The 57,671-nt window shown below is 62.9% G+C and carries 44 protein-coding genes (2 of these 44 running past the window's edge); 19 read left to right on the forward strand and 25 right to left on the reverse strand.

The features are described from left to right. From CDV46_RS19660 to CDV46_RS19690, 7 genes are all read right to left on the reverse strand, one after another. Positions 1-289, reverse strand: partial view of a 6,7-dimethyl-8-ribityllumazine synthase gene (locus CDV46_RS19660; RefSeq protein WP_087724410.1) — the 5' portion only. It extends 200 nt beyond the left edge of the window; 289 of the gene's 489 nt are visible here — the first part of the coding sequence; its start codon is at positions 287-289; the stop codon falls past the left edge of the window. Positions 290-378: 89 nt separating this feature from the next. Then, positions 379-1,854 carry a sodium:solute symporter family protein gene (locus CDV46_RS19665; protein ID WP_087724412.1) on the reverse strand — a complete coding sequence of 492 codons (1,476 nt, stop codon included), beginning with the start codon at positions 1,852-1,854 and terminating at the stop codon, positions 379-381. Positions 1,855-1,856: 2 nt separating this feature from the next. Then, positions 1,857-2,078, reverse strand: a complete 222-nt coding sequence (locus tag CDV46_RS19670) for a DUF3311 domain-containing protein (protein ID WP_212677117.1) — start codon at positions 2,076-2,078, stop codon at positions 1,857-1,859. A 128-nt stretch (positions 2,079-2,206) separates the two neighbouring features. Then, a complete protein-coding gene (locus CDV46_RS19675) occupies positions 2,207-3,640 on the reverse strand; it encodes an NAD-dependent succinate-semialdehyde dehydrogenase (protein WP_087724414.1) in 1,434 nt (477 codons plus the stop codon). 48 nt (positions 3,641-3,688) lie between these two features. Next, positions 3,689-4,918 (reverse strand): MFS transporter, encoded by a 1,230-nt coding sequence (locus CDV46_RS19680; protein WP_176399126.1) that lies wholly within the window; start codon positions 4,916-4,918, stop codon positions 3,689-3,691. 22 nt (positions 4,919-4,940) lie between these two features. Next, complete coding sequence (locus CDV46_RS19685) at positions 4,941-5,456, reverse strand: flavin reductase (RefSeq protein WP_058375374.1); 516 nt, start codon at positions 5,454-5,456, stop codon at positions 4,941-4,943. A 46-nt stretch (positions 5,457-5,502) separates the two neighbouring features. Next, complete coding sequence (locus tag CDV46_RS19690; protein WP_087724419.1) at positions 5,503-6,879, reverse strand: LLM class flavin-dependent oxidoreductase; 1,377 nt, start codon at positions 6,877-6,879, stop codon at positions 5,503-5,505. 212 nt (positions 6,880-7,091) lie between these two features. Between CDV46_RS19690 and CDV46_RS19695 the strand changes: the two genes are divergently transcribed. After that, complete coding sequence (locus CDV46_RS19695; protein WP_058375376.1) at positions 7,092-7,658, forward strand: helix-turn-helix domain-containing protein; 567 nt, start codon at positions 7,092-7,094, stop codon at positions 7,656-7,658. Between the two features lie 43 nt (positions 7,659-7,701). Beyond that, positions 7,702-8,400 carry an aspartate/glutamate racemase family protein gene (locus CDV46_RS19700; RefSeq protein WP_087724630.1) on the forward strand — a complete coding sequence of 233 codons (699 nt, stop codon included), beginning with the start codon at positions 7,702-7,704 and terminating at the stop codon, positions 8,398-8,400. A 25-nt stretch (positions 8,401-8,425) separates the two neighbouring features. On the opposite strand, the gene CDV46_RS19705 is transcribed toward CDV46_RS19700, so the two are convergent. The 5 genes from CDV46_RS19705 to CDV46_RS19725 form a co-directional block, all read right to left on the reverse strand. After that, on the reverse strand, positions 8,426-8,920 hold the full coding sequence (locus CDV46_RS19705) for a hypothetical protein (protein ID WP_087724421.1): 495 nt from the start codon (positions 8,918-8,920) through the stop codon (positions 8,426-8,428). Between the two features lie 118 nt (positions 8,921-9,038). Next, entirely contained in the window at positions 9,039-9,626 is a 588-nt protein-coding gene (locus tag CDV46_RS19710) for a TetR/AcrR family transcriptional regulator (protein ID WP_087724423.1), read from the reverse strand. A gap of 174 nt (positions 9,627-9,800) precedes the next feature. Then, positions 9,801-10,436, reverse strand: coding sequence for a flavin reductase family protein (locus CDV46_RS19715; RefSeq protein WP_087724425.1), 636 nt, complete (start codon positions 10,434-10,436; stop codon positions 9,801-9,803). A gap of 9 nt (positions 10,437-10,445) precedes the next feature. Then, positions 10,446-11,330: a GntR family transcriptional regulator gene (locus tag CDV46_RS19720; RefSeq protein WP_087724427.1), complete on the reverse strand. Its 885-nt coding sequence runs from the start codon at positions 11,328-11,330 to the stop codon at positions 10,446-10,448. A 76-nt stretch (positions 11,331-11,406) separates the two neighbouring features. After that, positions 11,407-12,384 carry a polysaccharide deacetylase family protein gene (locus tag CDV46_RS19725; RefSeq protein WP_087724429.1) on the reverse strand — a complete coding sequence of 326 codons (978 nt, stop codon included), beginning with the start codon at positions 12,382-12,384 and terminating at the stop codon, positions 11,407-11,409. Positions 12,385-12,894: 510 nt separating this feature from the next. Between CDV46_RS19725 and CDV46_RS19730 the strand changes: the two genes are divergently transcribed. The 4 genes from CDV46_RS19730 to CDV46_RS19745 are packed head-to-tail and all read left to right on the forward strand — an operon-like array spanning position 12,895 to position 19,213. Continuing rightward, the gene (locus tag CDV46_RS19730) at positions 12,895-14,046 is read left to right on the forward strand and encodes an ABC transporter substrate-binding protein (protein WP_087724431.1); all 1,152 of its coding nucleotides are present in this window, start codon (positions 12,895-12,897) and stop codon (positions 14,044-14,046) included. A gap of 57 nt (positions 14,047-14,103) precedes the next feature. Continuing rightward, positions 14,104-14,982 carry a branched-chain amino acid ABC transporter permease gene (locus CDV46_RS19735; RefSeq protein ID WP_087724433.1) on the forward strand — a complete coding sequence of 293 codons (879 nt, stop codon included), beginning with the start codon at positions 14,104-14,106 and terminating at the stop codon, positions 14,980-14,982. Further along, positions 14,979-17,576: a branched-chain amino acid ABC transporter ATP-binding protein/permease gene (locus CDV46_RS19740; protein ID WP_087724435.1), complete on the forward strand. Its 2,598-nt coding sequence runs from the start codon at positions 14,979-14,981 to the stop codon at positions 17,574-17,576. The genes CDV46_RS19735 and CDV46_RS19740 overlap by 4 nt, the downstream gene beginning before the upstream one ends. After that, on the forward strand, positions 17,573-19,213 hold the full coding sequence (locus CDV46_RS19745; protein WP_087724437.1) for a gamma-glutamyltransferase family protein: 1,641 nt from the start codon (positions 17,573-17,575) through the stop codon (positions 19,211-19,213). The genes CDV46_RS19740 and CDV46_RS19745 overlap by 4 nt, the downstream gene beginning before the upstream one ends. Positions 19,214-19,240: 27 nt before the next feature. Here CDV46_RS19745 and CDV46_RS19750 read toward each other — a convergent pair whose 3' ends face one another. Then, a complete protein-coding gene (locus CDV46_RS19750; RefSeq protein ID WP_058375385.1) occupies positions 19,241-19,960 on the reverse strand; it encodes a response regulator in 720 nt (239 codons plus the stop codon). Positions 19,961-20,193: 233 nt separating this feature from the next. On the opposite strand from CDV46_RS19750, the gene CDV46_RS19755 reads away from it, so the two are divergent. The 7 genes from CDV46_RS19755 to CDV46_RS19785 all read left to right on the forward strand — a co-directional run bounded on the left by CDV46_RS19755 (position 20,194) and on the right by CDV46_RS19785 (position 26,731). Further along, positions 20,194-20,832, forward strand: a complete 639-nt coding sequence (locus CDV46_RS19755) for an energy transducer TonB (RefSeq protein ID WP_087724439.1) — start codon at positions 20,194-20,196, stop codon at positions 20,830-20,832. Between the two features lie 101 nt (positions 20,833-20,933). Beyond that, on the forward strand, positions 20,934-21,701 hold the full coding sequence (locus CDV46_RS19760; RefSeq protein WP_254916145.1) for a MotA/TolQ/ExbB proton channel family protein: 768 nt from the start codon (positions 20,934-20,936) through the stop codon (positions 21,699-21,701). A gap of 4 nt (positions 21,702-21,705) precedes the next feature. Beyond that, the gene (locus CDV46_RS19765) at positions 21,706-22,140 is read left to right on the forward strand and encodes an ExbD/TolR family protein (RefSeq protein WP_087724441.1); all 435 of its coding nucleotides are present in this window, start codon (positions 21,706-21,708) and stop codon (positions 22,138-22,140) included. A gap of 31 nt (positions 22,141-22,171) precedes the next feature. After that, positions 22,172-22,600, forward strand: a complete 429-nt coding sequence (locus CDV46_RS19770; protein WP_087688589.1) for an ExbD/TolR family protein — start codon at positions 22,172-22,174, stop codon at positions 22,598-22,600. A gap of 57 nt (positions 22,601-22,657) precedes the next feature. Continuing rightward, on the forward strand, positions 22,658-24,010 hold the full coding sequence (locus CDV46_RS19775; protein ID WP_087724443.1) for an MFS transporter: 1,353 nt from the start codon (positions 22,658-22,660) through the stop codon (positions 24,008-24,010). A gap of 6 nt (positions 24,011-24,016) precedes the next feature. After that, entirely contained in the window at positions 24,017-25,033 is a 1,017-nt protein-coding gene (locus CDV46_RS19780) for a dipeptide epimerase (RefSeq protein ID WP_087688591.1), read from the forward strand. A gap of 15 nt (positions 25,034-25,048) precedes the next feature. Next, entirely contained in the window at positions 25,049-26,731 is a 1,683-nt protein-coding gene (locus CDV46_RS19785) for a serine hydrolase domain-containing protein (RefSeq protein ID WP_176399127.1), read from the forward strand. Between the two features lie 95 nt (positions 26,732-26,826). On the opposite strand, the gene CDV46_RS19790 is transcribed toward CDV46_RS19785, so the two are convergent. Then, positions 26,827-28,461 carry a serine hydrolase domain-containing protein gene (locus CDV46_RS19790; RefSeq protein WP_087724447.1) on the reverse strand — a complete coding sequence of 545 codons (1,635 nt, stop codon included), beginning with the start codon at positions 28,459-28,461 and terminating at the stop codon, positions 26,827-26,829. Between the two features lie 29 nt (positions 28,462-28,490). Further along, on the reverse strand, positions 28,491-30,779 hold the full coding sequence (locus CDV46_RS19795; protein ID WP_254916132.1) for a TonB-dependent receptor: 2,289 nt from the start codon (positions 30,777-30,779) through the stop codon (positions 28,491-28,493). A 283-nt stretch (positions 30,780-31,062) separates the two neighbouring features. Here CDV46_RS19795 and CDV46_RS19800 point away from each other — a divergent pair, with 283 nt between their 5' ends. Together CDV46_RS19800 and CDV46_RS19805 are read left to right on the forward strand one after the other, a co-directional pair. Continuing rightward, positions 31,063-32,175: an ATP-binding protein gene (locus CDV46_RS19800; RefSeq protein WP_249277548.1), complete on the forward strand. Its 1,113-nt coding sequence runs from the start codon at positions 31,063-31,065 to the stop codon at positions 32,173-32,175. Between the two features lie 119 nt (positions 32,176-32,294). Further along, positions 32,295-33,752, forward strand: a complete 1,458-nt coding sequence (locus tag CDV46_RS19805) for a M81 family metallopeptidase (protein WP_087724449.1) — start codon at positions 32,295-32,297, stop codon at positions 33,750-33,752. 159 nt (positions 33,753-33,911) lie between these two features. On the opposite strand, the gene CDV46_RS19810 is transcribed toward CDV46_RS19805, so the two are convergent. Both CDV46_RS19810 and CDV46_RS19815 read right to left on the reverse strand, forming a co-directional pair. Further along, entirely contained in the window at positions 33,912-35,144 is a 1,233-nt protein-coding gene (locus CDV46_RS19810) for an NAD(P)/FAD-dependent oxidoreductase (protein WP_087688596.1), read from the reverse strand. Between the two features lies 1 nt (position 35,145). Further along, positions 35,146-35,499 (reverse strand): RidA family protein, encoded by a 354-nt coding sequence (locus tag CDV46_RS19815; RefSeq protein ID WP_087724451.1) that lies wholly within the window; start codon positions 35,497-35,499, stop codon positions 35,146-35,148. 198 nt (positions 35,500-35,697) lie between these two features. On the opposite strand from CDV46_RS19815, the gene CDV46_RS19820 reads away from it, so the two are divergent. Continuing rightward, positions 35,698-36,339 carry a helix-turn-helix domain-containing protein gene (locus tag CDV46_RS19820; RefSeq protein WP_087688598.1) on the forward strand — a complete coding sequence of 214 codons (642 nt, stop codon included), beginning with the start codon at positions 35,698-35,700 and terminating at the stop codon, positions 36,337-36,339. An 8-nt stretch (positions 36,340-36,347) separates the two neighbouring features. On the opposite strand, the gene CDV46_RS19825 is transcribed toward CDV46_RS19820, so the two are convergent. Both CDV46_RS19825 and CDV46_RS19830 read right to left on the reverse strand, forming a co-directional pair. After that, complete coding sequence (locus CDV46_RS19825; protein WP_140413428.1) at positions 36,348-36,686, reverse strand: hypothetical protein; 339 nt, start codon at positions 36,684-36,686, stop codon at positions 36,348-36,350. Positions 36,687-36,691: 5 nt separating this feature from the next. Then, the gene (locus CDV46_RS19830; RefSeq protein ID WP_217896756.1) at positions 36,692-37,648 is read right to left on the reverse strand and encodes an alcohol dehydrogenase catalytic domain-containing protein; all 957 of its coding nucleotides are present in this window, start codon (positions 37,646-37,648) and stop codon (positions 36,692-36,694) included. Positions 37,649-37,861: 213 nt separating this feature from the next. Between CDV46_RS19830 and CDV46_RS19835 the strand changes: the two genes are divergently transcribed. Further along, on the forward strand, positions 37,862-38,767 hold the full coding sequence (locus tag CDV46_RS19835) for a LysR family transcriptional regulator (RefSeq protein ID WP_087724456.1): 906 nt from the start codon (positions 37,862-37,864) through the stop codon (positions 38,765-38,767). 59 nt (positions 38,768-38,826) lie between these two features. Here the strand turns inward: CDV46_RS19835 and CDV46_RS19840 are convergent, their stop codons facing one another. Genes CDV46_RS19840 through CDV46_RS19845 form a run of 3 tightly spaced genes read right to left on the reverse strand, consistent with a single transcriptional unit; the run spans position 38,827 to position 40,923 of the window. Continuing rightward, positions 38,827-39,831 (reverse strand): CobW family GTP-binding protein, encoded by a 1,005-nt coding sequence (locus CDV46_RS19840; RefSeq protein ID WP_176399128.1) that lies wholly within the window; start codon positions 39,829-39,831, stop codon positions 38,827-38,829. Further along, positions 39,801-40,148: a hypothetical protein gene (locus CDV46_RS26900; protein ID WP_058375401.1), complete on the reverse strand. Its 348-nt coding sequence runs from the start codon at positions 40,146-40,148 to the stop codon at positions 39,801-39,803. The genes CDV46_RS19840 and CDV46_RS26900 overlap by 31 nt, the downstream gene beginning before the upstream one ends. Position 40,149: 1 nt before the next feature. Then, the gene (locus CDV46_RS19845) at positions 40,150-40,923 is read right to left on the reverse strand and encodes a GntR family transcriptional regulator (protein WP_170935986.1); all 774 of its coding nucleotides are present in this window, start codon (positions 40,921-40,923) and stop codon (positions 40,150-40,152) included. Between the two features lie 115 nt (positions 40,924-41,038). On the opposite strand from CDV46_RS19845, the gene CDV46_RS19850 reads away from it, so the two are divergent. Then, complete coding sequence (locus tag CDV46_RS19850; protein WP_087688604.1) at positions 41,039-42,436, forward strand: dihydroorotase; 1,398 nt, start codon at positions 41,039-41,041, stop codon at positions 42,434-42,436. Between the two features lie 88 nt (positions 42,437-42,524). Then, complete coding sequence (locus CDV46_RS19855) at positions 42,525-44,009, forward strand: MFS transporter (RefSeq protein ID WP_217896757.1); 1,485 nt, start codon at positions 42,525-42,527, stop codon at positions 44,007-44,009. A 65-nt stretch (positions 44,010-44,074) separates the two neighbouring features. Here the strand turns inward: CDV46_RS19855 and CDV46_RS19860 are convergent, their stop codons facing one another. The 3 genes from CDV46_RS19860 to CDV46_RS19870 all read right to left on the reverse strand — a co-directional run. Further along, positions 44,075-44,605 carry a hypothetical protein gene (locus CDV46_RS19860; protein WP_087724463.1) on the reverse strand — a complete coding sequence of 177 codons (531 nt, stop codon included), beginning with the start codon at positions 44,603-44,605 and terminating at the stop codon, positions 44,075-44,077. A gap of 368 nt (positions 44,606-44,973) precedes the next feature. Beyond that, a complete protein-coding gene (locus CDV46_RS19865) occupies positions 44,974-57,237 on the reverse strand; it encodes a filamentous haemagglutinin family protein (RefSeq protein ID WP_087724465.1) in 12,264 nt (4,087 codons plus the stop codon). 173 nt (positions 57,238-57,410) lie between these two features. After that, positions 57,411-57,671, reverse strand: partial view of a FecR family protein gene (locus CDV46_RS19870; RefSeq protein WP_087724467.1) — the 3' end only. 762 nt of this gene lie beyond the right edge of the window; the window shows 261 of its 1,023 coding nt (coding positions 763-1,023); its start codon lies off the right edge, out of view — the gene reads right to left on this strand; it ends in the stop codon at positions 57,411-57,413.

A 57,671-nucleotide genomic window follows, 5' to 3' on the forward strand; every position in this document is an offset into this window, starting at 1 on the left:
GCATCAGGCCATCGACGACCGCCTGCGCCACGAACTCGTGACGGTAGATGCCGCCGTTGACGACCAGTGCCGCGCCGACGATGGCGTCGTATTGCCCGCTTTGCGCGAGCCGCCTCGCGAACAAGGGGATTTCGAAAGCGCCCGGCACATCGAAGTGGCGGATGCCGTCGGCAGGTACACCCAGCTCTGCCATGCGCGTCTGAAACGCTTCGCGCGCGCCGTCGAGCAGATCGGCGTGCCAGCCCGCCTGCACGAAGGCGATGCGGGGAATATCTAAAGAATTCGTCATAGCTTGTCTGTCACGCAAGACGCCCGTACCCGGTATGACCCGATGGCACAGGCGTCTCGCTCACTTCATTAATGCGTCGTCATTGCATGTCAGGACGCATCGGCCGACAGCCGCGCAGCGCCTGCCGTGCGGCGCGTGAGCAACGTCACGACCACCAGCGTGATCACGTTGAACACCAGCGCGACGATGCCGACGTTGAGGTCTTTGAGCGCGTCCGGGAAGAACGGGAACAGCGCAGCCACCGACTTCTTGGTGATCGACACCCAAGCTACCGTCGCGACACCGACGATGATGCTGGCGAACGCCGCCGGACGCGTCACGAGATGCTTGCCGATCAAGCTCGCCAGCAGCACCGGGAACAACTGCGTCACCAACGCATAGGCCATCAGCAGCAACGCCACGATGGTCTGCCCGCCGTTCAGCGTGAACAGCACCGCCAGCGCCATCACGACCGGTGCGAGCCACTTCGCCAAACGAGCCACATCCGCATCGGTAGCTTTCGGACGCAGCGGGCGATACACGTTGTTCGCGAGCAGCGTCGCGGAAGTCATCAGGATCATCGACCCCGGCACGAGTGCCGTCAGAATCCCGGCCGCACCGATCACGCCGACGAACCACGGATCGAACGTCTTGAGCGACACCTTGAACAGCGCCAGATCGATATCGCCGCCCGTCAAGCCCGGCACGGCAAGCACCGCCGAGAAGCCCACGAACAGGATGAACAGCAGCATCAACTGGTAGATCGGCAGCACAAAGGCGTTACGGCGCAGCACTTCCTCGCGCTTGGCCGTGTACGTCGCCATGAACATGTGCGGCCACATGTAGAAGCCCAGCGTCGACAGAATCACCGTCGAGACCATCCACACAGGGCTCTCGCCCACATCGCGCAGTGCCAGGAAGCCGGGTTTCGCCTTTTCGATGGCCGCGAACATGTCGCCCACCCCACCGTAGTAGTGGTACGGCAGATAGAGGCCGAGGAACACGGCGACGAACATGACGAGTGCGTCCTTGACGACGGACGTCCACGCCGAGCCGTGCACGCCGGACAGTGCGACATACACCGCCACCACGACGGCGCCGATCAGCACGCCCTGATTCGAGGAAATGGCCGAGTACGACGACACGCTGACGATGATGCCCAGCCCCTTGAGTTGCAGCACGAGGTACGGCACGAGCGCCGCGAAGCCGACGATGGCGACCAGCACGCCCAGCACCGGGCTGTCATACTTCGACGCGAAGAAGTCCGGCTGCGAAATCAGCCGGCGCTCTTTGGCATAGCGCCAGATCGGCGGCAGCAGGAAGTACGACAGGATGAACGGCAGGCTGCCGTAGCCCAGCAGGTAGTACGCGCCTGCGCCGTGCCCGTAGGCATAGCCGCTGCCGCCGAGGAAGACGAACGTCGTATAGATTTCGCCCGCCATCAGCAGGAACACGATGGCTGCGCCGAAGCCGCGTCCGCCGACGGTCCACTGCTCCAGACTCATGTCCTTGCCGCGACGCGCCCGGATGCCGAGGAACAGCGCCAGCGCGACCGCCAGAAAAATAAAGATCAATGCGCTATTCATGCTCAGGCTCCTTCGCCACCGTGATCAGACGACGCGAGTCGCGCCTGATCGGCATAGAAAATGATGGCCATCACAATCGACGTGAGCACGAGCGCCCCTGCCAGCCATGCCAGCAGAAACGGCATGCCGAGTACGTACGGTGTGACGCGATTGACGAAAAACGGACCTACCAGAACCGCCAATACAGGTAGGAGTGCTAATAGATATATGGACCGCATGCACATCTCCAGGTTGTTCCCGTTTGCTTGTCGTGCCGAACGGCGGATCACAAAAGTGACCGTCGCCGTGCGGCGCTTCACGAATGCGGCGAAGCGTGTCCCGTACGATTCCCCGCGTCGGAGCCGTCGTCGGGTTACGCCGGTTCCATCAGGTGAGAGATGCTCTTGACGTGCGTGTAGCACTCAAGCCCCTCGGTGCCGCCTTCTCTGCCGTAGCCGCTGTCTTTCACGCCGCCGAACGGGGTTTCGGAGACGGCCGACACCAGATGATTGATCGCGAGGTTGCCGACTTCGAGTTCGTCGCCCAACCGGTAAGCATTGGCCGCCGAGCGCGTGAAGGCGTAACCCGCGAGGCCGTACGGCACTTCGTTAGCGCGTGCGATGGCGTCGTCCAGACTGTCGACCGGCACGATGAGCGAGAGCGGACCGAACGGCTCTTCGAGCATGGCGCGCGCATCGGCCGGCACATCTGCGAGTGCGGTGAACGGGAAAACGTAGCCCGGGCCGTCGTTGCGCTCGCCGCCGCAGACCACGCGAGCACCGCGCGCGACGGCGTCGTCGACCAGCGAGTGAAGTGCGTCCAGACGACGTTGATTCACCACCGGACCAATATCGTTCGACGACTCCAGCGCGTGGCCCGCACGAATGGCGCCGCCGTGACGCGCGAAGGCGTTCACGAAGGCGTCGTAGACGTTGCGATGCACGAAGAAGCGTGTGGGGGCCACGCAGACCTGCCCCGCGTTGTTGAGCTTGCCTTTGACACAGGCGAGCGCGGCCGCTTCGGGATCAGCGTCGTCGCACACGATGACCGGCGCATGGCCGCCCAATTCCAGAATGGCCGGCTTCATGGCCTTGGCCGCGAGACCTGCGAGATGCTTGCCGACCGGCGTCGAGCCGGTGAACGTGATGCCGCGCACGACCGGGCTGGCGATCAGGTGCGACGAGATCATGGCCGGATCACCGAAAACAAGGTTGAACACACCATCCGGCAAGCCTGCGTCCTGAAACGCCTGCGCCATCAGCACGGCACCGGCCGGGGTTTCCTCTGCCGCCTTGAGAATGATCGAACAACCGGCGGCGAGCGCACCACCGACCTTGCGGGCGGGCGAGCTCATCGGGAAGTTCCACGGGGTGAACGCCGCGATCACGCCGACAGGCTCACGCACCACCGTGTGACGCATGCCCGGCTCGGCGGGAATCACGCGGCCGTAGAGGCGCTTGCCTTCATTGGCATCCCACGTCATCAGGTCGCAGCCGCGCAGCACTTCGGCCCGTGCCTGCGCCAGCGTCTTGCCCTGCTCCAGCGAGATCGCGAAGGCAATGCTTTCGACGCGCTCCTTGAGCAACGCGATGGCGCGCAACATGACCTCGGTGCGCTGCGCGGGCGACGTACGCCGCCAGACGCGGAACCCCTTGTCGGCAGCCGACAGCGCGGCGTCGAGGTCGGCAAGCGTCGCCGTCGGCACCATGCCGATGGTCGTGCTCTCCGATGGGTTCGTCACGGGCTGGCCGGGCGCGCTGCGCCACTGACCGCCGATCAGCATCTTGATGTCAGGGTAGGAATACATTTCAACGTCTCGAAAACAGGAAGGAGAGAACGAAAGAAGACGAATGCGCTATCGCTTGCCGCCGGCCATCCGGCGCGATGCCGGGTGCTGACGCAACCGCCACATCGCGAGGCAACCGAGTACAGGACCGATCGCCAGCATGCCCATGCCACCGGCCCAGCCGAGATGGGCCACGACGACGGGAACCAGCCGGATGCTGGCGAGCGTGAGCAGGAACCCGGCGCACGTCTGTGCGGTGAGCAACGTGCCGACCGACGTCGGGTCTGCCAGCTCGGCCACGGCCGCCGAGAACTGCGCCGAATCCGCGATCACCGAGAAGCCCCACACGAACGCCACGCCCACGACGATCGCCAGCGGCGCGCCCGGCAGCCAGCCGATGACCGCTGCGCACGTCGCACTGACCGCCATCGCGCCAATCGTGACGAACGTTCGGCCGATGCGGTCGGCGAGCAGCCCCCCGGCCCACGCGCCAACCGCACCGAACGCAATCACCGCGAAGGTCAGCACTTCCGCCTTCTCGTGAAAATCGGCCACGCCATGCAAATGCAGTGTGTATTGCAGAAACAGCCCCAGCCACGCCCACATCGCGTACAGCTCCCACATGTGGCCGAGATACCCCAGATTCGCCAGCCGCACGGCCGGGTCGCGCCACGCTTGCGTCACCTTCGAGAAGTCGACGCGCGACGCCCGCTTGATGTTCGGACCGATGGTGGCGAAAACGATCGCCACGCCCGAGGTCACCGCCAGCATCGCCGCGACCAGATAGACCCAGCGCCAGTCGAGGTCCTGCCATCCGCCAATCAGATGCGGGCTCGCCGAGCCCAGCGTGAGCGCCGCCACCAGCAAACCGATCAACAGGCCGAGGTCGGCCTTCGCCCACGTGGCCACCAACCGGATGCCCACGGGGTACACGCCAGCCATACACATGCCGGTGAGCAGGCGCAGTGTGATCACCAGCGGACCCGTCGGCGGCAGCACCGCCAGCGCACCGGTCGTGATCGCCGCCATCAGGGCCGACGCCGCGAAGATCTTGCGCAGGTCGTATCGATCAGGCAGCGCCAGCGTCGCCGACACGACAGTGCCGATGACAAAGCCAAGCTGCACAGCGCCCGTGAGCATCGCCTCGTCGCCCGACGCAATCGCCTGCGTTCGCTTGATGAGCGCGACGGCAGTCGTCGACGAAAACCAGACGCCCATCGCTGCCACCTGCGCCAGCAGCACGATCGCCAGCGACGCGAGTCTGCCGCGTGGTGCGCGGTGGTGGCGGGCAGTGCTCATTGATTCCATGACGCGTCCGCCCTCACGCGCTCGCCGACTGCGCGACCATGCCGACACGGTGGAAACCGCGTGCGAAATAGATCAGCCCGTCGAGCGCGCTGGTGGAACGCGCCGCTTTGACTTCGCAGAAGAAGACCGTATGCGTGCCGACTTCCGTCACCGATGCCACCTCGCAGTCGAGCACGCTGACGGCGCCGCGCAACGCGGGCGCGCCGGTCTCCATCGTGTCCCAGTCGCCGCTGGCAAAGCGGGTCTCGATGGAGAGGTCTTTGCTGGCGAACTGCATGGCGATATCGCGTTGATCGGCCGACAGCACGTTCACGCACAGGCGGGCGTTCTCGCGCATGACGGCGTTGTTGCGGCTCGCCCGGTTGATGCACACGAGCAGCGTGGGCGGATCGTCGGTGACAGCGCACACGGCCGACGCCGTGCAGCCGGCAAGACCGCCGGGGCCGTCGGTAGTGATGACGTTGACGGCAGCGCCCAGCCCCGCCATCGCTTCGCGGAAGATCGATTTATCCACCGTGCTCTTGTCCATGTCGTTTTCCTCGTTCAAAACGTGACGGTTGCGATTCACGGCGGGCTTACTTCGTGCCCGTGTTGTTGCCCGAGCGGTATTGCGCGGCGCTGTGCGATTGCGGCAGACGGTCATGGCCGAAGAGCTTCTTGCGATAGGTGCCTTCGCCGTACGAGGTCTTGTACGCGCCGCGCTCCTGCAACAGCGGCACGACGAGATCGATCACGTCTTCGAAGCATTCCGGCACGACGGTGCGCGACAGGTTGAAGCCGTCGATGCCGGTAGCTTCGCTCCACGACATCATCTGGTCGGCAATGCTCTGTGCGGAGCCGACCCACGGCGTCTGGCGGCTGCCCAGCACCATCTGTTCGAGCAGCTTGCGGCGCGTCCACTGCGGACCGGCCGCACGCGTCATCGCGGTCACGTTCGACACGATGGCCTGACTCTTGCCGGTGTCGATCGGCTCGTCGATGTCGTACTTGGCGAAGTCGATGCCGAGCGATGCTGCGGCGTGCGCGAGCGCACCTTCGGAGCTCACGTAACGACGATACTCTTCGAATTTCTCTTTTGCCTCGGCATCGGTACGGCCCACGATGGGCGTGGCACCCATGAAGACCTTGACGTCGCCGCCATTGCGGCCGTGCGCGACGGCTTGTGCGCGGATCGTGTCGACGATCTCTTTCACGCCGTCCATCTTCTGACCGTTCACGAAGACGCACTCGGCGTGCGTGGCAGCGAACTGGCAGCCGCGCGGGGACGAGCCGGCCTGATAGAGCACGGGCGTGCGTTGCGACGACGGTGCGCTCAGATGCATGGCGTCGACCTTGTATTGCTTGCCGTGGTGATGAATGACCCGCACTTTCGACGGATCGGCGTACACGCCACCCGCACGGTCGGCCACCACAGCGTCGTCGTCCCAGCTGCCTTCCCAAAGCTTGTAGACGAGCGACATGTATTCGTCGGCAAGGTCGTAGCGGTCGTCGTGCGCAATCTGGCCTTCGATGCCGATGGCGCGCGCGGCGCTGTCGAGATAGCCCGTGACGATGTTCCAGCCGATGCGCCCGCCCGTCAGGTGATCGAGCGTGGACATGCGGCGCGCGAACAGGAACGGCTGCTCATACGTGAGGTTGGCCGTGACGCCGAAACCGAGGTGTTGCGTGGCAGCGGCCATGGCCGGGATGAGCATCAGCGGGTCGTTGACCGGCACTTGCACGGCATTGCGCAGCGCGGCATCAGCGTTACCGCCATAGACGTCGTACACGCCGACCACATCCGCGAAGAACATGCCGTCGAACAGCCCCTTCTCCAGCTTCTTCGCGTAGTCGACCCAGTACTGAAGCTCGCCGTAGCGCGTGGATTGATCGCGGGGATGCGTCCAGAGACCTTGCTGAATATGACCCACGCAGTTCATCTCGAAAGCGTTCAGCCGAATTTCACGGGGCATGTTGACTCCTTGTCTGCAACAAATTTGAAAGCGGAATCGACGGCTGTCGAATCGTCGTTGCTGTTTACTATAGTAGACGTTTGACTACGATCAAAAATGTTTCAGATGGGGGTTAACACGGAGTACGGGCGGGAGACGTCGTCGTATTTCGGTGGGTCGGTGCGAGAGTCGACTTGTATAATTTCGCAACTCGACACCTTTGGAATCACAGCATGACGCCCCCGATGGCCGATCCGACGCCGGCGATTTCGCATCGCATCCGAATCGAACGCGAGTCTCGCGGCTGGTCGCTGGGCGACCTTGCCGAGCGCTCCGGCGTGTCGAAAGCGATGATCAGCAAGATCGAGCGGGGCGCCGCCTCGCCGACCGCCACGTTGCTGGGGCGCCTGTCAGGTGCGTTCGGCCTGCAACTGTCCATGCTGCTCTCGCTCGCAGAACAGTCGGGCGAGCGGTTGAGCCGCGCCGACGAGCAACTCGTGTGGCAAGACCCGGAGACGGGCTACCTGCGCCGCGCGGTGTCGCCGCGCAATGGCGGCATGCTGGAACTGCTGGAGGTCACGCTGCCGCCGGGTGTGAATGTGTCGTATCCGTCGTCGGCGTTCACGTTCCAGCATCAGCAGATCTGGGTGCAGCAAGGCACGTTGATGTTCGACGAGGGTGAGCTGACTTATGAACTGAAGGCGGGCGACTGCCTTCAGTTGGGACCGCCCGCACCTTGCACGTTCCGCAATCCGGGCAAGCAGCCCTGTGTCTATGTCGTGGCGTTGGTGCGGCGATAGATTGAGCGGCCCGCTGTTGTCGCCCATTGCAGAAGGAGTTTTCATGCGCACCATCGGCCTTATCGGCGGTATGAGCTGGCAGTCCAGCGCCGAGTACTACCGCATCATCAACGAAGCTGTGCAGACCCGGCTCGGGCCGTTGCGCTCGGCCGAGATGCTGATGTTCAGCGTCGATTTCGGTCCGATCGAGCGCGCCCAGCACGAGGGACGTTGGGACGATGCCGGGGTGTTGCTGCAACAAGCAGCGCAGCGCCTCGAAGCGGGCGGTGCCGAGTGTGTGGTGCTTTGCACGAACACGATGCACAAGCTTGCGGGCTTTATCGAGGATGCGGTTTCCATTCCTTTGCTGCACGTCGCCGATCCTGTCGGCGACGCTGCCAAAGCGCGCGGCATCACCTGCGTCGGGCTGCTGGGGACGGCATTCACGATGGAACAGGACTTCATCAAGTCGCGCCTGCGTGAGAAGTTCGGGCTCGACGTGCTCGTGCCCGATGCTGCGGATCGCGAAGTGGTCCATCGCGTGATCTACGACGAGCTCTGTGTCGGCATCGTCAAAGACACGTCGCGTGCCGCGTATCAGGAGGTCATGGCACGGCTCGCAGCGCGCGGTGCGCAAGCCATCGTCCTCGGCTGCACCGAAATCTCGCTGCTGGTGAGGCCCGAGGACAACGCATTGCTACTGCTCGACACGACCGCCTTGCACGCCATCGCTGCGGTGGAATTTGCGCTGGCAACGCGCTAACCCGGCAATTCCACACAAAGGCCGTTCACGCACGGCTGCGCTGCGCACGCAGCCACAGAAACTGCACGACGGCCCCGATCACGAAGACTCCCAGCCATGCCGTGAGCGCGCCACGCACCAGCGGCGACTGCGGACCGCTTGCGAGCGGATGACCGGCTGGCAGCCGCGTCAGCGTCTCGTTGATACCCGGCACCATCAGCAGGAAGAAGCTGAATGCGAAGGCGAATTGCGACAGGTAGTGCCGCGAGCGTCCCAGAAAATCGATGCGCGGGACGACCAGCCCGCCCAGTGTCGCGAGCAAGGCCAAGATGCCCAGCGCATGGCCCGCGTTGAAACCGCCCGTACTGGACAACCCGAACGACGTCAGCACCGAGATCAACATCCCGGCCAGATAAAGCTTGCCCGATCGGCTGGTGCTTTCGATCTGCCGATACCGGACGAAGCTGATCAGCCCCGCAGCAAAAGTCACGAGACTGACGGCGGTGTGAGCCGCGCCCAAAGTGGAAATGGGATGAGGCATGGCAATAGACTCCGTCTGAGAAATCATCATCGAACAATCAACCAACTAGTTGGTTGATATCAAGATCCAAAAATTGGGCGCCAAAGCGCCCTTCCTTCCGTATAAGCCCGAACGATGCTCAGTCCGTTGCGCGCAAGCGGTGGATCGCCGCCTGCGAAATGGCCTGAAACGAATCCGCACTGCCCAACGCGCGCGCGGTCAGCATGGCACCGTGCACCGTCGACATAAACGTTTGAGACTCCACGCGCGCGCTATCGCGCAACTTGAACTGCCCCTTCGCTACGCCAGCAGCAAGTACCGTCGCGATCCACGCGGCCAGATCGTCGAAGTAGCCGCGAACCTGGTCGGCAATCTCCTTGGGGATCATCGGCAGCTCGGCGGCGAGCATGGCGCAAATGCACACGGGCATCGAGCCGTCACGGATGCACTGCGCCCAATAGTCGGTGTAAGCACTCAGCCGTGCCGTCGGATCCGGCACATGCTGATCGAGCGCCGCCAACCCGGCTTCGGCTTGCTCCCGGTGACGCCTGACGACCGTCAGTACCAGTTCCGCCTTGCTCGGGAAATGGTGGTGGATGCTGGCCTTACCAATGTTCACGCGCTCGGACAGATCCGCATAACTGAACCCGTGATACCCCCCCGCCGCCAGCAATTGCTTGGTGTGATCGGCGATTTCAGTGGCGCGCGGTGACAGCTCTACAGTCATGGTCCTTGGCTCGATTGACGTCAACGGGGCTCGGCATGCGGCACCCGAACCCGCCATTGACGCGGGTGAAAACGGTGAATGACAACCAATCTACTAGTTGGTTGGCAAATTGTCAAATCGATACTTGGAGTCCGTGTGCCCCAAGATCGCGCGCCAATAGGCGGGCCGATGTCATCACATCTCGTCGACGGCCGTCGCGGCCGTGGGCTGCCCGTTGCTCTGCTCCAACGAGAAGCGATTGCGCGTGTCGACGTAGAAGCTTGCACCGAAGCGTCCGACCGGGAAGTAGTTCTGCAAGCGCACGCGCCAGTTTTCCGTATCGATCAACTCGTCACGGGCGTGCATGCGCTCGACGCGGCCGATGAAAATGTGACGGCTTGGTGTCTCCAGCGTCTCCCACAAGGTGCATTCGAACGCAACCGGCGCTTCGGCGATGCGAGGCGGGGCCACGAGGCTGCTTGGCACGGGCGTGAGCCCGGCATGCGCGAGTTCGCTCTCGGTCGGCGGCAGGCGCTCGCCGCACGCGTGCATGCGGGCAGTCATCGCCTCGTCGGTCAGATGCACGACGTATTCCCGGTCGCGCAGGATGTTCGTGGCAGTGTCCTTGAGCGAGTCGTCGTCAAGCCGGTTGATCGAGAGCATCAGAATCGGCGGCTCTTCACCGAGCATGTTGAACATCGAGAACGGCGCCGCGTTGACCGTGCCGCCCTCGTTGATCGTCGTGACCAGCGCGATGGGGCGCGGCACGATCAGGCTGGCCATCAGCTTGTAGCGCTGATACGCGGTGATTTCACGGAAGTCGATTTCCATGCGATGTCCTCAGGCGCGTTTGCGGGCGGTGCGTTGGGGGCTAGTGCGTTTGACTGGCACGGGCGACGGGGCGTCGTCGACCGCGGCGACCTCCGGCAAGCCGAGCAACGACGCCAGACTCTTCTGCCCGCGCATCCGAGTGGTCTCGATGCGACGCTCAAGCTCTTCGAGATGCGACTGCATGCGGGCGATGGCCCCTGCGGCGTCGCGTTGCTCGATGCACGCCACGATCGCGGCGTGTTCGTCGTGTTCGCACGGTGCATAGCCCGGCGGCTCGTACAGTCCGACGATGAGCGAACAGCGCGAAATGAGTTCGGTGAGATAGCGCTGCAACACGGCATTACCTGCCAGCGCGGCGACTCGCAGGTGGAAGTCGCTCGCCAGCCGCGCCCATGACGGCTGATCGAAACGGTGCATGGCTTCGTGCTCGGCATCGAGTTGCCGGCGCAGCATGGCGAGGTCGTCTTCGGTCACGCGCGATACGGCAAGCTCGACCAGCGAACGCTCCAGCGCCCGCCGCGCCTCGAAAATCTCACGCGTCTCCTCGGGTGTCGGCTCGGCGATCACGGCCCCTTTGTTCGGACGCAACGTGACGATGCCGTCATGCGCCAGACGCTCAAGCACGCGGCGCACGACCGCACGGCCCACGTCGAACAGTTGGCAGAGTTCCGGCTCGGGGAGCTTGGTGCCGGGCGTGAGACGGTGCGCCAGCACGCCGTCGACGATGGTGCGGTAGATGTTCGTCTCGATGCGCGTCTCGGCGCTCTGCTCGTCAGCATCGTTGGCGACGGGCGAGTGCAACGAGAGCAGACGGGCTTCGGTGTCCTGCACGGCCGTCGCGTTGGTGGCACCGCGGCGCGCGCGGGGGGACGTGGGTTTGGAAGTGGCTGGCATAAGCGACAAGGGCGACAAGGGCAATAAGGTCGAGGTCTGGCAATCCGGGCAATACGGCTTGAGCGTCATGATGCGCTCATCCCATGACGGTGTCAGGCTGGTCGACGCTGACCGAGGCGACGTGCGAGGCAATTTCGCCGGGCGTCGCAATCCAGATCTCGCCGCGCTGCGCCGCTTGCGCGATGAGCGTCAGCGCGCGCCGCAGATGCCGAAGCCGATACGGTTGCCCCACGAGATACGGATGCAGTGCAATCCCCATCACGAGCGGCTGCCCGCGCGTAGGGTGCTCGGCCTGCGCGTACATCTCGTCAAAGTTATCGACAATCATGTCGGCGAAAGCCGCACCATCCATCTGACGTCCGACGATCATGGGGATGTCGTTCACCTCCTGCGGATACGGCACCGACCACAGCGTGCCGTGAGCGGTGCGCATGCGCACCGGGCGGTCGTCGTGACACCAGTTGAGCGTATAGCGGTAGCCCGTGCGCGAGAGCAGATCCGGCGTGTGATGCGTCTCCGATATCCATGGCGAGAGCCACCCGGTCGGCGTATGGCCGGTTGCCTCCGTCAGACGCGCGCGGCAATGCGCCAGCAGATCGTGCTCGTGCGCGTACTCGAAGTCGCTTTGCCGATGCGCATTGGTATGGCCGTGCCCGATCAGTTCGTGTCCGCGCGCCACGCACGCGTGCACAAGCTCGGGACAGTGATCGAGCAACGACGTATTGAGGACAGCCCCCACAGGCATCGACAGGTCGTCGAAGAGATCGAGACAACGCCACGCGCCGACCCGATTGCCGTATTCGCGCCAGCTGTAGTTGAGCACGTCCGGCTGCGGCGAGGCGGGGCCGAGATTCGCACCTAGCCCTTCTCCGAAGGCGAAGTGCTCCAGATTGAAACCGAGATAGACGGCCAGCCGTGCGCCGTTGGGCCAGCGATACGTGTCGCGCGCCGTGATCGGCAGATAGTCGAAGCGGTCGTGCGAACGAAGTGCGCCGAAGCGCGTGTCGTCGGTCACCACGTCATCGCGTTCCGGAAGAGTCAGGGCAGAAGTCATCTTGTGTCGTCGTTGCCATTGGGCGTCGCGAGAGGCTCAAGTTCTGAGGCCGTTCATTCGTCGTCGGTGTATTCGTGAGCCGTCTTGAAACATTGGCGCACCGCCGCAGTGCGGGCGCGTTCCGAATTGGCGCAAAACACATCGTCTACGAACGCTACACACAATCGTTCGCAATTTCGATGCCAGATCGTCAACACGTTGCCATTCATATCGTGCAGACCGATATCGAAGAAATGTCGACGAGGTGGCACACCTCTTGCGTACGGGCTGCATATCACGGGCGGTGCCCGATGCCGGGCAGTGGTCCGCCCTTTTGATTCGCTTCTGATTCGCTTTCGATCCGCCTTCGAACTGTCGTCTGCGCCCTTACGGAGATTGCTCATGTCTGCCTCTGCACGTCCCAACGCTGCCCTCACTGCCGATATCGCTGGCTCGACGCCGGTATCCGCCCTATCCCGCTCCCGCCGCCAGTGGCTTCGCACCGGAGTCCTCGCACTGACGGCGGCCGGCATGTCGTTCGCGAGCATCACTAGCTATGCGGCGGACACGGTCAAGATCGGCCTCGTCACCGCGCTCTCCGGCCAGTCGGCGCGCGCAGGTGAAGCGCTCACGCGCGGCATGACGATCGCCATCGACGAGATCAACGCGAGTGGCGGCGTGGTCGGCGGCCGCAAACTCGAACTGGTGCGCCGCGATGACGAGGGCAACCCCGCCAAAGGCGTGCTCGCCGCACGCGAGCTGATCTACAAGGACAAGGTGGCGGTGCTCTTCGGCGGACTGGATACGCCGGTCTCGATGGCCATCGTGCCGATCGCCAATCAGGAGAAAGTGCCGTTCATGGGGCCGTGGGCCGCCGGCACGCCGATCACCCGTAACGGGGCCAATCCGAACTATGTGTTCCGCGTGTCGGCCGTCGACGAGATCGTCGACGGGGCGATGGTGAACTACGCGCAGCAGACGTTCGGTGCGAAAAAGCTCGGCCTGATTCTCGTGAACAACCCGTGGGGCGAGTCGAACGAGAAAGGCATCGTCGCGGCACTCGCCGCCAAGGGCATGAAGCCCGCCGCCGTCGAGAAGTTCGAGGCGAACGATGTGGACGTCACGCCGCAACTGGGGCGCCTGAAGGCTGCTGGCGCGGACACCTTGCTGATGGTCGGGAACGTCGGTCCGTCGGCACAGGTGGTGAAGTCGCTCGACCGCATGGGCTGGAAGGTGCCTATCGTCTCGCATTGGGGCCCCGCAGGCGGGCGCTTCACCGAGCTGGCCGGCCCCAACGCCAAGACCGTGCACTTCGTGCAGACGTATAGCTTCTTCGGCGCGACGTCGCCGGTGAGCACACGCGTCGTCGCCGCCCTCAAGGCGAAGTATTCGGACATCAAGGGCGCCGACGACATCACCCCGGCCGTGGGTGTCGCCAATGCCTACGACGCGATGCGTCTCACCGCGCTCGCCATCGACAAAGCCGGTTCGACCAACGGCGATGCGATCCGCACGGGCTTCTACAAGATCGACCGCTACGACGGGCTCATCAAGACCTACGTGAAGCCTTTCAGTGAGCAGCAGCACGACGCGCTGTCGGCACAAGACTACGTGTGGGCGCAGTTCATCGACAACCGCATCGTGCCGGTGGCACCGGCGGGCGCGAAAGTCGCGGCGAAGTAAGTCACACCGTTGGGCTAACGAACGGGCGCCGCGATGCGGCGTCCCGGAGGACTTTTCATGCAATGGATCTCGGCGCTGGTCGCCGGCCTGGGGCTCGGCAGTATGTACGGCCTCATGGCGCTCGGCTTTCATCTGACGTTCGCCGTGAGTGCGACGGTCAATTTCGCGCAGGGCAGCTCGATGATGCTGGGCGCCGTGCTGGCGTACACGTTCGCACAGACGCTCGGCTGGCCGATGCCGCTGGCGATCGTCGCGGCACTGGTTCTTTGCGCCGTCTATGGGCTGGTGGTCGAACGGCTTGCCGTGCAGCCGTTCGTGCGGCGCGGATCCAGCGCATGGCTGATGGCGACCGTGGCGCTGGGCATCGTGCTCGACAACCTCGTCATGCTGACGTTCGGCACGGAGCCGCGCAGCCTGCCCTCGCCGCTTGCACAAAGCTCGCTGCAAATCGGTGACGCCGGTCTCGGCGTCTATCCGTTGCAACTGCTGATCCCGGTCGTCGGTCTCGCACTCGCCGCGCTGCTGCATTACGTGTTGCGCCGCTCACGCTGGGGTGTCGCTATGCTCGCCGTGGTGCAGAACCGCGACGCCGCCCGCCTCATGGGCATTCCCATTCAACGCACGATCGCCGCAGCGTTTGCCGTCTCGACGCTGCTCGCCGGTATCGCGGGCGTGCTGATCGCGCCGCTGTTCAACGTGCAGGCCGATATGGGGACGGTCTTTGGCCTCAAGGCGTTCGCCGTGGCAATTCTCGGCGGCTTGTCGAGCGCGTGGGGCGTCATGATTGCCGGGCTGCTGTTCGGTGTGGCCGAAGCGATGATCACCGCGACGCTCGGGTCGGGCTACACACAAATCATCACGTTCGGTCTGGTCATTGTGTTGCTGGCCATGCGGCCGGACGGCATTTTCGGTCGCGCGGAGGTGCGCAAAGTATGAGTGACTCTCCTTTGCGACTGGCGTCGCAGCCTGCCGTCTCTCTCTCGCCGATGAAGACGCAGCCCTCGCGTGATGGTCTGGCCCTTGGCGCTGTACTTGCCGTCGCGCTGCTGGCGATGGCCGGTGCCGCATGTGTCGTGAACGGCTATTTCGTGGTGGTGATCGCCGGCGTGGCGTTGCTGGCCATCTGCGGCGTGGGTCTGAATCTTCTGCTGGGTCTGACCGGACAGGTGTCGTTCGGCCATGTCGGCTTCTATGCCATCGGGGCGTACGCCGTGGCCATTCTGACGACGCAGGCGGGCTGGCCGTTCTGGCCCGCGTGGCTGGCGGGTGGCGTGATTGCGGCGCTCACCGGTGGATTGCTCGCGTTGCCTGCGCTTCGCGTGCGCGGGCCGGGGCTGGCGATGGTGACGATTGCGTTTGGCTTCATCGTGGAACATGGCGCGGTCGAGTGGCGTGCGTTGACAGGCGGTCAGAACGGCCTGATGGGCGTGCTGCCGCCGGGTGTCTTCGGTATCGCAGGCAGCGAGCGTGTGGTGGCGGTAGCGGCTTTAGTCGTGCTTGCTGTCTCGTTGCTGATTTACGCACGCATCTCTCGTGGCGCGTGGGGCGCGGCCATGCGAGCCGTGCGCGATAGCGAAACGGCGGCGGCATCGATCGGCGTCAATCCTATTGTCGTGAAGGCGGTAGCGTTCGCATTCTCCGCAGCGCTCGCCGGACTTGCGGGCGGGTTGTTCGCACCGCTGCAAGGCATGGTCACGCCGGGCATGTTCTCGTTCCTTCAGTCGATTCTGTTCGTCCTCGTCGTGATGATCGGCGGCGCGGGCACGATTGCCGGGCCGCTCGTCGGTGCCGTGATCGTCGGACTGTTGCCGGAGTTTCTTGCCAGTCTTGAGAACCTGCGCCTGTTGTGTTTCGGCGTGTTGTTACTGGTGGTGTTGTGGGGGGCGCCCAACGGCGTGATCGGGGTGCTGGGAAATTGGTGGACGTCGCGCAGACGTGCCGAACCGGGCGACGCCAGCATCGGGATGACATCCACATTGACCTTGCCGGTGCTCGCGCCATCGCAGCGCAAGGGGCTCGCGGCGCAAGGGTTGACGATGACCTTCGGTGGCGTGAAAGCCGTAGCCGATCTCTCGTTCGAATTGCCTGCGGCGGGCGTGACCAGCCTGATCGGCCCGAACGGTGCGGGCAAGTCGACCGTGCTCAATATGCTGTCCGGCTTCTACCGGCCGCAGTCGGGCACGCGCTCGCTCGGCGGGGACGGACTTGCGGCACGCGGTGCTTGTGACAGCGCGCGACACGGCGTGGCGCGCACGTATCAGACATCGCAACTGTTCGCGGGCATGAGCGTGCTCGATAACGTGACGCTGGGGTTGAGTGCGGGGCGTCTGGGGGGATTGCTCGGCGTCGCCCGCATGCGAGGCAAGTCGCAACGCGATGAGGCGATGGCATTGCTGCGCGCCTGCGGCTATCACGGCGACGTCAATCTGATGGCGGCCGATCTCGCCCACGTCGACCGTCGTCTTGTGGAGATCGCGCGGGCATTGGCGACGCGTCCGACAGTGTTGCTGCTCGATGAGCCGGCCGCCGGTCTGTCGACGCAGGACAAGGCACAACTGGGCAAACTGCTGCGGCAGATTGCCGATAGCGGCGTGGCGGTGGGCCTCGTCGAACACGACATGTCGCTGGTGATGGGCGTATCCGATGGCATCGTCGTGATCGACGCGGGGCGATTTCTCGCGCAAGGCACGCCTACAGCGATCCGTCACGACGAGCGCGTCCGTCAGGCTTATCTTGGCGCAGCGTCTGCGGATGCTGCTAAGCCAGTCGGGCGCGCGGCCGCGACCACGCCGGAAGTGCTCGGCGTCGGCAAGCTGACGGCGGGCTATGGTGCCGCGCCCGTGATGCACGACGTGTCGATTCAAGTGCGAGACGGCGAACTCGTCGCGCTGCTCGGCGCCAATGGTGCCGGCAAGTCGACCCTCATGCGTGCGCTGGCAGGCCTGCATCGCCCTGTCAGTGGCGGCATCACGTTCAATGGCCACGACCTGTCACGGCTCGATGCCGCGAAGATCGCCGCCATGGGGGTGGTGCTGGTGCCTGAAGGGCGTCAGGTGTTCCCGGAATTGTCGGTGCTGGATAACCTTCGGCTCGGCGCGTTCCCTTGCGGACGTTTGCCGCGCGCGACGCTCGACGCCCGTATCGCGCAGATGTTTGCACGGTATCCGCGTCTGCACGAGCGGCAACATCAGCGTGCCGGTCTGCTCTCCGGTGGCGAGCAACAGATGCTGGCGATCGCGCGCGCTCTGATGTCGTCTCCGCGTGTGCTCTTGCTCGACGAGCCGTCGCTCGGCCTCGCCCCGAAGGTGATCGCTGAATTGTTCGCGTCGCTCGATGCGTTGCGCCGTGAGTCGCTGTCGATGCTGCTGGTCGATCAGATGGCCGTCATGGCGTTGTCGATTGCCGACCGTGGCTACGTGCTTGAAGAGGGGCGCGTGACGGTCAGCGGCTCGGCGATCGAGCTTGCTGCCGATGCGCGTCTCGCCGCCGCGTATCTCGGTGGCGAGCATGAAGCGGGAGCGGCCGCATGACCGCGCGCGACGTGGTGAATATCGCTACCTCGGCACCCGCCAGCGGGCGGGCCGGGCTGGTCACGAGTCCGCATGCGCTGGCGAGCATGGCAGGCCGTGACGTGTTGCAACAAGGCGGCAACGCCATCGAAGCGGCCATCGCCATCGCCGCGATGTTGTGCGTGACGATGCCGCACTTCACCGGTCTCGGCGGTGACGGTTTCTGGCTGTTGGCCGACGGTACGTCAGGCAGCAAGGCACCGCTCGCCATCTCCGGCATCGGGCAAGCGGCACGCCATCTGCCGTCTGAATTGCTGAGTGGCGATGCGATCGCTGTGCGCGGTCCGGCGTCCACATTGACCACAGCGGCGACGGTCGCGGCGTGGGAGGCGGCGTATCGCGTCAGTCGCGAGCAATGGGGCGGCACGTTGTCATGGGCGTCGTTGCTCGCACCGGCCATCGCGGCGGCGGAAGATGGCTTCGCGACGAGTCGCTCGCAGGACTTCTGGTATTCGTATCGCGCTGCCGAAATGGCGGATGCGGCGACATGGCACGGCTTTGCGCAGACGTTTCTGCCAGACGGACGTGCGCCTGCCGCAGACGAATCGTTTCGGCAACCGGCACTAGCAGCGACATTGCGTCAGCTTGCCGATGGCGGGCCACGTGAGTTCTATGAGGGCGAGTTGGCCGCCCGCCTGGCAGACGGCTTGCAGGCGGCGGGTTCACCGCTCACGCGCGAGGATCTTGCTGCCACGCGGGTGCACGTGTCGGACGCATTGACGATGCCGTATGGCGACGGTGTGTTGGCAACATTGCCGCCGCCGACGCAAGGGGTAACGACGCTACAAATCATGGGGATTCTCGCGCGCTTGGGGCTGAAAGATTGTACTCACGGCAGCGCGACGTATTACCACCGGCTCGTGGAGGCGGTGAAGCAGGCGTTTATCGATCGCGACCGGTACATCGCAGATCCGGATTTCGTGGATATTCCCGTCGCGACGATGTTGTCGGACGAGCATCTTCGCGCCGCAGCGTCACGCATCGACGATCAGGTAGCACTCGACTGGCCGCATCGTTTTCGCGAAGGCGACACGGTGTACTTCGCGGCGACGGATGCGGCCGGACGCGCGGTGAGCGTGCTACAGACGATCTACTTCGACTGGGGCAGTGGTGTGATGGCGGGCGACACAGGGGTGCTGTGGCACAACCGGGGCGCGGCGTTTCGCCCGGCGGGCAGTGCACATCCGAATGCGCTGATGCCCGGCAAGCGGCCCTTTCACACGCTCAATCCCGGCATGTACCTGAAAGATGGGCGAGCGCGATTGCTGTATGGGACACAGGGGGCGGACGGACAGCCACAAACGCTGAGCGCACTGCTTACCCGATTGATCGATTACGGGATGTCGCCACACGAAGCGTTATCCCATCCGCGCTTTCTGCTAGGCCGGACGTTCTCCGACAGCCGGGACAACCTCAAGCTTGAGAGCGACGCAGGGGACGCGGTGTTTGTGGCGCTCGCTGAACGGGGGCATGCAGTAGCGCCATTGCCGAGGCATAGTCCGCTGGCGGGTCAGGCCGGGGTGATTGCTATTTCGGAAGACGGTCTCGCGAGTGGTGCGCATGACCCGCGTAGCGATGGGGCGGCGTTGGCGGTGTAGCCCTGTACGGGCCAGACCCGCCGACACCTAGCCTTCGACATCGGATCGCGCGCGAACGTCGAGCATGTAGCCTTCCCCACGAATCGTCCGCAGTAACCGTGGCTCCTTGATGTCCTCTCGTAATTTATGCCGCAGCCTCGATATCTGTACGTCAATGCTGCGATCAAACGCATCGATGGATTTCCCTCGGGCCGTATCCATCAAGTACTCACGGCTTAGCACGCGTCCCGGCGCGGAAAGAAAGGCGTTCAGCAGTCGAAATTCCGCGTTCGAAAGCGGAATAACCGTGTTATCGGGCGCAATCAGATGGCGACCGATCAAGCTCAGACGCCATCCCGCGAACTTCCGCTCGTCCTTGGGTTCGGGTATCGCCCGCGCCTGCGCACGGGTGCGGCGAAGAATCGTCTGAATTCGCGCTACCAGCTCTCGCGGTTCAAACGGCTTCACGACGTAATCGTCCGCACCGAGTTCCAGACCGACAATTCTGTCGGTCATCTCGCCACGCGCGGTGAGCATCACAATGGGAATTTCCGACGAGGTGCGCAATTCCCGGCATAACGTCAGACCATCGCTGTCGGGAAGCATCAGGTCGAGCACGACGATGTCGATATCGTTGTGCTCGAGCACGTCGTGCATCTCCTCCCCACTGGCCGCCTGCATACAGGTCATGCCAAAACCGGCAAGACAATCACAGAGCAGAGTCCTTATCTGCGCATCGTCATCGACTACAAGTACGTGCGTTGCCATGGCTTTTTCCTCTTCTCATCCACCGCCGCGTCGATTCAGTGTCCCCAAGTTCCGGATTATCGGCGACAAACGTGCCGGCAATCTTGCGGCTTTGTTGCAGTCCTGAAACATTCGGCGCGATCCTATCGCTTCGGCTATGTATCAAACCCGATACAAAGTCGAGATGAAACAGAAATACCCGCGCCGTAACGTGACTCCACACAAGACCTATGCAGGTAGGAGACACGTAGTCCATGAATTACGCTCAGCCCAAACCACCCGCTCGGCGGCTGCTCGGCATCGGCGTGGCACTGCTGCTGCACGCCCTGATTCTGTATGCCTTGCTTAGCGGGCTCGCAACGCGTGTTGCGACGATCATTCAGGCGCCCATCGAGACGCGAATCATCGAAGAAATCAAACCGCCGCCCCCGCCTCCGCCGCCACCCCCGGTAAAGAAGATCGCCCCGGCGCCGCGCCCCGTCGTTCAGCCCAAGGCTTACGTACCGCCGCCCGAAGTTCAGGTACAAGCCACCCCGCAACCCAATGCCGTGGCCGTGCAGACCGACAAGCCCGTCCCCACGACACCGGTTGCACCACCGGCGCCTCTTGAGAGCAAACCCGTGGCAGGCAACGTCGGCGTCGTTTGCCCAAACTCCGCGCAAGTCCGTGCCGCCATCCGATACCCGCGTGAAGCGCTGCGCGACAACATCACCGGCAGCGTACTCGTCGAGTTCGTTGTTGGCACCGACGGGCAAGTCAAACAACTTCGTGTCGCTCGATCGGCAGCCCCCGTGCTGGACCGAGCCGCGGAGAGCGCGGTGCGGCAATTTCAGTGCGTCGCGCAAGGCCAGGAAGTCCGCGTCCAGGTGCCGTTCGATTTTCAACTCAATTGAGGCGGTCTTCAACCGCCCCCCTCTGAACTCACGTCAAGGAGACGACCATGCTTCAGTTCCAGTATCGTGCCATGCCCCGTAAGCGCCGCGTTATGGCGCTTATGACAGTCGTATCGACGATCGCGGCGTTCGCCTCGTTGAGCGCACACGCAGCATCGACCGTAACCAACCCCTACGGGCTGCAAGCGCTATGGGAAGGCGGCGATATGATCGCTCGCGGGACCCTGCTCATCCTCGTGATCATGTCCATGGGGAGCTGGTACATCATCGTCGCCAAACTGCTCGAACAGGCCAAGGTCCTGCGTCGTGCCCGTGCCGCGGAAAAGACGTTCTGGAATGCCGCGTCGCTCTCCGAAGGCGTCCGGTCGCTCGATGCGGGAAGCCCGTTTCGATACATTGCGGAAACCGCGCTGTCTGCCCGAGATCATCACAACGGCGCACTGCTCGATCAGGTCGATTTGAATACTTGGGTCGCGAGCGCCATCGAGCGTGCGATGACCGGCGTATCGAATCGCCTTCAGGATGGGCTTTCGTTCTTGGGCACGGTCGGGTCAACAGCGCCTTTCGTTGGCCTTTTCGGCACCGTCTGGGGCATCTATCACGCGCTCACCGCAATCGGCATTGCGGGCCAAGCCTCCATCGACAAGGTCGCGGGACCCGTGGGAGAAGCGTTGATCATGACGGCAATCGGTCTGGCGGTCGCCGTTCCCGCCGTGCTCGGATACAACTGGCTTGTCCGTCGCAACAAAGCGGTCATGGAGCGTGTGCGCGATTTCGGCCGCGAAATACACAACGTGCTGCTCACCGGTAAAACGACGGCGTCCGCCATCGTGGCGACCCGGTCGTCTCAAGTCGCGCGCGTGGGGTGATGCCATGGCGATATCCCTGTCTGGCGGGAGCGGTGGCGCAGAGCACGACGAGGTCATGGCGACCATCAACACGACGCCGCTGGTCGACGTCATGCTGGTGTTGCTCATCATCTTCCTGATCACGATTCCCGTGGTCTCGCACACCGTCCCCGTCACGCTTCCGAAGGAAGCCGTTCAACCCTTGCAGACCACACCGCAGAACGTTGTTCTTGCCGTGACAAGCGACGGCGAGGTGTATTGGGACGAGCGACGTATTCCCGACGCCGCAACGTTGCTGGACAAACTCAAGACGGTCGCTGTATTGACGCCCCAACCCGAAGTGCATATTCGCGGCGATCTCGACGCTCGCTACGCCGCGATCGGACGGGTGGTCCTGGCATGCCAGCGTGCGGGCATCGCCAAAGTCGACTTCATCACCGAAGCGCCGCCGCGCCAATAGCGCGCGAGACGCCCTACATCAGGAGACTTCCATGGCAATGACCATGCCATCGGGCGCTGACGAAAACGGCGACATCATGGTGGAGATCAACACGACGCCGCTCATCGACGTCATGTTGGTGCTGCTGATCATGCTGATTCTCACCATCCCGATTCAGACGCATGCCGTGAAACTCGACATGCCCACCCCTTCCAATGCCTCACCGCCGACGCCTCCGCTCGTCGTGCAAGTCGACGTCGATGCGAGCGGAGTCGTGGCATGGAACGGCTTGCCGCTTAGCGACCGCGCGCAATTGGAGACCCACCTTGCCGAAGCCGCATCGTCCACACCGCCAACTGAGCTTCACCTTCGCGCCGACGCGACGGCACCCTATCGGTCGGTCGCCATGGTCATGGCGTCGGCGCAGCGGCTAGGGGTGACGCGCATCGGGCTGGTTGGCAACGAGCGCTTCGCGCAATGACATCACGTCGGAGCGCCGATGTCCTCACGCGCTGACGCACTCAATACTGGACTTCAAATGTTCGATTCGAATACCGAAAGGCCGCGGTATGCACCAACGTCAAGCCGCGAGCGATATGCGGGGATCGGGGCGTGGCTCGGACTTCTCGCCCTCGTCCTCGTGACGTTTTTCGCCAACGTCGATCGCCAGATGCTGGTGCTATTGGCCGAACTCATTCGCACCGAGTTCGGCCTCGCCGATATTCAGGTGGGGCTTTTGCAAGGCGCTGGCATTGCGCTATTTGCAGGTGCGGCAGCCATTCCGATCGGATGGCTCGCAGACCGCGTGGATCGTCGTGCCGTGCTGGTACTCTGCATCCTGCTCTGGAGCGCCGCGACCGCCGCCTGCGGTTTCGCGACCGGATTCTGGACGCTCTTCATCGCATCGATCGGCCTGGGCATCGGCGAAGCAGGCCTCATGCCTATCATCTACGGCTTGCTCCCCGACCTGTTTCCGGCGCGCCAGCGCATCCTCGCCAACTCGGTCTTCGCACTGGTCAATCTTCTCAGCGCGGGCGCGGGCATGGCACTGGGCGGGTTACTCATCCAGGGGATCGACACCATGCATGGCGTATTGCCCTTCGGTCTGGGAAACGCGTCCACGTGGCGGATTGCATTCTTTGCCGTCGCGATCCCCGCGCCTCTGCTGGTATTGATTGTCGCGATGATCCGGCCCGGCTATGCCCATTCGGACACTCAGCGCTCGACCGGCAACGTGCCGGTGCCTGGGCTCGCCGCGGGTGAATACTTTCGCCGGGAGATGCCGATGATGATTCGCTTTTTCGGTGCCATCGCGCTGATCAACATGGCCTTTGCCGGTATCACCACCTGGATGCCGGTCGTCGCCGTCCGCTTCTTTGGTGCAACGCCTGCGACGGCCGGTGCCGGACTGGGCAGCGCGGCGATGACAGGTAGCGTCTTCGGATGCGCGCTCGGTTGGCTGCTCGCTCGCCGCCTGAGTTCGCGACTCGGCGTGCTCGCCCCGCTACGCGTATGTGAGTGGGGGGCCCTGGGGGCATGCGTCGTCAGCCTCGGGTATCTGATCGCACCATCCGTGTCCTATGTCTACGTCCTGTTCGGCGCTCAATTCATGTGCGTCGTGGCAGGCATGATCATGTTTCCGGGACTGATGCAGAGCATTTGCCCGCCTTATCTAAGGTCGAGAGTGGCGGCCATCGGTGTGCTGACGACGGTGCTGATGCAGTCCGGCAGTCCTGTGGCCATTGGCCTGATGTCGGATCACTTGCATCGCACCGAGTCCGGTCTCATATGGGCCATCGTTGCCGTGGCGTTGCCCGGATTCATCGTGGCCTGCCTCCTAATGCGCGGTGCGGCCAATGCCGTACGTCTTGCCATCGAACGCTACGCCTGAGCGCCAATGACCATTCCCTGCAAGCTTTCCGTTCGTATCGAACAGTGGCCGCTGGCCACCCCCTTTCACATCTCGGGCCACACGGTCGACGCGGCCCGCGTCCTGGTTGTCTCGTTGCGATCCGGGCAACACAGAGGCCGAGGAGAGGCCGCTGGCGTCTACTACCGTGGAGAAACGCCTGAGGGCATGGCCGAGCAGATTGCCGCCGTACGCCCCCTGATCGAGCGAGGCATTTCCCGCGAGGCCCTCATCGGGTTGCTGCCTGCCGGCGGTGCGAGAAACGCCCTCGACGCGGCGCTATGGTCATTGGCCGCTCAGCGCTGTGGCATGACGGTCGCACGACTGGCCGGACGCGCCCGGCTGCGCCCACTACGGACGTCATTCACCGTCGGTGTTGATGCCGCTCCCGCCATGGCCGAGGCGGCGCGTGGCTTCGAGGGCGCCGTTGCGTTGAAGATCAAGCTCGACGGCAGCGCAACCGACGTAGATCGACTTGTCGCGATTCGCGCGGCTTGCCCTGGCGCTGCGCTTTCCGTCGACGCTAATCAAGGGTGGACGCAAGAACACATGGTTCGGATGCTGCCGGTCATGCAGCACGTTGGCGTCGACCTGCTCGAACAACCCCTGCCGACAGGCGAGGATGAGTGCCTTGAATCCATGCGATATCCGATCCGCCTGGCGGCAGACGAATCGTTTCAGGATCTGGACGATCTCGCCACGGTCGCCCGCCGGTACGACGTCGTCAACGTCAAGCTCGATAAGTGCGGCGGCCTCACACGTGCACTCTCGCTGGTCGCGCCGATTCGAGAGCTCGGACTGTCGGTCATGGTCGGATGTATGCCCTGCACATCGCTGGGTGTGGCCCCGGCCTACATTCTGGGGCAGCAGTGCGACCGGGTAGACCTCGACGGGCCCTGCTTCCTGGCTGAGGATCGCGCGCCCTCGTTCCAATACCTGAACGGTTATCTGCAAGGCCCCGAGAGCGTCTGGGGTCGCGATGACGCCCCGTATGAAATGCATTGATCCAGGAGGATGGCCGTGTCGGCACAGGAACAATTTGACGGTACCGCTCTGAAGGCGCTGTTTGATCCGTTCAACCGAAGCGATTCACCGGGCGTCGTCGCCGCCGCCGCCATTGACGGCGAGGTCGTATTGCGCGAGGCCTTCGGTATGGCGGACGTTGGACTGGGACTGGGTTTGAATGTGCGGACCCTGCTGCGTATCGGATCGACGAGCAAGCACATGACTTGCCTCGCGGCCTTGCTGCTCCGGGAAGCGAAAGCGCTGGATATCGATGTGCCGGTACGCCGCTATTTGCCGGAACTGACCGGGGTCGCCGGCGACGCGACATTACGCGCGTTCATGTTCCACACAAGTGGCCAACGGTGCGCGCTCGACGTATCGCTCCTTACTAACGGGTTGGCGGTGCCGCAGACCGGCTACCTGCTCGACATCATGCGCCGGCAAACTAGTGTCAACTTTCCCACGGGCGAGCGGATGATGTATTGCAACGGCGGATATCACCTGATTTCGCTGGCCATCGAGCGTGTCAGCGCACAACCTCTTGCGGCGTTTCTCGCCGCCGAAGTCTTTGACCCATTGGGCATGAACGATACGTTTCTCCTGCCCGACGACTATCGAATCCACGGCCATATGGCCGCCTGCCATGTCCAAAACGGCGAGGGTACTTACGATCGGGGGATATTTCCTTCGCGAGAAATTCTCGGTGAAGGCGGTGTCGTCTCGTGCGTGGACGACATGCTGAAATGGTGTTCGCATTTGCGTGGCGAAAAACGCATAGGAAATCCCGACACATGGGACCTGATGTTCTCTTCGCCCATCTTCTCCAGTGGTCTACGCAGCGATTACATGATGGGCTTAAGGCGCTCGCAATATCGCGGATGCGAACTGATCCAGCATGCGGGCGGTGTCGTGGGCGGATCGTGCCAGATGCTCTGCGTCCCCGAGCACGGCATCGATATCGTGTTGCTTGGCAATGGGGCAATCCCGGCGCCGGCCGCGTTTTCGCTTCGCATGCTCGACATTCTGTTGGCGACCCCGATGAAGTGCTACGCCGTTCCAACGCCCGCCAGCACCGGCCGCTGGCCCGGACGCGCGGGGACCTATCGCGAGGTGAACAACGACATGGTGTACGACATCGCCGATCGCGCCGGAGACATGACGCTTAGCGGGCCGCTTGAACCGAGCAACCCAATGCTCTATCCGTACGATCGCGCCGAAACTGGCACGTGCGAGTTTTCCTTGGAATCGAGTGGCGACGGCACCTTTCTGCTTCAGTGGGGAAGCGCCGTCAATCCGGATGATGCCGAGGCTTTGCGCATCTCTCATTGCGGCCACGCGGCAATCTATCGGCGCGTCGAGGTATCGGCGTCGGTAAGCGTCGAAGTTATCGATTCGCTAAGTGGCGCCTATGCGAGCGAAGAAGCCGATGCTCGCGCTACGCTGCGCCCTTCGGTATTGGGAGATGAATCGCGTGACGACGGTTGCGCGATTATGTCGCTCGAGATAGTGGGACGCGCGGGCGAATGCCACTACGACATCTTTCCAGTCGACGTCGATCTTTTTCGCTTCTCGCCCCGCGCCCCGAATGCCGTCAGAACGGGAACGCTTTCCATCGTGAGGCACCCCGGCACGGGACGTGTCGAGGGATTTTCCGTCAACACCAACCGCACTCGAAACCTTCGATTTGCCAAGTCTTGAGCGGACACGGCAGATACCGCAGAGCGCATCGCAGAGGTGGGAACTGACGTTCACAGTTGTTCTCAGTTCCCACCGCCCCCCACCGTCCCCCAACGTCAGTCAATACGAGAGAACGCCAGCCCCCGCGTGCGGGATGTGGAGAGCGAAAAGCGGATGGCCTTGTCTGCGCTGCGCTCCACCCGTGCCGTGCCCGTCGAGAGTGCCGAAGCATCGGCAGGCGCAAAGGTCCAGACATCGCGGGTTATCGCACTCAGGCGATAGCGCACACTTCCCGTAGCGCCGCGAATGGCCAGCGTCAACATCCCGTCCTCGATTGAGACGACGGCGTGGGCGTCGGCATCGTGGCTAAAGTATCGACCACAGATTCCGTCCATTTCCAACGCCTCATCCGGCAGGACAATGTCGTATCGGCGCAGAGTCACGGCATGCCCGCTCTCGATGACATCGATGGCCGAAACGTCGCCTGCCGGCGTACGCGCATGCGGCACCACACGAGTCTGCGCACCCGCACCATCGTCGATCCGGTATCCGAGCTCAGCCGCGATGAGTGGTTGCGGAAGGTGTGTCTGATTATGTGTCGTTGCGTACCAACCGTCGTCCCGCTCGATGATTTCCACCCACTGAAGCGGGTCGACGGAAAGATATTTCCCGCGCAAACCGGGATTGTCCGACGTCTGTGCCGGCCCTTGCCGCGGCGGACCGAGGACGTCATCGCCAAGGACGATATCGACAATCTCGGTCGCCAGCGCGACGGGATCGACTGGGGCGCCGTTGCTCATCAGCACAATATCCAGAGCATGTGAGGGAACCGTCAACATCTGACTGCATCCACCAAAAACGCCGCCCGCATGATGAATGGTTTCGACGTTACGATATCGGGTGCGTATCAGGCCCAGCGCGTAGACACCGAGTTCTCCGCTCGAATACCGAGGCATCGTCAGCATTTCACGCCACGTCTCGGGACTACCCAGCTCGGTGGGATGACGAAGATGTCCGGCCCACTTCAACATATCGTCGATCGTGGAAACGATACCGCCCTCCCCCAGTACATCGACACTCGGAAACAGTCCGCGCAAATACCCGCCATCGCCGTCAGGAACATGCTGTGTGGCCATGCGTGGCCGGATCCGCAAATCGTCACTGACGGATTCCGTGTCGTTCATGCCCATCACGCGGAAAATCCGCTGCTTGAGAAACCGTTCGAACGACATGCCGCTGACGCGCGCAATGACCTGCGACAGGAGGTGATATCCCCCGTTGCAATAGATCATGCGCTCGCCCGGCGGGAAATTGACATCCTGCTGACGAAGCTCGATCGCCAGCGGTACACCCGGCCCGATCGTGGCAACGCCTTGCGTCATCACTGACAAGTCCAGATAGCATCGATAGCCACCGGTATGCGTCATCAACTGCCGCAGCGTTGGCGCCCCCTTCAATTCCGGCAATTCGGGAATATAAGTGCGCACGCCCGCGTCGATATCCAGTTTGCCGTCCTCTGCGAGCAGCAAGGCCGCAAGACACGTGAAATGTTTGCTGGTCGACCCGATCCGCATGCGGGTCGCCGAAGTGTTCGCGACGCTGTGTTCGAGGCTCGTCATGCCAAAACCCTTGCGGTACAGTGCCCGCCCTTCATGGGCAACACCGACCACGAGCCCCGGCGCGTCGCCTCGGTTGAACTTCGCCAGATGGGCATCAAGGCGAGCGTGCAGGTCTTTCTGCTGCAAAGTCATTGAGAGTCTCCGGTATTCGGTCATGGGATTCAGAACGGCACGGTGAGCACAGCGCCGATAGTGCGCGGCTGTGCCACGCTGACCAGCGCCGGCCCGCCGAGTGGCATCAGTGCGGTGCCTGCGGCCAGGAGCGCGCGGCGGTCAAACAGATTGCGCACGTAGAAGTTCAGACTGGCGCGGCCGAAGTCGATGCCCGCCTGAAGGTCGGTCACGGCATAACCCGGCAGCGGGTAATCCGGCCGGCCGCTGCTGCCGCTAAATCCAGAGTGGCGACGGCCGACGAATCGTTCGCTAAAGCCGACGTACGAGGCGTACGTCCCGAGCGAGAAGTGGTAGGTCCCGGTCAGCGTGGCCGAGAACTTCGCCGAGTTCGGCAGCGGGTCGCCCGATTGCGTCCCAGTTGCGGCGTTGCCTTGCGTCAGCTTGGCGTCGATGTAGGAAAAGCCCAGGCCAAAGCTCCAATGCCGATCAGGGCGGAAGCTGCTCGCCAGCTCAAACCCTTTAACGCGTGCATTACCCGCGTTGAGCACCTGATTGACGCCGTCCACAGCACCGAGCTGCTGAATGTTTTTCCACTCGATGTCGTAAACCGTGGCTGAAAACGAGAGACGTTTGTCGAACAAGTCGGCCTTGTAGCCTGCCTCGTAGGTCCAAAGCGTATCGGGCTGAAACGTTGGATTGCCATTGCCGGGAAGCCCTGTGATCGGGCTGATGAGCTGTGCGTTCGGCCCACCGGGACGATAGCCGCTGGCCGCGCGAACGTACACGTTGCTGTTATCGGTTAACCCATAGCTGGCCGTCAGCATGTAGGTCTTACTGGTGTCGGACGACGGCGACGAAGTCGATTGCGGCGGGCCACCCAGAAGCCCCGACGTGGTTTGATCGTAATTCTGCTGGTTGTGGGCAATTCTGACGCCACCCGTGAGTGCCAGACGTGGCGTCACGTGGTACGTCAAATCGCCATACGCCGCGTATTCGGTGTAGGTACTCGGTGCCACCAGCCCAGAGAGGGTGGCCTGCGTCCCGTTGGGGAATCCCGCGAGAATGCCTTGATCCGATTCACTTCGTTCTCGGGTAAAGAAGAGCCCGCCTAACCATTCGAGGCGTTGGTTCGCCGCCGATGTCAGACGAAACTCTTGCGTCACCTTGTTCGTTTTCGCAAAGTTTGCCGCGACGACCGAGTTCAAATTGAGCCCTTGCGCAGCGAGCGCCGGCACGTAGACCATCGACAGATCCTGAGGCTGGTCTGTCTTGACCGATTGATACGACGTGATCGAGTTCAGGCGTGCCCAGCCGAAGTCGTACTCCAGACCGAGCGAGTAGAGCTGAACGTTTTGATGGAACGGTTCCGGGGCAAAAACGCGCGTTGTCAGGTCGCCATCGACAGGCTGGCCACTCTTGTCGTAGGCAACGTAATTGGGCGCGTTGCGATTGATGTTTTGCGTGATCGCGCTCAGACGCACCGTGAATTGACTCGTGGGTGTCAACAGCAAAGACGCGCGCGCGCCGTACGTATCACCTCTGTCGATGCGGCTCCCCGCCTGCGGGCCAACGGCGTCGATGTAACCGGCATCATGCTGGCTAAACGCCGACACACGCACGGCGGCTACGTCGTTCTTGATTGGAATATTCAGGACCGCGCTGGCCGTATTGCCAATGCCGCCGTGCTTCGTCGACGACATGCCAAGGCTCGCCTGCCCGGAGAATTCGTTGGTATCCGGCTCGTTCGTAACGTACTTCAACAACCCGCCCATCGCCCCTGCGCCGTAGAGCGTGCCCTGCGGCCCGCGCAGCACTTCGATGTGATTCAGATCCAGCAGGCTCATGTCCAGCGCGAACGAGGCGCCTTGCGAGAAGAGCGTGCTCCCCCCGAAGGCGACATCATCGACGTAGACACCCACGGTGGGACCGGTTTGTTCACCGGTCGTCACGCCGCGCATGCTGATCTGTCCGGCACCGCTTCCGCCTTGTGTGTTGAGATCCACCCCTGGTTCGCCCGCCAGAAAATCGGACATCGTCTTCGCGCCACTCTTCTGCAACTCGTCCGCCGAAATGACGTTGATCTGCATCGGCACTTCGCGCGCGGGTTCGCGACGACGCGTGGCGGTCACCACCACGGTGTTGAGTGTCGCGCCGTCTTTCGCCGACGCTGCGGTCTTGGTTTCTGCGCTTTCTGCGGTATTGCCCGGACTTGCGTTGGTCTGCGGTGCCGGGTTAGCGCTCTCCGCGTCGGCACTCACCGCCGACGCCGCACCGGGCAGTGCTACGGTTTGCGCATGTCCAAAGGCCGTCGCCAGCCCCAGCAGCGAACCGACCAACCAGGTGCCTCCGCGCGGACGCAGCCTGAATCGGTGCAAAGTGACTGCGGTATGCCTGCGATGTTGTCTGATTGCCACTGTCGTCTCCTCCGGGATTTCCGCACTTCGGTCATCACGAATGCCTTCGCGGTTTGGATCGTTTAGCGTTGTGTATCCACGCTGATTCGAGTCTTAGCTCCGGGATAGACGTTATTTGCGCGATATTTCTGGTTCATGTGGACTTTGTATCGCCCGTGAAACATAGCCACGTGAACGCGGCTTCCGAATCCACGGGAAGTCGAACGTGAGGTATGCACCGGAGGATGTTTCCGTCCTGAAACAATCTGTTGACGAAGCCGCTACATGGGCGCGGGATAATGGCGGCATGTTCGAGTTCTCTTCCACGGCACCTGCCGCAACCATCATGCAAAAGCCATCGTTCGACTCTGCGTTCTATCGGTTGCTGTTTGTCATGCTCGTCATGGTGGCCCTGACACAAACCGGTACCGCGACACTGATGTACACGCTGTACTCCGCAGCGGCTTTTAAACCACCGCCCGGCATGTCAAACACGCAGCAGTGGGCACTCGCCACCGCTGTGCAGATCGTTCCGCTGCTCGTCTCCTCCTGGGTCGGCGCGCGAATGCTGTCGATACCGTTTAAGTCGCTGGCTGCGGGCGCCGCAGAGTTGTCACGCAACATGGACGCGCCACCGATTCCGGAAGCCGGCCCCATCGAAGCGCGACAGGCCGCTCGTGTTTTCAACTCGATGCAGGCGGCGATACGCCGTCAGGTGAACGATCGCAATCGCTTTCTCGCAGCCGTCTCGCATGACTTACGCACACCGCTCACGCGAATGCGTCTTCGGCTTGGGGCGCTCGACGCCTCGGAGTTCAGTGATCGACTGGTTGCCGATATCGATGAGATGACGCAGCTGCTTGATGCAACGCTCTCGTTTCTGCGCAATGAAGCTGTCACCGAAGAAGTCAGCCCCATCGACATCGATGCGCTCGTAGACGCCATTGCGGAAGACGCGATGGAGCGTGGCCAGAAAGTCTCTGTGCATGGCGCCATCGCGCCGCTGCTTGCGCAGCCACTAGCATTGAAACGGTGTCTCAGCAATCTGGTGGCGAACGCTATCCGCTACGGCGGCGAGGCTCGAATTGAACTCATCGACGGCCATGACGCCGTTCAGATAGATATCGTCGATCGCGGCCCGGGCATTCCGGAGCGTGATCTGGAGCGGGTGCTGGAGCCATTTTTTCGGCTCGAACAATCCCGCAACCGGGACACTGGCGGGACAGGGCTCGGGCTGGCCATTGCCCACGACGTAGTGAAGCGGCACGCCGGATCGTTGACACTGATCAACGGTAGAGAGGGCGGACTGATCGCACGCGTTGTGCTGCCTAGGCGATAGCGCTCGCAAAGTCGCCTTCCGGGGCTTCTGTGTCAATGTGGATACACATTGCTCACAATCCGGCAACGCGGTCCCAATAGAGTGTGTGTCATGGCATCCATCACACCTCTGGACTCGCAATGAAGATATTCGCGGCACAGCTATCGACCGAAACCAATACCTTTGCGCCGTGCCCCACGGGCTGGGGCGGATTCCAAGAATTCGGGATCTTTCGAGGCGACGCAAGCCTGCGCGCACCGGAAAGCGTGGGCTATCTGATGGCCGAACTTCGACGACTCGCCGAGTCGGACGGAAACGAAATCGCGGAAGGGCTCAGCGCAGAAGCGCAGCCTTCGGGCCCGGTGATTCGAGAGGTCTACGAAACGCTGCGCGACGAGATCGTCGCCGGCGTACGCGCAGCGCTGCCGCTCGATGCCGTTGTACTCATGCTCCACGGTGCCATGGTGGCGCAGCATCACGACGACTGCGAAGGCGATCTCCTCGCGTGCATTCGTGAAGTTGTCGGCCCCGATGTGCCGATCGCGGCGACGCTCGACCCGCATTGTCATTTCACCGAGTTGATGCAGTGTGCAGCCAATATTCTCATCGCGTACAAGGAGTATCCGCATACCGATGCGATCGACCGATTGCGCGAAGTCTATCGGCTGGTGACGCAGGCGGTCGACGAGAAAGTCACCCCGGTCACAGCGGTGCACGATTGCCGCATGGTCGGGGCATGGCATACCACGTCGGAACCGATGGCCGGTTTTGTGCGGCGCATGAAGTCCTTCGAGGGACGCGACGGCATTCTCTCCGTATCTCTCGGCCACGGATTCCCCTGGGGCGATGTTCCCGAGGCGGGCGCGAAGCTTTGGGTGATTGCCGACCGCGACGCCGCACGCGCCCGTGCGTTAGCGCGTCAGCTCGGTGACGAATTCTGGGCGATGAGACACGAGGTTCAGCCCCAATGGCATGACTTGAATCAAGGGCTCGACCTGGCATTGGCCGTGGGCGCTGGGCCGGTGGTCGTGGCGGATGTGGCGGACAATCCCGGCGGCGGCGCCCCCGGGGATAGCACCTTCGTCCTTCGGCGGATCGTCGAGCGCGGTATCCCTGATGTCGCGCTGGGTTGCTTCTGGGATTTGGGTGCCATTCAAATCTGCGCCGATGCCGGCCTCGGTGCCACGCTCGATCTTCGCATCGGCGGCAAATGCGGGGTCACTTCAGGCGACCCTGTGGATCTGCGCGTAACCGTCCGAGCCGTGCACGATACACATTCGCAAAGCATCCAAGGAATGTCGATGCCATTGGGCCGCTCGGTTTGGGTCGAAGGACCGAACGGGTTGGACATCGTGCTCGTTTCCGTGCGAACCCAAGTCATGGGCGTCGATGCGTTTACCGGCATAGGCATCGCCATGGACGCCAAGCGGCTCGTGATCGTGAAGTCAACGCAGCACTTTCAGGCCGAGTTTGCGCCTCGGGCGAAGGCGATCTTTCACGTCGCGGCGCCGGGCGCACTGACGCCCGACTTCGCGGCAATTCCGTACCGCCGCCGCGACCTCAATTACTGGCCGCGCGTCGAAAACCCGTTCGTGTGATCCGAAGGGTACCGACGCCACGGACGGCCGTTCCGATCGTTTGCCGGGAATCGCCAAAACCCCGGCAAATTTTGCCCTTCTTATCGAAGGGCTTTTTTTCGTCTGAAACGCCGCAGGGCGGAGGCATGTCTCGAACGAGGGGAACGGTGCTGCACAAAGTCAGAATCGGTCAGCACGAAATGGTGACGGGTCGACCAACGCCGGTGTGCCGGTGAGCATCTCGGCTATTAAACGTCCTGTCACAGGACCGAGCGTCAGGCCATGGTGGGCATGACCGAATGCGAACCAGAGGTCGCGATGCCCGGGCGCCGGGCCGATGATCGGCAGCATGTCGGGCGTGCAAGGGCGGCAGCCCATCCATGGGGTCGGTTCGACCGGCGCTCCCAATGGGAACAAACGTCTCGCCAGCGGCTCGACTGCCGCGAGCTGCACCGGTGTCCGACGCGCGTCGCGTAGCGCGAGTTCGACGCCCGTGGTCAGACGAATGCCCTGACGCATCGGTGCGATCAGGAATCCGCTTTCGGCATCCAGTACCGGTTGATTCAATCTTGCGCCGGACTCGGGCAGAAAATGCCGGTGATAGCCGCGCTTGACCATCAGCGGCAGCCGGTAACCCAGCGCTTTCGTGATCTTATCGGACCACGGCCCCATGGCCACGACGGCGTGCCGGCCTTCAATGTCGCCTTCGGCCGTATGTACGCGCCAGTGGGGAGTCAGCGTCGTTGCGTCGCCGCGAATGATGCGCCCGCCTATCGACGTAAAGTACTGCGCAAAACGAGTCACCAACTCACCCGGATCGCGTATCGAATTCGAGGCGGTATGTCGAATGGCGCCTGCGAGGGTTGCGGAGAGCGACGGCTCATCGCGTTGAAGTTGCGTTGCATCGAGCCGCTCGAAGGGCACGTCGTACTCACGTTGCCACCGCTCGGCTTCAAGATGAGCGGCGTCGAGTGCAGCACGTTGATGGAAGACCTTGAGCCACCCGCCTTCACGTAGCAGATCATCGGCGCCCGCAAGGCTGATGAGTGTCTTGTGCTCAGTCACGCAATGCTCGATCAGGGTGCTGTATTGACGGGCGATGCGAGCATGGCGATGTGGCGCTGAGTGATGCCAGTAGCGCGCGAGAAACGAAGCAATGCCCGGCAGCGCCGACGGGTGATAGCGCACGTCCGTCGATCGATTGCGCGCGTAGTGAAGCAATGCACCGAAATGCCGAGGAAACGCGTAGGGATACACGCCTTCACGCTGTATCAATCCGGCGTTGCCAAACGATGTTTCCCGGCCCGGCGCCTCACGGTCGATAAGTGCAGTAGTCAGACCACGGCGCTGAAGATGGATCGCCGTCGACGTGCCGACGATCCCCGCGCCGAGTACGAGAACGTCGTATTTCATGCTAGGCCAACGCCGTCACGGCAATTTCCACGTCGAAACCCGCTCGCATCAGTGGCGACTGAACGCACGCGCGCGCGGGTGCATTTCCTTCAGGAATCCAGACATCCCATATGCGGTTGAATTCATCGAAATAACGCGCATCGGAAAGCCAGATATTCGCCGTGAGAAGATGGGTTTTGTCCACGCCTGCCGACGCGAGTAGCGCATCGATTTGCTTCAGGACTTCGATCGTTTGCTCGGTAATCGTGGCGTGCTGCGTCATCGGCACCTGACCGGCCAGATAGACAACACCACCAGCAACGACCACCTGGCTCATACGGGCATTCGTTTGCAAACGCGTGATTTCTTTCTTCATTGTTGGACTCGGAAAAAAGTGACGATGCGGTGAATGACGATGCGGCCGTCAACGCCGACGCAAAGTGTCTGTGGCTATTCCGGTTATCATATATGAGAATTTTAATTCTCGTATACGAGAAAACACTGAGAGATTGACACCATCAGCTATGCAGGGCCGGTTCGCATCGCCGGGTCACGCGTGGCCTATATCAGCCCTATGACGCCATCGACACGAAAGAAGCCCGCTTCGGCAGGCAAACAGAAACGCAGCGATAGCCAAGTCAGTCACGAAACCGTGGGTGCACGATTGCGAAATGCGCGCAAGGCGAACGGGCTGACACTCAAGGCGTTGAGCGAGCGTTCCGGCGTTGCGGTATCGACGATCTCGAAGGCAGAGCGCGGCGACATTGCCCTCACCTACGATAAGTTTGGCGCACTGGCATCGGCCCTTGGTCTGGATTACGCCACCCTCTTCGGGCAAGGCAACATCGAACCCGCCGAAGGGATCCGCCCATGCTTCACCGAAGCGGGAAAGCAGGCCATATACGAAACACCCAACTATCGCTACGGCATGATCGCCTCGGATCTTGCCCACAAACGCATGGTGCCGATGCGCGCCCACATTCGAGCGCGCAAGCTGGAAGATTTTCCCGATTACATTCGCCACGAGGGCGAAGAGTTTGTTTTTGTTTTATCGGGCAGCTTGCTTTTGCAGTTTGAAAATGGCAGCGAATTCCGTCTGGCGCCGGGAGATAGTCTGTATTTCGACAGTGGCGTGGGGCATGTCTATCTGAGCGAGCACGATGGCGGCGTGGACGCCGTCGTCTGCTGCGTGGATGTGAATCGCGCGGGCGCATGAGCGAGACATCACTCCTCTTCCGCAATATCCCAATACCGGTCATTCCAGAATACGTAGTAGGAGTGTCCGGCATCCAGTGTGTAGGTCTTGATGCGCCCGCTCCTCGTCCCGTTGTCGGTGGATATCGATGCCGTGAATGTTCTGCATCCGGGGTCACCGATGTTCATTCGCTGACCCGGCTGCAAGGTAATTTCATTCGACCCGGATTTTCCGGATCGGTCGCGGCACTCCACGACGAAGCTCACTCGCGTATCCGGATCGTTTCGAATCGAAAAGTCTGCCGCGAAAGCAAGCGCCGGCAGCACCGACACGGCAGCGCAACACAGGGGAGCCGTCAGTATTTTCATGGCGCTCATCCTTGATCGCTATGGATTGCCGAGGGCGTAAATACGCCGCGAAAGCGCATCTTTCCCGTCGCGAGACGGTCGTACGCGTCGGTCGCCTGCTCAAGCGAAAACGTCTCGACGATGGGCTTCACTTTTCCGTTGGCGGCGAGATCGAGCACCTCGCTCAAATATCGCAATCCCCCATGCGTGGAACCGACGACTCGTTGGCGCATCATGTGGAATGGCTTGCCCGCGGACGAGATCGAGAATGGCCGGCTGAAATCCAATCCGCAAAGCACGACGCGGCCGTCAACACGCAAGCCCGCCATGGCTTCCTCTGCCGAGCCGAAATCGTTGGAGGTCACCAGCAGCACATCTGCCCCGCCGATATCGCGAAGCTCTGCACCGTTGGCAACGACGTGTTGCGCGCCCAACTGCGTTGCCAACGCGTGTTTGTCCGCCGAATGTGTGATCGCAATCGTCTCGAACCCGCACGCGCTCGACAGTTGCAAGGCCACGTGCCCTAAGCCACCAATGCCCAGCACAGCGACTTTTTCATGCGGTTGCGGCGCGCCATCTCTGAGCCCGCTCCACGTGGTGTAGCCGGCGCACATCATCGGCGCAGCATCGACGTATGGCAGCGCATCGGGTAACAGTACGGTCCCTTCTGCGGCCACGGCGATGTATTCCGCGTGCCCACCTTGGGACGCGAAGCCGGTGGTGCGTGGTGCATCGCAATTCATCGCCGTTTGCCCGGACAGCGGGCGATTCTCCCGGCAATACGGACAGCGGCCGCACGCGGACTGCACCCACGTCGTGCCGATTCGGTCACCGACGCGTCGCGTGTGTACACCGGCGCCCACTTCGACAATCTCGCCAACGACTTCGTGACCCGGCGTCTGCGGATAGATGTCGCCGCCATAACCTTGCGTCGACCACACATCGGTGTAGCACATCCCCGATGCATGAACCTTGACCAACACCTGCCCCGGCTCCGCCTTCGGGACCGGAACTTCCCACAGCTCCCAAGGCCGATTGGCCCCGTCATCACGACTGCCTTCATCTTCATTGCTGGCTCCTTGTTCGACCTGAATTGCGGCGAGTGGTCGGCGGTCGGTAATTGCGTAGCGCCGAGAAACCAGCCCAGTCTAAAAAGGACGCATTATTATTACAATCTCGCCAATCTTGATACAAACATGAGCACCGTTCATCAATTGAGAAGCGCCGACATCTTCTCGCTCAACGTGTTTCTGGCGGTAGCCACGCACCTCAGTTTTCGGACGGCGTCGATCGAACTCGACATCACGCCATCGGCGGTCAGTCACTCGGTGAAAAACCTCGAGCAACGGCTCGGGGTTCGCTTGTTCCATCGCACCACGCGCAGTGTGTCGCTGACGGACGCCGGCGCGCGCCTCGCCGACAAACTTCGCCCGGCGATTTTCTCGGTGGCAGAGGCGATGCAGAGCGTCGAAGGGCTGCGCGACGAACCGAGCGGAACGGTACGTATCAATGCGAGCGAGGGAGCAATCGATATGGTGTTGAAGCCAGTGCTCGCACGCTTTCTACGCGAGTACCCGAAAATTCATCTCGATATCGTGACGGACGGAAAACTCAGCGACATCGTCGCGGGCGGTTTCGATGCCGGCATCCGGCTTACCGAAGCGGTGCCGCAGGACATGGTGGCCGTTCAGGTGTCGGGGCCGGTCACGTTTGCGGTCGTCGGGGCTCCGGCGTATTTCGCTTCGCATGGCCGCCCCAAAGTGCCGCAAGACCTCTATCGGCACGACTGCATTCGCTTTCGCTTCGATAGCGGCGCCATCTACCGATGGGAGTTCGAGCGCAAGGGCGTTGTGGAAACGGTGAACGTCACCGGCCCGCTCACGCTGAATCATCAACCGCTCATGGTGAGCGCAGCGCTCGACGGCATCGGCATCGCTTTTGTACCGGATCACCTCGCCGAACACGCACTGGCCGATGGCCGTCTCGAGCGCGTGCTTGCCGATTGGTGCCCGGTCATGCCCGGGCTGTGTCTCTACTATCCGAGTCGGCGGCACGTGGCGAGTGGCCTGCGTGCGCTCATCGACATGATGCGCATTTCCTGAAATGGGTCGGGGCCGCCAACGCCGGACGCGCATCGGGTTTCGCCGATCGCCGCGCGTCGTTACTGCATCGTCAGGGCACTAAAACCCGGGTCGATCAGCCGGGCATCGGCAAACCGGTGCAGCGATTCGAGGATGCGCGATTTATCGAGTCCGTCAGTAATGAACACCAGTCGCGATGTCGACGATTCACCTTCGACTCGTGGCAAATGGCTTGGCGGATAGACGCGATGACGCACGCCCTGCACCACCAGTTGCCCGGGTGTCGAGCGTATCGACAAGACGGATTTGAAACGCAGAATGCGGTCGCCGTGACGGTTGAGCAGCGCGGTGAGCCAGACCGAAAAGGTGGCCCAGTCCAGCGACGCGTCGAGCGCGGTAGAAAAGCTCTGCACGGAACTCGTGTGCACATGGCCCCCCGTCTGACGTGCTGGAACGGCGTCACCGATGGCCGTGGCTTGTCCCGGTGCAAACAGCCGATCGGGCACTTCGCTGGTCATGATGGCGCAGGCCGGATTGACGGCACGCACGGCGTCGACGAGCGTGCTCAAGTGGCTCTCGTCGAGTAAATCGGTCTTGGTGAGTGCGACGCGATCGGCCGCGGCAAGTTGCGCCGCCGCTTCGGGAAATCGCGCCAGCGACTCAATCCCTTCCAAGGCGTCGAACGTCGTGATACACGCGCCGACGCGCAGGTATTCGTCGAGGTTCTCGTCGGACAGCACCGTCCCCAAGATGGGGCCCGGGTCGGCCAGACCGCTGGTCTCGATGATGATGCGTTCCAGTTCGGGCAGTTCACCGCGCGCACGACGGGTCAGCACGTTCAGCAGCGTCTCGCGCAGGTCGTCGTGTACCGTGCAGCACAGGCAACCGTTGGCGATGGTCGCAATCTCCGAATTGAGGTGCAACGTCAGGCGGTCGTCGATCGACTCGCGCCCGAACTCGTTGATGATGACCAACGTCGAGGCGGGCGGCCGTTGCGCCAGAAAACGCTTGAGCAGTGTGGTTTTGCCACTGCCGAGAAAGCCCGTGACGATATTCAGTTCGAGACGCGGTACGAGTCTGACCATGACGATTGCGCGACCGTGAAGTCGCCCTCCAGAGGATCGATGAGGGTGTGGCCCAGACGCTCGGCAACACGCCATAACGACGACAAGTCGGAAGCCAGCTGACGGCGGCCGCTAACGTCTTCCACGCTGTACGATTCGCCGTCCCAGTCTTCGGCTTTCAAGCCGTGCGGGCGCAGAATTCGGTTGATCAGCCGCAGCCGGCGAGCGCGCTCGCTGCGATTCTCCAGAATGCCGGCGGCAACGGAGTGCTGGCCCATCGGGTCGGCGGCGTCCGTCCAATGCTCACTCACGCCAAAGACGGCGCACACTTCGCACATTTCAGATCCCTCCGGTAAGCCCCGGTACATTCGCCAGCGTGCCCACGGCCATGCTGCCCAGCGCACTCAGCGAGATGTACTCGGTCACGCGTTTGCGCGCGAGATTGGTGTGGGAGGCAGCGAGCTGGTCCGCCCGCTCGGCGTCCCGCACACGAATGGCGTCCAGAATCTCGCGGTGCTCTTCCAGAATCCTGTTCAGATGCGCCTGCCGGGCCTCTTGCGTCGGGAACGTCTCGTAGCTCATCGCCAGCCGCGCGATCCGCAAATTTTCGGTGAGCAGATTGGCGTAGATCTTGGCGAGCACCCGATTGCCGCAGGCGTTACCGATGGCCAGATGCAACTCCCAGTTGCCATCGATCATGCCGTTGACGTCTTCCTTCTCATGCGCTTGCTCGAACGCGACGACCAGTGCCTCGATGCGAACCAGATCGGCGGGCGTACGCCGTAGCGCCGCCAGTCGTGTGGTGGCGCGTTGCGTCAACTCGAACGCCTCCAGATGCTCCTGCAACTGCGGGATGTCCATCGACGAAACGCGCGCCCCCCGATTCGGCAGCAACGAGATCAGCCCCTCTGCGGCCAGACGAATCATCGCTTCGCGCAGCGGCGTGCGTGAAATGCCCAGTTCATCGACAAGCGCCTGCTCGTCGATGTCGTCGCCGGGATGCATTTCGAGCGAGACGATGCGATCGCGCAGCAACTGATAGGCCTTGGAAGCCCCGGAACCCTTGACGTGTTTGGTCGCCGCGTCTTGAGCGGCCTCTGCTTTCTTGCGCATGGTGAGACGGGAAGTGATCGATTGGCAGCCAGTGTAGCGAACAATCCCCACTTGACACAATATTTTTATACACAAACAATTTGTTGTGTATTTACCGTGTATTTTGGAGATTGAGATGAACGAACAACCCATGGACCTGGTGATCAGGCGCGGCCGAGTGCACACGCCAGAGGGGTTCTCGACACTGAACATCGGCATACGGGGCGGGAAAATCGTGGCGTTGACGGACGACGCGAACACGCCCCCGGCGCTGCGAACCATCGACGCGAATGGTCTGGATGTGCTGCCGGGACTGTGGCACGTGCATTGCCACTTTCGCGAGCCGGGGCACACGTATAAAGAGGATTTCACGTCGGGCACGACGGCTGCGGCAGCCGGCGGGATTACGTTCTGCATCGACATGACGAACAACGATCCGCACCCGACGACACTCGAGTCGTTCATGCTCAAGCGCGAAACCATCGCGCCGAAAGCGCTGGTCGACTATGCGTTGTACGGCGGAGGTCTGTATCCGAAGACGGTCGAGGCGCTGGCCGAGGCCGGGGCAATTGGCATCAAGGTGTTCAACACCCGGCACGTGAAAGAGGTGTATCCGTACATTTCCGAGTTGGGCGTGGTCGATCACGGCATCCTGCATGAACTGTACGAAGCGGTCGCCGACAAGGGGCTGATCTGTGCCGTACATCACGACGACAGCGAGTGGTGCAAACGCCTGACGTTTCGCGATTACATCAATCCGGGGAAGACCAGCAATCGTGACTACATGGAGGCGTACGAGCGCGGTTACATGTATGGCCACGGCATGGCGGCGGGCTTGGCGGCGTCGATTTATTACGCGCGGCTGACCGGTGTTCGTCTGCACGTTCTGCACATGGGGGTGATGCCGCCGGGGGCGAACGAACTGGTGAGACAGGCAAAGGCACAGGGGCAGGACATCTCCGGCGAGATGGAGTCTGCGACGCTGTTCATGACGCGTGCGCAAGCGGAGAAGGTGGGGCCGGGCGCCTATGCGTGGGCGTACGCGCCGGAGAGCCATTGGGCGGCGGTTCGCGACGGCACGGCCGACATGCTGGTCGGCGAGCATGCGCCTCACACACTCGAAGAGATCACACCGGGCTGGCAGGACAACTTCTCGGTCCCGCTGGGCATTACGGGGGCGCAGGAATTCATTCCGCTGGTGCTCAATGCCGTGAACGAAGGAAAGTTGACGCTTCAGGATGTCGCGCGCCTTTGTGCCGAAGCGCCGGCCAAACGCTTTGGCCAGTACCCGAAGAAAGGCCGCATCCAGTGTGGCGCCGACGCCGATTTCACCATCGTCGACATGGCGCAAGCGCAAACGTTTACCGTTGCCGACATGCACACGAAAGCCGGGTACACCGCGTGGGAAGGCATTCGTACGACGGGTATGCCGGTCTACACCATCGTGCGCGGCGAGACGGTCATGGACCACGGCAAGATTGTCGGCACGCCGGGGCATGGCCAATTTCACCCGGGCACTGGCGCATCGGCCTGACACGAATCGACGTGACGCGAATCGACGCAGCGATTCCCCATGACAACGGTGCCGGCGCGCAGGCCGGCACCCACAGACAGACCAGAACATGACGACTTCTCAATTCGACGCTCGCCAGACCGGCGATGCCGGCCGGATCTCCGGTAGCGGTGCTGCCCCGGGCTCCGGCGCATCGACGGCCACCGCAACTTCAATGCCGACGCATTCGGTACTGACTCAGCAGGACATTGCCCGACGGCTCGACCGCTTGCCGGTGTCGCGCTTTCATCTGACGGTGCTTGTCGTTGCAGCGCTCTCGTTGTTTTTCGATACGCTCGACACCGTCATCACCGGCTTCGTGCTGGCCACGTTGCGGCCGCTGTGGGGTTTCGACGCCGCGACGATCGGAGTGATTTCCGCCATTGGGCTAGGCGGCTATCTCGTGGGGTCCGCGATGGCCGGTTTCGCGGCCGACCGGTTCGGGCGCAAACGGATGATCATGCTCACGCTGGTGCTGTATTCGCTGTTTTCCGCATCGCGCGGGTTAGCGAACGACGTGTGGTCGTTTGCGGCGCTGAACTTCTTTACGTGGTTGTTCGTGGGTGCGGAGAGCTCGATCGTCCCGGCGTATCTGGCCGAACTCTGGCCGACGCGCGTGCGCGGCAAATTGGGCGGCTGGATGATGGGCTTCTTTGCGTTGGGCATTGCAGTGTCGCCGCTCTGGGCATTGAACATCATTCCGCATTGGGGCTGGCGCGCCGCCCTCTTCCTGACGCTGCCGTTTGCCGTCGTCGTCGGCCTGATGCGCTCGGGTCTGCCCGAGTCGCCCCGATGGTTGTTGCTTCACGGACGAGCGGCCGAAGCCGAGGCCGTGCTCGCGTCGATCGAGCAACGTGTTGGGCGGCAGTTGCCCGAGGATGCTGAGGTGACACCCGTTGCGGCTGCCGTTGCCGCCAAGCCGGCCAAGGTCTGGCGTGCCCGGGATTTGCTGAGCCCGCGCTTTCGCAAGGTGACACTGATGTTGTGGGCGGCGTGGTTTGCCGAATACGGCGTGCTCTATACGTTCATGACCTTCGTGCCGACGCTGCTTGCCATGGAGGGCTTCAGCATCGTCAAGTCGTTCGAGTTCTCCATTGCGATCTACGCATCGGTGATCCCGGGGTATGTGTTCGGCGGCTACGTGGTCGATTGGCTCGACCGCAAGCCGACGGCCATTCTCGCCTTCATCGGCACCGCAATTTTCGGCACGTTGTTCGGATTGTCGACGACATCGGGGGCGCTCATGGCGTTCGGCGGACTGACGGCATTCTGCCTCGCCCTTGGCTCGACAGCGATCTACAGCTACACGCCGGAGCTGTATCCGACGGAGATTCGTGCGACGGGGATGGGGCTGGCGTCAGCTTGGGGGCGAGCCGGAGCGATTCTGTTGCTGCTGGTCTTCGGCGTGTTCGCCGTGCTCAAAGGCAAACTGTTCGTGTTCATCATCAGCGACGTCATCCTGCTGGTGGCAGCGATTTGCATCGCGCTTTACGGCCCGTCGACCAAAGGAAGGTCGCTGGAAGATGCATCGACCGGGGCGTTGCCGGAGAGATGATAGTCAGGGTTGCGAGGGCGAAACGCCTCGCAACCCTTTTTGTTTCGTGTCGTGATGCAGACGAATTAACGCGTCGTCATGCCGGGAGGCGGCTGAACACGTTGAATTGTGTTTACCGTCACACCCGCGATGGTGGCAATGCCGTTGGCCACATCCGAACCGACGTTCTGTGCGACCAAATCGATCCCGTTGATACTGCTGCGCGCCGAATCTTCAACCGTATAGGTCTTTCCCGACACGTCCACTCGGGCTTTAATGCGATCGCTTTCCCCGAGAACGCCGAGCAACACGCGCGCGGCAGCCGAGCGGGCGTTGTACTCCTGTACCGTGACCTTTACCGGGACGCCAGCCGACGACACCACCATCCCGTTCTTTTCGGCTTGTGTTTTGAACGCTTGAATCATGCCCGCCTTCACCGCGTCGGCGATGTCGAGACCATTCGATTCAATGGTCGGCACCGCCACCCCCTGCTTCAACGACGCCACAAGCGCCGGGTCGGCCGAGCGGACGAGATCGGGATTCGACGTTGAAGCGCACCCCGTAAGTGCAAGCAGCAGACTGACAATCGCGACGTTAGAGAGATTACGAACCTTCATGTTATTGATTATCCTGGTCGATTAAATTTGTATTACTTAACAACCGGAAGCCGCCAACGCATGGGACGTGAGACGCCACACGCCGGCTTTCCCCGCAACGCAGTTCGTGCGCCGACTGTTGCTGAATGTCAGCAGTACGCACGATCCGCAGCGCGCTCCGGATTCTCAGCCAGCAAGAACTGGCTCAGACAGGGCTTTACGGAAGGACATCGACATTTCTTTAATCGAAAGGACCAGATTTTCTCCGAAACTTAGCCGCTCGCGCTTGCCCACGCGGCTCAGAATAAAGTCGAGGCGGCGCACCACCGCACAGACCGGCTTAAACAGCACCGCCTGTGTTGGATGACGGCGCCGGGGCCTCATACCACTCAATGCGTGTTCAGCGCCCGACGCTCCTCATCGGTCAGCCGCGCGAGTTGACGCGGATCGAGACGACTCCCGCTGCCGACCAGTTGCAGAAGACTCGACCGGTCGTAACCAAGCGTGCCCTGTACGCGAGATCCGGCAGGCGTGTCACTGCCCCCGGTGCCGTCGGTAGCGCCGCCCCCGGTGCTCAACATCCGCACCGAGAAGATCGACGGTGTGTTCTGGCGTTGCGCGACACGCTCGCGCGCCATGGCATCCTGCGCGGCCGACGCTGCCTGCGCCGCCGTCGCGCTCGCATTGGTGAGCGCACCGACGTTGACGGCCGCCACAATCGGCAAGCCCGTCGACTTGCCCTGCACCTGCACGTTGGCGGCATTCACGACCGCGAGCGCAGCGAAGTTGACGTTCCCCGACACGCGCACGCCCGCCTCCCCTGCATCGATCGTGCCCAGCGGTGCCACGAGGTCGACGTCACCCGGCGGCACTTCCGGCAACGGTGCGAGCGTGGCAATGCCGGCTCCGCTCGACGGCACCGAGGGCGACAACGTCACGTTGCCACTGTCGTCGTACACGCGCTTGGGCGGTGTGTAGAGCACCGTTGTCTTCGCGCCGCGGCCGGCGTTGATGTCGCCCTGCGCCGACCACGCCTGAATGCTGCCGCCGAAGGTCGTCAGCACCCGTGACAGCCCGAGCAGAATGCTGTCGCGGCTGTAGAACTGAATATCGCCATCGCCCTGCGTGACGACACCCGCCACCGCGCCCGGTGTCACGCCTTCCACACCGACGAGCGTGCGCCCGCCCGGATTCAGCATCTGGATATCACCGCCGAAGTTGGTGCGTACCGTGGCGTCGGTCGTCACGGGCACGGGCTTGCCGTTGACCGTCGTCGATCCGGTGACGCTGCTAAACAGCGTGATCGCACCGTTGTAGTTCACTGCATTGCCCTGCGCATCGCTCGTGGGGAACAGCGTGGCGATGGCCTCGCGGCCGCGCAGATAGCTGCCGTAGCGCGGACTCGACGTGTCGTTGTACTCGCGACCACCCAACAGCAATTCCTTGAAATAGACCTGACGCACGAACACGCCTTGCTGGGTCTGCGGCAACGCGAGGAAGTAAGCCAGCGCGTCCGATGCCTTGCCATCGTAGCCAAATCGGCTTTTGAGCCATGCCAGCAGTTCATCGCCGTAGGCGTGAACCACCTTGCCGCTGTCGGCCAGCGGTGAGCCGCTCGCCAATTGATTGACCGGGTCGAAATAAAGCCGTGCGAAGCGCGAGTAGTCCGGGCCATTGGCCCCGACGCCAGCCAGCACGGAAATCCCCGCGCCGCCGTTTGTATTGGATGGATGCGTGACGTCGCCGATGCTTTGCAACTGACCGTAGAAGCCCTGATACACGTTGCGCCCGGCCTGAATCTGTAGCAATCCCGGCCCGACGATGCTCGCCGATTGATAGATGATGTCGCGCCCCGCCTTCATCATCGAGACGTCGCTGTCTGACTGATTCAGGAAGGTGCTCGGCAACGTGCCGGTGCCCACGATGTCGCGTCCCGCGATCACCTCGAACGGCTTCGCGGCGACAAACCACTGCGCATGGCTCGGCGTAAATCCACTCGACCCGACCCGAAAAACCGAGTTGGAAAGGCCGATCTGCAAGTCATCGATGTCGATACCTGCGTAGATCCGGGCCGGCGTCGCATCCTGCGCATGCAGACTGCCGGACGGATAATCCTCGCCGAACGCGAGCGGGCTGTTGTCGTTGAGACGCATCGCAGCGTTCACGCTGGCATTTGTCCGGGTGTTGGGATTGAAGCCCCGCATCGTCGAAAAGAGCGGATGACCCGGTGTTGCCACGCTCGCCATATCGGCACCCGACATGGCAATCGACGAGCCGCCACCGTAGATCGAGCCGGCCGCAAGCACCTGAAGCTGTCCGATCGGCGACGGCATCAACTCGATCGTCTGCCCTTCGCTAAAGCGCACGTCGCCGTTCAGCGCCGCAGCGCTCAGGCTCCCAGGGTAAAAGCCCGTGGAGTTCTGCAACTCGCCGCCACCGCCGCCCGAGAGCGGCGCAACATCGCCGCCCGCCGATAACAGGCGAATGCCGGTCGACGGCGTCCAGAGGGTGTACTTCGTGAAGCCCCCTTTCGTGACCGACGCAGAGGCGCCCGTTCCGGATGTCGTGAAATAGCCGCCCCCCACATCGGTGAAGACCGCCATCCCGGGGTCACTCGCGCCGGCAAGCACCAGATCGCCTCGCGACACGACGCTCGCCGAGCCATCTCCGGTCACCAACGTCGGTCCTGGCGCGCGCGAGGTCAGCTTGATCGCATTGGGATCGAAGGCGCGCGGGTCATAGGTGGTCCAGGAAACGCCCCCCGATTGCGTGACGATGGCACCGACCGCGCCGGCCTCGACCGAGGTATCGCCACGCAACGCCGTCAACGAACCGAAATAGTCCCGCCGGAAGGTGCTGACGGCCACCGGATCGGCGTCGTTGAGCCGCCCCCCGACTTTCAGCGTGATGTCACCGCCGCCGGTCTGCACGAGTGTGCCGTCGGCAAGCACGCGCCCGGTCGATGCCACGGCCAGATCCAGACCGTTCGACGTCAACCCTCCCGGTGCGGCAGACGCCACCCCGGCGTCGCGCCCGGCGATGACGGTCAGGTTGCCGCCGCCAAGCGTCCCGATACCCTGGAAGCCGATCAGTTGCAGACCGTTCGCGTTAGGGTCCGTCTTCGCGAGCGAGCCGAAGTTGATCGACCACGCAGCCGGGTCCGTCGTCACACCCCCGCCGCCCTGCCGGTTGAGCCAATTGCCCACCAGATTGCTGTTCACATAACGCAGGGGATTGTTGGTCAACTGGATGTTGCCGCGCACGTCTTGCTGCGCTGTGAGCAACACGTCGCCGCCATGCTCCGGAAACCACGCCTGTAAGAGATTGCCCGTTCCCGCACCGGGCAAGTTGTACGCGTTGCGCCCGTCGGCCGACAGGATCGGGGCCGATTGCGTGCCCGCGGTGTAGACGCCATACGGCGTGGTCTCGTTGAAGCTGCCACCGGCGAGCAGATCGAGATTGCCCGTGCCGGTGCGCAGCACGCTGAAAAATGTGCCCGTCTGCGACGGGTCGTAGACGCTGTCGCTCAAGGTGAGATTGCCGGCGCCGCCAAGCGCTGTCACTGACTGCAATGCGCGCTGATCGGCGCCGGCCAAATCGGCCCCCGCCACCAGCCGCAACGATGCAGAGCGGGTCCCGGGCGCCAGCAGGCTCGCACGCGCCGACGTGGCGGCAGCGGCGGGCGAACCCGGGTCCGTTTGCAGCGACAGACTGGCCGCCGAAGGGGTTTCCGAGCCCACCGGCACGTACAGGCGGGTCAACGTCGTGCCGAAAGAAATGACCGTGCCCGAGGCATAGGTCGTGCCATTCGCCGACATCGGCCGGAACGGGAGCGGAAGGGCGACCCCGGTGTTGAGCGTCGGCACGACCCAGCCGGCCGGGTTACTCACGACCATCTGGTTGCCGGCGATCATGCGCCAGAGAATGACACCCTGCTTGACGAAGTGCGCCGTGTCAGTCGAGAACGTGCTCGGCGTGATGGTCGAGAATACCGGCGAGCCCGCGCGGGTCGCGGTGAACCCGTCGGAGATGCTGCCACCGATCTTCAGATTGCCGGCAGCGCGAAGGATCAGTGCCATCGGCTCCCCCGCACCATACGTCGTCGAATTCGGATCGCGATCTGCGCCCGCCCCGTAGCGGTACTTCGCGAGATCGATGTCGCCGGACGTCGCGAGATCGCCCAACGACGCAATCTGCACCCCCGGACGAAGATGGTAGGTGTTGCCGGAGGCAGCCAGTCCAGCGGTTCGCGCGCCCAGCGCCGTGTTGTCCAACGCCAGATTCATGAAGGTGGTGCTCGCCGCATCGTAGCCGTCGAGCGTCGATTGCGTGACTACGCTGCCCGAAGGCAGCATGTACGTCCATACACCGTTCAGAGCGAGGCTGTCCGCACCGCGAATCGTCAGCGGACCAGCCGCGCTGATCGCGACGTCGCCAGCGGTCTCTGCGGTACGCATGGCGTTCAGGATCACGTCGCCATAATGCTTGCCACCCGGCGTGCTCACGTCGATGGTGGCGCCCGGTGCGAGCGTCAGTGTGCCACCTGCGGCCGTGAGTTCGACGTGTCCACGATTCTTCGCCTCGATGGGCGCACCGTAGCTGTCGACTTGCAGCGACGTGCCGTGTGCATCGAGCACGGCGCTGCTGCCGAGCGTCAGTCCGTTGCCCCCCGACAGACGAATGGTGCCCGGCGCTGCGCCAGACGCGTCGATAGTGCCGTTGACCGTCAAGGTGCCGCGATCGGCGGCGATGCCGATGTTGTGCGCTTTGACCCCATCGCCAACGACCAGATCGCCCTGCTTCTGGTCGAAACTACGGGCGTCGAAGAAGCCGCCTTGCGTGAGCAGTGCGTTCAATCCGGCGAAATCCGAAAAGGTGCCTGCGGACGCGCCGAACGCACCACTCGTATAGCCGTCGTTGGCGCTCGCCAGCATCTTGCCGACCAGCGAGACGGTGCCCTTGCTGGCGTCGATGGAGATCGCGCCGGCGTTGGCTTGTTGCGCCGACACGTCGACGACCGATCCGGTCATTTGCCGGACGTCGCCTTGCGCACTATTGAAGCTGGCGGTGCCGCCAAATCCGTAGGCGGTGGCGGTCTGGATCATCGTCGGCTGACCGCGAAGGTCGATCCGGCTATTCCCGTCGAGCACGATGTCGTTCGCGGCATTGACCACGAACTTGCCGCTCGGCAGGCGCACGGTACTGCCGATATTCACGTTGTTGCCGGAAAGATCGATCTCGGCACCCGCAACGCTCGACGTCGCCACCCCCGGTGTCGCGCCAGCGGGTGCGGCCACGCTCAGTGTGCCGCCCGCCGTGTAGTTCATGATCGACTTTGCCGCACCGGTCAGCACCGGCGTGGTCAGCGTGAGATTGCCCCCTGTACCGCTCTGGCCGAGAACGCTACCCGGTTGCGAACCCGGTGCCTGATAGACGTACAGCGCCCCGCGGCCGGCCGAGACGATCCGTTCGCTCGCCACGAAATCGACGTTGCCAAAGCCATAGATCGTGCGATTGACGTTCGACGTATCGAGCGTCACGACCTGCCCAAGGTCGATTTCCCGGGCGACAAACCGAAGCGAGCCGTTGCCCATCCCCGGGTCGCCGGCAGCTACCGCCGGTGCGCTGGCGCCGGGTATGCCGTTCCAGGTAATGCGATCAGCGGCGACGATCGCCTGATCGGTCGACGCACCGATACCGTAAATCGCGGCCGAATTGAGGACGAGATCGACACCCGTTCCCCGTGTGTCCAATCCGTTGTTGCCAAATAGATTGAGGGAATTTGCCGTACTCAGCGTCAGACGTTGCAACGCAGGTGCGCCATGCGCCGGATCGCCCTGCAACAGCGTGTTGAGCACCGACTGATTGAACCGCACGCCCGCCGGATTGCCGGCTGCCGCGATCTGCGTCGCATCGCCAACATTGAGCGTGCCGACGGCCAACGCAATATTGCGCGCGCCGAAATGCGCGCTGTTATCGATGTTCGACGCGCCGTTGGTGGCAAGCGCCAGCGTGCCCTCGGCATACAGCCCGGAACCCGCGCCGATGTTGATCGATCCGTTGCTGGCGGTCGATCCCAGGAACTGAATGTCGCCATTGGACAACCCGAGCACCGTCGACGTCCCTGACGAGTACTTCATGCTGGTCGACGCCGTATCAAAGGTGGCAGGCCCACGGCCGACCGTACTCAACGTCACACCGTTACCAATATTGAGGTTGTTGCCGACGAGGTAGATTTCTCCTGCACTGAGCGTCACGCCGTCGCGCACATACAGGTCTGCGGCCCCGGAACTCGGCTGGAAGTAGAAGACACCATTGAGTGGCCCGGCACTTCCGTTGATGTTCAGTCGCGGGGCGCCGATCGCGTTCAGGTCCGCAGCACTCACCGACAGACCATTGAAGCCAGGCGTCACGCCACCGTTTGTAATTTCGCCGATGTTGAGCACGGCGACCTGCCCCGCCACACCGCCGGTCGTGGGCTGGAACAGTGCCTTGCCACCGAACGACAGCACGCTCGTCGCGGGCATCGGGTCCGGCGCATACGGAATGTCGAACAGGAATTGCAGCCCCTTGCCGTCGCGCGGCAGCATGGGCATCAGCCCCCCGAACTGCTGCACCCGGCTCGTCATGAACTCGCTATAGCCCTGCTCGTTGAACTGAGAGTACTTGCGCACCGCCGTGCCCGGTGTGACCAGCACGGTCGACGGCAACTGACTGCGTGTCGATGTGTTCGCGATGCTCGTGTACCCGGAGACGAGGTACGTGCCGTTGCCGGCAGCGGTCGCCGCGGCCGGCAGATTCTGTCCCGTACCGCCGATCTCGACGCGATAGGCCCCGGACAGCAGTGCATAGTTGGACGGCAGCAAGGTGTAGGTGCCGGGTGGCAGTCCGGGAACCCCGTCGCCGAGGGTGATGCGCTGACCGATGACCGGATCTCCCGCGCCGGTCTCTGCGGCGACGGGTGCGTAGGCCGACGTGTAGCCCGGCAGGATGGCGTAGACCTTGTCGCTCGCGCGACTGAGCTTCATGGTCGGGTTAGCGTTGACCAGTGGCGTGTTGAGCACGTTGACCGACCCGCCACGTCCCGAGACGAACCCCGCGCCGGCGATGGTGCCCCCGCCCGTGAGGTCGAGCACGGCACCGTTGTCGACACGCATCGTCAATCCTTCGAGCGAGATACCCGATCCGCCCGCACTCAACGTGAGTCCCAGCCCGTAGCCGATGAGCGGGGCCAACGCCGCGCCGTTGTACGCGTAAGTCACGCCATCCACCGTACCGCCGTAAGGCACGGTCATGCCCTTCATCGACACGGAGGTAAGACTGCCGGGCAAGAACTCGATGTCCTTCGTGTAGACGTTTCCGCCCTGTAATGCCGCGGGTGTCGCCGCGATCATCAACTTACCGAACGGTGCGCGCAACACGCCCCCCTGGCGAACGTTTGGCGCCGACAGGAAAAGCGTGCCGAAGACTGACAGCGGGGCGTCGGGGATCGTCGCCGTGGTGCGTCCCAACGTCAGCGTGCCCGCGTAGTCGTTCACGCGCTGTTGTCCCGCGACAATGCTCGCGACAGCCCCGGTCGTCGGATAAACCTGCGCGGCTTCCAGATCGAAATCCCAGGATGTGATCAGGCTGGTGCCTTGTTGCACGGCGGGCGTCGGCAGGAAACGGATATCGCCCTGACTGACGAGCCGCGTCGTACGGAACCCCGGCGACGAAGTATCGACGTTGACGTAGTTCACCGAGTCGTAATAGCCGGTGCGCGCCGAGAATAGCACCGGGCCTTGCACATCGATCAAGTTGGCGTCGATTTCGAAGGTCGCCGTTGTCGGCCGCCCCGACGCGCCGGGGTTGGTAATCGAGCCGCTGACCACACCGTCTGGCGGCGCGACAACTTTGCCACTGAGCAGAACATACGGCGCCGACAGACGGACGGTGTTGCTGCTCGCTTTCGTGGCAGGGTCGTCGCCCGCCACCAACTTCTCGCCCGACGCGTAAGCGTTGGCATTGAGCTTCAGGCTCTTGTCCATTGCGAGCGACACGTCGCCTCTGAACATCATGTAGTCGCCCGAGGTCAGGGAGAGCGAACTGAAGCCGCCCGCCTTGACCATGTCGACACCGACGGTGGCACGACCCAGCGGCAACGCCGCTACCGGCGAGCCCGGGCCGCTCAGGCTGGGAGCGGACACTCGCGACTGTGTGAGCGTCAGCACACTCGGGACGAGTACGCTTTTCGGTACCGCGTTGGACAGATCGGGGTAGAACGGCGTGAGCATCGAGACTGAAAGATCCCCGCCCGACGCCCCCTGACCACCGGAGAACGCATGGAGATTGCCGTCGAGTTGCAGGCCCCCCATCGAACCGAGCGCAATGGCACCGCCATTGGAAGTGCGCGACATGCGACCGCTTGCGCTCACCGGCTGGCCAGCGACGGTGGCCGTATCGACCGTCACATTGGCGCCATCGGCGTTGAGTTCCGCACCGGGGCGGATGACGACAAACGACGTACCACCGCTCAGACTGATCGTGCCGCCATCGAACACCGTGCCGTAGGTGCGCCCGGACCCGTCGATGGCCGAATAGCCCACGCCCGAGACGTCGAGCTTCGCGTTCGAACCCAGCCAGAGCGAGGTGCCGCGAACGACGCCGTTCTCGTCGAAATTGCGCGAGGCCGAGAAGGCACCGTCGGCGTCGCCAATCAGATTGATCTTGCCTGCCCGTGCGCTGAGTGTGCCGTCGACCGTCATCTGACCGAAGGCGTCGAGCGTAATGTTCTGTCCCGGATCGACCGTCACGGAAGCCCCCGGCGCAACGACGATACTGCCGCCCGCCGGATTGCCTTGTTCATCCTTGCGCAGCGATCGCAGCGCGATGCTCGCGCCTGCGCGCTGCGTGAGCGCGTCGGTCTTCGGACTCTCCACAAATACGGGCGGCGTCCAGAGCGCCATCGCTTTGGACGGATCGCCGCCCGTCACCGCCTTCAGGCTATCCGCCGTGAATCGGTAGACCGGCATGACAGGCGCGAGCACGACGCCATTGTCGACACGCACCCCCTGTCCGCCATTGATATCGAAGTTGGAGAATCCGGCATTGAAGAGCGAATTCCCGCTGCCCGATGTGCCGGCGTTGAACGTCGGGACCGGTGTGACGGCAATCGTCTTCGTGAGCACCACACCGGCAGGAACGATCGAGCCGACGGTATAGGTCTTCGGCACGGTGAGCACCGAGCCTGCCGTGAAGACGAACTGATATGGATCGACCGGAATGCCGTTCGGAAAGACGTTGGAAGGCACCACCGTCCCCTTCGCGATGACGCCGCTTCCGCCCCATCCCGTGAGGACGGTCCCCTTCGGAATCGTATCCCCAGCGAAAAAGTAAGTGTCTTGATTGTTGATATCCCGGGACTTGAGCAGCAGCCCCTTCGGCACAACCCAATCCGCGAGTGTCGCGCCCACCGGCACGCCTGACATCGCGATATCTGCCAGCGTCGGCGTGTCGTAGACCATCGTCGTATGTTTTTCGACAAGGTCCATCGGCAGCGGCGTACCCGCCGCAATCGTCAGTGTCTGCGCGAGTTTCACCGACACGGCAGCCGGCGTCCCCGCCGCAAGCGTGCCGCCCGCGATACCGGCGTTGTTGCCAATCAGAATACTGTCCGGCGTCGACAGTGTCAGTGTGCCGCCCCCGCTCACCCCGTAGGCCGCGACATTGCCATCGAAGGTCAGCGTGCCAACGCTTCGCCCGACGCCGCCGCCGGCATCTCCTGCAATGAGCGTGACATTGCCGCCGAAGCCACCTTGGGTTTTCCCCCCCGTCAGAATTGCGCCACCGGAGGACACGTCGATCAAGCTGCCTCGGCCAATCGTCAGATCTCCCGTGGAATCGAAGGTCACGCTGCCGCCGTTGAGATAGACGACCTGCGACGTCGAATTCGGATCGAGCGCGGCATTGACCCAGACGCCGCGCGTGCTCACGGTGTACCCCGGGGCCAGCGAGAGGCTTACCGCGCCCGAGGCAGGCAGCAATGCGATCGGGCCAACGTCCCCAGCCCGGAGGAAAAGATTGGAGATATTGACCGTGCCCCCCGGCACGGTGACGTTGGCCATCACATCGATGTTTGGCGCGGCCAGCGTGAGACGACCGCCATTGTCGAGTTGGAGATCCGAGCGAACGGCAATGGCACCGCGCGTCGCGAGATCGATTTCACCAAAACGCGTCTGGTTCATCAGCGCAGCATCGAACCAAACCGTGTTTTTCCGCGTGTCCGCGAGGGCGTCGTTGACACCCATGCCGTCGGTGATGCGGTCAATATCACCGATCACGACATCGGTGGTAAACGCTTCTCTTCGGCCGACGCCCGAGTATTGGCCCAGCGTCAGCGAACCCGAGCGAGCCACGGCGAACTGGCTGAGCGCATAACCGTCAGTGAGTGCAGCCGGACGTGCCTGCGTCTGCACCGGCCCGGTGTAGACGTTGGCGATCACATCGCCTTCGAGCACAGCGGTCGGTGCCGAAATCGTCAGGCGCCCCGCATCGCGACCTACGGTGTAGCCGTTTTGCAGCACGCGCGTGGGCGCGATGAGCGGATTCGCGTAGGACTCCGTCGTAGTCTTTCCCCAGCGCGGGTGCTCCACCTCGAAACCGGTGTACACGCCGGTGTAGAGCACGTTCGACGGGGCGGTGTTGACGTTGTAGACCTGACCGTCTGCCCCCTTGAGCCACGATTGGTTCAGATAGCCGGTCTGCACATTGAGCGAGCCGCCCGACAGGTTGATGAACGCGCCCTTTTGCGTCACCACCTCATTGCCACCGATCGTCACCGTGCCGCCCTGCGCGGCCCATTCGCCAATGCCATGCGTTTGATTCGCCAGGTAGCCGCCGACTTCCAGCAGCCCGCCCGGGGTGTACCAACGCTCGTTCGCGTAGCCCCCTAGTGCCGCCGGAACGTAGACCAATCGGCGGCGATCGACATAGACGTTCGCATTGTTCAGTGCCGCGTTATCGCGGTTGCCCGGGGCGTCTCGCTGTTCGTTGCCCTGCACGTTGATCTTGACGTTGTTGCTGTCCATCGACAGCGATACGCCGAGCGCGCCAGACACGTCGAGTCGCGCACCGCTCGTTACAAAGCTGCGACCCGTGGCACTTACGGCGAGTTGGCCGCCGGTGGCAAGCGTGAGCGAGTTGCCCTGAAATTCAACATTTCCACCGCTCACGATTTCGACGCGTGATTGATCTCTCCGATCCGAGAGTCTCGATAGGTTGTCGAACAGTCCGGCGGTCATGCTCGCGCGCAGTACATCCTGCGTGGCGGAGTCCTGAATAAGGGCCGCGCGTTGGCTGTCCAACGCCGTTGCACCGTTGTCGCTGACAAGCACCGACGTGAGCGCCCCGCTGCCCAGCGTCACCTTGCCCAGCGTGTCGCTCGCCGAGTTAAGCAAGTGGATCGTGCCGCGCGTGTTGACGGTCGTGGTCGACACCGCCGTGCCCAGTTGCTGAACGTCGCGGCCCGCCATCGTCACGTCGCCTTCCGGCGCCATCAGCAAGCCCGTATTAACCACTCTGCCTGCCGTGCTCTGCGCGGCGAACTGCGGTGATATCTCGCTGCCACGCGTGGTCGACGGCGTGTTCGCGTCCGTGCCCACGCCCTTGCGAATCACGAAGCTGTCACCGGCGGCCAGCGCCACTTGCCCTTGCGGCGTGACGATCGTCCCGGCGTTGCTGACCTGATTGCCGAGCAACAATACATAGCCGCCGCCTTGCGTCACGGACGTGGGCGTGCGTGTCGTGATGTTTGCGCCCGCCTGGACTTCGACCTTGCCCAGCGCATCGGTGAATGTCGGCGTCGTGCCGTTCGCCCCATAGAGCCCCGCAGTCTGGAACTGCGCGTCGCTCATTCGCGCCGCCGCGACCACCAGATTGCGCGTATCGACCTGACTGGTACCGCCGAAGATCACCCCGTTGCGGTTCAGGATCAGCATGGTGCCATCGCCGTGAAGCTGCCCTTGAATCTGACTCGGGCGTGCGCTCGGATCGTTGATGCGGTTGAGCACCGCCCAGTCGCTTTGCTGCGCGAAGTTCACCGACGTATTGCGACCGACGTTGAACGTCTCCCAGTTCAGGATCGCTTTGTTGGCGGTCTGCTGGATGTTGACGTTGGTCTTGCCATTCGCTGTGGTTTGCGTGGGCGCTTGGGCATTGATCCAGCCTTTGGTCAGGCTGTTCGTGTCGACCTTCAGGCCGCCTTCGGTCAGGCCGTCGGGGATCGTGGTGACGCTGTTGGCTGCCGCCGTGCGCGCATTGGCCTGCGCGGCCTGCGTCGCCGCAATGTTCTGCGCCGCCGAGCCGAGATTTGCGATCGAGCGTTGAAGTTGCGCGTTCGCTTGCTGCTGCTGTGCCGACGGGTCCATGAGCGACGACACCGGCATGCCGTTGGGCAAGCGCCCCGTCTGCGACGCAGTGGCCTGTGCGGCACCGCGTGAGGCAAACCATGCATTACTGAACGCTTGCTGGGCGTGTGCCGCCCCCATCGTGGTGAGCAACAGCGTGATCGCCTGTGCGACGGGGGCCGCCCTGCGCGAACGGCGCACACGTTCTTTGCCGATTCTGCGACCGCTGCTTCCCATTGCCGTTGCCCCTTGGCGTTCACGCGTGCTCATGCCCGAATCCTCGCTGATAGTTAAGCGTTTCCGGCAAATTCTCCATCGGCGACCCCGTTGCCGGAAACGTGCACATCGCCGCTTTTGGCGTTGTGTTGGCTTCCCGAGTCGCTAAGACGAATGGGCAGTGCGGAAACCCTCAACTATTTCCCGATCTTCGACACGCAAGATCGTCAGCTCAGAATCAGCAGTCCTCCCGGCAAGGACCTGGCATTCAGATCGAACGTGCTCTCCAGTTGTGCCAATGCTGCGTCGAGCGAGGCGATACGAAAACGCCCCGTCACACGTTGGTTCCGGGCCGCCTCGTTGACCAGCACGACCCGCCCCGAGCGATAGCGATTGATCTCTGCAACAACATCGACAAGACGAATCTGGTCAAACACCAGTTCGCCACGACGCCATGCCGCCACAGCCAGCGCATTGACATTGCCGAC

Source organism: Pandoraea sp. PE-S2T-3, assembly GCF_002179965.1.
GTDB lineage: Bacteria > Pseudomonadota > Gammaproteobacteria > Burkholderiales > Burkholderiaceae > Pandoraea.

Coding starts and splice junctions, on each gene's coding strand:
- CDV46_RS19665 (WP_087724412.1), bottom strand. CDS start 1,854: ATGAATAGCGCATTGATCTTTATTTTTCTGGCGGTCGCGCTGGCGCTG.
- CDV46_RS19670 (WP_212677117.1), bottom strand. CDS start 2,078: ATGTGCATGCGGTCCATATATCTATTAGCACTCCTACCTGTATTGGCG.
- CDV46_RS19675 (WP_087724414.1), bottom strand. CDS start 3,640: ATGTATTCCTACCCTGACATCAAGATGCTGATCGGCGGTCAGTGGCGC.
- CDV46_RS19680 (WP_176399126.1), bottom strand. CDS start 4,918: ATGAGCACTGCCCGCCACCACCGCGCACCACGCGGCAGACTCGCGTCG.
- CDV46_RS19685 (WP_058375374.1), bottom strand. CDS start 5,456: ATGGACAAGAGCACGGTGGATAAATCGATCTTCCGCGAAGCGATGGCG.
- CDV46_RS19690 (WP_087724419.1), bottom strand. CDS start 6,879: ATGCCCCGTGAAATTCGGCTGAACGCTTTCGAGATGAACTGCGTGGGT.
- CDV46_RS19695 (WP_058375376.1), top strand. CDS start 7,092: ATGACGCCCCCGATGGCCGATCCGACGCCGGCGATTTCGCATCGCATC.
- CDV46_RS19700 (WP_087724630.1), top strand. CDS start 7,702: ATGCGCACCATCGGCCTTATCGGCGGTATGAGCTGGCAGTCCAGCGCC.
- CDV46_RS19705 (WP_087724421.1), bottom strand. CDS start 8,920: ATGCCTCATCCCATTTCCACTTTGGGCGCGGCTCACACCGCCGTCAGT.
- CDV46_RS19710 (WP_087724423.1), bottom strand. CDS start 9,626: ATGACTGTAGAGCTGTCACCGCGCGCCACTGAAATCGCCGATCACACC.
- CDV46_RS19715 (WP_087724425.1), bottom strand. CDS start 10,436: ATGGAAATCGACTTCCGTGAAATCACCGCGTATCAGCGCTACAAGCTG.
- CDV46_RS19720 (WP_087724427.1), bottom strand. CDS start 11,330: ATGCCAGCCACTTCCAAACCCACGTCCCCCCGCGCGCGCCGCGGTGCC.
- CDV46_RS19725 (WP_087724429.1), bottom strand. CDS start 12,384: ATGACTTCTGCCCTGACTCTTCCGGAACGCGATGACGTGGTGACCGAC.
- CDV46_RS19730 (WP_087724431.1), top strand. CDS start 12,895: ATGTCGTTCGCGAGCATCACTAGCTATGCGGCGGACACGGTCAAGATC.
- CDV46_RS19735 (WP_087724433.1), top strand. CDS start 14,104: ATGCAATGGATCTCGGCGCTGGTCGCCGGCCTGGGGCTCGGCAGTATG.
- CDV46_RS19740 (WP_087724435.1), top strand. CDS start 14,979: ATGAGTGACTCTCCTTTGCGACTGGCGTCGCAGCCTGCCGTCTCTCTC.
- CDV46_RS19745 (WP_087724437.1), top strand. CDS start 17,573: ATGACCGCGCGCGACGTGGTGAATATCGCTACCTCGGCACCCGCCAGC.
- CDV46_RS19750 (WP_058375385.1), bottom strand. CDS start 19,960: ATGGCAACGCACGTACTTGTAGTCGATGACGATGCGCAGATAAGGACT.
- CDV46_RS19755 (WP_087724439.1), top strand. CDS start 20,194: ATGAATTACGCTCAGCCCAAACCACCCGCTCGGCGGCTGCTCGGCATC.
- CDV46_RS19760 (WP_254916145.1), top strand. CDS start 20,934: ATGACAGTCGTATCGACGATCGCGGCGTTCGCCTCGTTGAGCGCACAC.
- CDV46_RS19765 (WP_087724441.1), top strand. CDS start 21,706: ATGGCGATATCCCTGTCTGGCGGGAGCGGTGGCGCAGAGCACGACGAG.
- CDV46_RS19770 (WP_087688589.1), top strand. CDS start 22,172: ATGGCAATGACCATGCCATCGGGCGCTGACGAAAACGGCGACATCATG.
- CDV46_RS19775 (WP_087724443.1), top strand. CDS start 22,658: ATGTTCGATTCGAATACCGAAAGGCCGCGGTATGCACCAACGTCAAGC.
- CDV46_RS19780 (WP_087688591.1), top strand. CDS start 24,017: ATGACCATTCCCTGCAAGCTTTCCGTTCGTATCGAACAGTGGCCGCTG.
- CDV46_RS19790 (WP_087724447.1), bottom strand. CDS start 28,461: ATGACTTTGCAGCAGAAAGACCTGCACGCTCGCCTTGATGCCCATCTG.
- CDV46_RS19805 (WP_087724449.1), top strand. CDS start 32,295: ATGAAGATATTCGCGGCACAGCTATCGACCGAAACCAATACCTTTGCG.
- CDV46_RS19810 (WP_087688596.1), bottom strand. CDS start 35,144: ATGAAATACGACGTTCTCGTACTCGGCGCGGGGATCGTCGGCACGTCG.
- CDV46_RS19815 (WP_087724451.1), bottom strand. CDS start 35,499: ATGAAGAAAGAAATCACGCGTTTGCAAACGAATGCCCGTATGAGCCAG.
- CDV46_RS19820 (WP_087688598.1), top strand. CDS start 35,698: ATGACGCCATCGACACGAAAGAAGCCCGCTTCGGCAGGCAAACAGAAA.
- CDV46_RS19825 (WP_140413428.1), bottom strand. CDS start 36,686: ATGAAAATACTGACGGCTCCCCTGTGTTGCGCTGCCGTGTCGGTGCTG.
- CDV46_RS19835 (WP_087724456.1), top strand. CDS start 37,862: ATGAGCACCGTTCATCAATTGAGAAGCGCCGACATCTTCTCGCTCAAC.
- CDV46_RS19840 (WP_176399128.1), bottom strand. CDS start 39,831: ATGGTCAGACTCGTACCGCGTCTCGAACTGAATATCGTCACGGGCTTT.
- CDV46_RS26900 (WP_058375401.1), bottom strand. CDS start 40,148: ATGTGCGAAGTGTGCGCCGTCTTTGGCGTGAGTGAGCATTGGACGGAC.
- CDV46_RS19845 (WP_170935986.1), bottom strand. CDS start 40,923: ATGCGCAAGAAAGCAGAGGCCGCTCAAGACGCGGCGACCAAACACGTC.
- CDV46_RS19850 (WP_087688604.1), top strand. CDS start 41,039: ATGAACGAACAACCCATGGACCTGGTGATCAGGCGCGGCCGAGTGCAC.
- CDV46_RS19855 (WP_217896757.1), top strand. CDS start 42,525: ATGACGACTTCTCAATTCGACGCTCGCCAGACCGGCGATGCCGGCCGG.
- CDV46_RS19860 (WP_087724463.1), bottom strand. CDS start 44,605: ATGAAGGTTCGTAATCTCTCTAACGTCGCGATTGTCAGTCTGCTGCTT.
- CDV46_RS19865 (WP_087724465.1), bottom strand. CDS start 57,237: ATGAGCACGCGTGAACGCCAAGGGGCAACGGCAATGGGAAGCAGCGGT.